Below are 57,671 nucleotides of genomic sequence, written 5' to 3'. Positions count from 1 at the left end.
AGCATCTAAATACTCTGTACCATCTTCGGTATATAGATATGCCCCTCGGCCTCGTACAAAACTGATCGCTTGGCGACCATAAGTAGCCATTAAATGTGATGGTTGATCAGGTTGTATTGGAGCTAGGGTAATATCATTCATAACGAACTCTGTCTGTATGAGGTTTTAAGAAGGGTTTATATAAGCAAAAACTGGCTCTGATGAAAAGTCTCATCACTCATTTATCTAAAATTTCGTCCGCTTTTTGTTATCGCTTCGGTTTATACAATAAAATATTGAATATTCAATGCAACTTTAAGTAATCAGGTGGTTTGCAAAGCGATGTAAACACCCCCTATAATGCTGCTAGATTAGTTGAGGATCTCTTTATGACTGAACAAGCACGTGATACTGAAGCGTTAATCCGCGATCAAATTGCGAAGCATCCCGTTTTACTTTACATGAAAGGCACTCCACAGTTTCCACAATGTGGTTTCTCTGCACGTGCTGTAGAGGCGCTCAGTCAAATTGGTCGTCCATTTGCATATGTAAATATTTTGGAAAACCCTGATATTCGTGCAACATTACCAAAAATTGCGAACTGGCCAACATTCCCGCAACTTTGGGTAAATGGCGAACTTATTGGCGGTAGCGATATCATGCTTGAAATGTTCCAAAATGGTGAATTAAAACCATTAGTTGAACAATACAGTGCAGCGCCAGAAGCGTAAATAATAAAAAAGCCAATCAATAGATTGGCTTTTTTTATACTCTCAATTTTAACGATCACTTACCCCGACATAGCGAAATAAATTTTCCACACCTAAATCAGATTTTAAAATAATTAGATTTTCATAAGTTGTTGTCGTGAGAGCTTCAAAAATATTCATATTCGGATCTTCGTGCAACTCATCCACATTTTGATCCATACACTCTTCAAATCGATCAGCAATAAATTCAAACCCCAAATCCATAGCAATAAATAAAGTATGTTCACATGGCTGAATATATTGTTCTTGCGCCCAGTCAATTATTGCTTGTTTGCAAAATGGACATTCAATATTCGCAGAAGCATCGTTAAGTTCAATTAATTGATAGTGCATTAGATTTGAAAAGAATAGAAAATTGTAGTGTAAAAGAAATTAATTGAAAGTTCTAGAAAAGGCTAGAACCACTCATCAAAAAAACACATAATAAAATTACATTGTAATGACAATATAATTTCAAATTCTCAGTTAAAGGAAATATCTTAGTATATGTTTTAATTACAAAAAATTTAGTTTAAGAATTATCGTTGCAAAAATAATAATGTAAAATCATGGTTGTTGCAGAAATAGGATATTTTAATGCTCACTGATCTTGATGATTTTTATTGTTTTGCTCTCGTCGTTGAGCATGGTGGTTTTAGTGCCGCTGAGCGTGTAACGGATATACCAAAATCAAAACTAAGTCGTCGCGTATATAGCCTAGAAGAAAACTTAGGCGTTCGCCTGATTCAACGCAGCTCTCGTCATTTTGCTGTTACAGATATTGGGATGGATATTTATAGACATGCTCAAGTCATGATGAATGCTGCACAGGCCGCTCATGATTTGGTTGATCATTTAAGTATTCAACCTAGAGGTGTTGTAAAGGTTAGTGTTCCTGTTGATATTGCTCAAAATCAACTGCCTAAAATTTTGCCTGCTTTCTTAAAAAAATATCCAGAAATTCGTTTGCAACTTATGGTCAGCAATCGTCGAGTAGATGTCATTAATGAAGGAATTGATATTGCTTTACGTGTTCGCTCAAAACTAGATGATGATCCAAGTTTAGTTCTTAGACAGTTTGCACTTATTGAACAGAGTCTATTTGCAAGTCAAGCATATCTAAATGAATTTGGAGATATAAAAAATCCAGAACAACTTAGTGAGCATCGCATTTTAAGTTTGTCAGAAGAGCATCTTGATCAACAATTCCTTTTGCATGGTCCAGACAATCAGCAAAAGAAAATCAAAGTTAGCCCAATCGTAATGGGTACAAATATCCATATGTTGGCGCAATTAGCAAGTCAAAACTGTGGGATCGCTTTACTACCTGAGAGCGCAGCAGAAGATTTTCTAAAATCTGGACAACTTGTACAAATTTTACCAGATTGGAAAGCTCCTCACGGTATATTACATGCCGTATATCCATCACGCCGAGGGTTACTACCTGCTGTACGAGTATTTATTGATTATTTGGTAGAACATCTTTCTGAGCATTAAAATGAATTAAAATAAAAAAGTTCGATAATTATCGAACTTTTTATTTTTTTAAATTGCAGGATAATTTCCTACACCTTCAGGCCAAGGTGTTAAGAGTTCAAAGCCAGTGTCAGTTACAGCAACCATATGTTCCCATTGCGCAGATAACGAAAGATCTTGAGTAATAACTGTCCATCCGTCATTTAACTCTTTAACCTGTGGTCTACCTGCATTAATCATCGGTTCAATCGTAAAAACCATACCTTTTTTTAATACTAAGCCTTGTCCACGCTGTCCATAATGTAGAACATTGGGTTGTTCATGATAAACCTTACCAATCCCATGACCACAATACTCTCGAACAATACTATACCCTTCTCGATGAGCAACTGACTGAATAGCATAACCAATATCGCCTAGTGTAGCTCCTGGCTTAACAGCATGAATCCCAGCAACCATCGCTTCATAAGTTGTATCAACAAGTTTTTTTGCTTGCAGGTTTACATCACCTACAAAATACATGCGGCTCGTATCACCAAAATAGCCATCTTTAATAATTGCGACATCAATATTAATAATATCGCCATCTTTTAAAATCTTATTCGGTGACGGAATTCCATGGCAAACTACTTCATTTACTGATGTACATATTGTTTTAGTAAAACCATGATATCCCACATTCGCAGGAATAACTTTTAGAGTATTTACAATATAGTCATTACACAGGTTATCTAAATATTCAGTAGATACACCCGGTTTAATATATGCCCCTATCATTTCTAAAACTTGTGCAGCCAAGCGTCCAGAAATTCTTAACTTTTCCAGATCTTGTTCAGTTTTTATTGTAACAGTAGAAGCTCTCATTCAGTTTTATCCTCGTAGACACTGCTTTTTACCACGCCTACAAAAATGTAAGTTAATTTAGAATATTCTAGAACGGATATAGGATAGGCTGGAAGCATTAAATGCCCAAATATTCAACATTCATAATAGAAATTCTTACTTTTATTTTTGCATAATTTCTTTAAAAAGTCAGAGACAAAAAATGATTTCCTAATTTCTTTCAATGGTTTTTCAAATACATACCTTAACCAGTTGATATTTTTAATATCTATTAAAGGTTTTTATGCTTTGAAAAAAATCTTTTTCACATAAAATACCGCTTGATCATGCTCTCGTTTGCTCTAAAATTCCTTCTTTTTTATTAATTTTAATTTATGCAACATCTTCGTACTGGAGATATTATTGCCCTAGGTTTTATGACCTTTGCTCTTTTTATTGGGGCTGGTAATATTATCTTTCCTCCCATTGTCGCTCAACAAGCCGGTGATCATGTATGGCTAGCCGCTATAGGCTTTTTGATTACTGCAGTTGGTCTACCTGTAATTACCATCATGGCACTCTCTCGTATGCAGGGTTCCATTGAAATTATTAGCTCTCCTCTTGGTCGAGTAGCAAGTCTGATTTTAACCGTTGTTTGTTATTTATCAGTAGGCCCTTTATTTGCTACCCCACGTACAGCTACTGTTTCTTATGAAATTGGTTTTTCATCTTATTTTGGAACATCAAGTAGTAGCCTTTTAATTTACAGCGCAATTTATTTTTCATTTGTAACTGTAGTTTCACTTTATCCAAACAAGTTATTGGATACTGTTGGTCATGTGCTTGCTCCGCTAAAAATTATTGCTTTAGCAATTTTAGGTATTGCAGCAGTTATGATCCCAGCGGGTTACGTCCCTGCTCCAATCAACCATTACGTTGAATCTCCAGTTTCGGAAGGTTTCGTAAATGGTTATCTCACTATGGATACTTTAGGCGCACTAGTATTCGGTATCGTAATTATTCAAGCGATTTATTCGCGTGGTGTTACCGATAAAAAATTAGTCACTAAGTATGCGATTATTGCCAGTCTTATTTCTGGTGCAGGTCTTACTTTAGTCTATTTAAGCTTATTCAAATTAGGTGTAGGTAGTCATGAAGTAGCACCAAATGCAGCAAATGGTGCAGTAATTTTACATGCGTATGTTCAACATGCTTTTGGCAATATGGGTTCATTATTCTTAACTGGACTAATTTTTCTAGCATGTATGGTGACAGCGATTGGCTTAACTTGTGCTTGCGGTGAGTATTTTGCTCAGTTAACTAAGTTGCCTTACAAACTTTTAGTATTCATTTTAGTTGGTTTCTCTTTCATTATTTCTAATCTTGGATTAACCAAACTTATTGCTGTATCAGTACCTGTTTTAAGTGCAATTTATCCACCAGCAATTGTTGTGATTATGCTGAGCTTCTTTTGGAAATTTTGGCACAAACCCTCTTTTATTGTCGGTTCAGTAACAAGTATTGCTTTAATTTTCGGTATTATTGACGGTATTAAAGTTGCTGGTTTTGGTGATTATTTACCTAATTTTCTTCAACATTTACCTTTAAATGAACAAAACTTAGCTTGGTTGATCCCATCTTTAGTTGTTCTCGCAATTACCGTAATTATCGACAAAGTTAAATTTAAAAACATTTAATCTAGTGTCTATTTTGAAATCGAGTTTTACCCAAACATGATTTTATATATTGAATAAAATGCTGAGTTTACCCAACCGGCATTTTATTTCCACACTACTTTCAATGACAAATCAACTATAGATATAATCAGTTTTTACTGTAAAATTACACTAAAATAATTTTTAGCTTACTAGGAAAGAAGAGCAACAATGAAAAGTAAATATTACCTAACACAAGCAGATGCAGAGTTTTTAATGGAAGAAGCTCAAAAATATGCAATTGAACACAACTTTAAAGTCAGTATCGCTATTGTTGATGAAACAAGTTCTCTACTGTTGATGAAACGTTTAGATGGTGCTTCACCTTTATCCTCACATTTATGCTTAGAAAAAGCAAAATGCTCTTCAATATCAGGTAGACCTTCAAAATTTTATGAAGAACTTCTGCAAAGTGGACGCTTAGGTTTTTTAAGTATGCCTAGTGCTCAAGGAATGTTAGAAGGTGGAAAACCCATTATTTATGACGGGCAAATTTTAGGGGCGATTGGCGTTTCTGGTGTCCAATCTTTTGAAGATGCAGAAATTGCTCAACATGCGATTGATACATTTTTAAAAAAACAAAACAGCTAAACTGAAATGATAGAAAAGAGAAATTATTATACTTTTCATTAAAATATTTTCTCTTTTCTAAAATATTAAGTATTTTATACAAAAATATTTAATATTTACTTTTTTAATACCTTAACCATTTATAAACATAGAGTTTTTTATAAAACTGTTCAAAAAATTTTCTATTCACTATTGAATTGAATTAAAAATAGAAGTACAACATTAAACTTATTCTTGACTAAAACATTCGGTTTTAGCGTAACCACAAGGAGGGATGGAGATGTTATCATTACATTTCAACAAACAAGTCTTCATTAACACTCTGAACAGCAAAGATTCAGTTGTTTATGGAGTAACACCGCTTGCTCTTATGCTGACTTTACTGTTTCAAGGTATGATTAAAGGAAATCTGAAACCCGAATACTTTATGTATGCGATGGTTGTTTCTTTCATATTTTGTGTGTGGGCCTTTGTCGACCATAAGATGCGAAAACTAGCTAAAAGACGTCTTAGTCAACAAAACTTTAATACTTAAAAAATGGATGAGCAATCATCCATTTTTATACATCCAAAAATAAAAAAATTGTTCCGATAACTAAAATAGCTGTAGCTAATAATTCAGTCAAAATTAATCCCACCATCATTAAAGTCATCATCCATGAAGGTAAGCTTAAACGACCTAGCTTGTGAGGACGTTTGAATTGATTTGTTGTGTCCTGTAAATAGCCATGTATGATATAAACCAGAATTGAAAAACTAAAAAATAGAATATTTGCGAACACACACCATAAAGTAATATTTTCATTTAAAACAGTAAAATAGCTTAATACAGCTAAAATTAGGCTAGCAGCTGCATATAACAAACTACTTCGATGAGCGATATCCACATAATAATGAGCACGACTTAATTCTGAACGGCGTATTTGCCAATATTTCCATACCCCAGTTAACATCCCTATCCATAAAAATACGCCACTAAACACAATTGCAAGCTGTACAGCTTTCGATAAATCCATCTTTTTTCCAATTATTCGTTTTATTGAAAATTTAATGAGCTATATAACATAAATATTGACTTTGCAGTCACATTTTAATCAAGTTTCATTTTGGAACTCATGTAAATTTAAAGTCATCAATAAACCAATCTTTACTTAATATTATGGATAACACTTTTGAATCATTTTGGATGACCTGCAAAGACGGTTATCAACTTGCAGCACATTTTTATCCAGCTCAATCAAAAAAAATAGCAAATCCCGTGTTGATCTGTCCGGCAACAGGTATTACCAAAAACTTTTATCATTCTTTTGCTAACTGGTTAAGTCATCAAGGCTATGATGTATTAAGCTTTGATTTCCGTGGAATTGGAGATTCATTGCATGGGCCGTTAAAGCAAAGTACTGCAAGTATTAATGATTGGGGAACTCTTGATATCCCTTGTGCAATTGATACTTTACTGGGGAAAACCGAAGCACAGCAAGTTACTCTTCTTGGCCATAGTGCTGGAGGACAGTTATTAGGAATTGTGCCTAATTTTCATAAAGTAGCAAAAGTTATCGCGGTCGCGGGTTCCACTGGCCATGTAAAAGGTCTTAAAGGTAAAACCAAGTTTTTAGCACCAGTAATGTTCAATGTCATCTTTCCAATTTCTAGTGCTATTAAAGGTTATGGTGCTACTCAATTTATTGGAATGGGAGAAAACTTACCTAAAAAAGTCGCCCAACAATGGCGAGAATTTTGCAGCTATCCTGGCTATGTGAAAAATGCTATTGGTAAAACAATCCACCATGATTTTCATACTGAAATTATCTGCCCTATTACTTCCATTTGGGCAAGTGACGATGAAATTGCAACCAAGCGTAACGTTGAAGATTTATTAAAACTCTATCCTAATGCACCCACAAAAATGCTAGAGCTGAATCCCATGAAACTTGGGCATAAATCAATTGGGCACATGCTAATGTTTAAAAAATCACATCAAAATTTATGGTCACTTTTAGAAAAAGAAATCCAACACTAATCTATGGATCTTTTACTTTTGCCTCTATACCCGTAATCCGGTATAGAGGTTTTTTTTTAATATTAATACCCAATTTTTTTTATAAAGTTACCTTATTAACCTAATAATTATCATAGAAAATTAAAATATATTAATCACCTATTCCTTTGTATTAAAAACAAGCATTTTTTACGTAAATACGTCGATATAGCTTTAAAGTTCTGCTATCGTTATTTATACGAAGCTGTTGTTTAAAAACGGTTAAACTAACCTATTTTAATACAAACAGCTTCTTTTTTTCTGTTTAGCTAAACCAAAGAAATTGTTCAAGGATAAGTATGCTAGCACTAGAGCCTCGACATATTCATATGAATCAACATGCTGTTGATAAAAAGCATGCATTACAGTGTCTAGTAGATATATTGGTAAAAGATGGGTTAGTTACACCTGACTACATTACAGGACTCATCAATCGAGAACAGCAAAGTGCCACCTATTTAGGTCAAGGTATTGCTATTCCCCACGGCACCCCCCAATCTCGCGAATTTATTTTAGAAACAGGTATCCGTTTAGCTCATTTTCCAGAAGGAATTATATGGGATGGTGAAAACAGAATTTATTTAGCTGTCGTGATTGCAGCAAAATCTGATGAACATTTACAAGTTCTACAAATATTAACTAGAGCTTTAATGCATGATGTAAGTGAACAGGTAAAAAATGCTAAACAACCTGAACAAATTATTGAAATCTTACAAGCTCAACCATTATCTCTAACTTTGCATGAAAATTTAATTCAAACTGAAATTGAATCTCAAGATATTGAAGATTTATTTTGGTCTGCATCTCAGATTCTAAAAAAACACAATTTCGTAAAGTGCGGTTTTCTAAGTTCACTTGACCCTGATCAAGTTATTCAACTACAAGATCAAATCTGGTCTATTTCAAGCAGTAAGTTTGTTCAACAACCAGCAATCAGTATTGTAAAGCCCCGCCATGCTTTAGACCTAGGCGGACAAAAATTAAATACGCTAGTTTGTATAGCTGCCAATGAACAATTAGATAGCCAGAGATTTAATCGACTGATTGATATTCTGTTTAATCCAGAGCAAGTTGCACAATTAGACCAAACACAAGCACCAAATGAAATTGCTAAAATCATTGGTGCAGATGTTATTCCCGATTGGCCCCACCGTTCTGTTGTACTCGCTAATGCACATGGATTACATGCTCGACCAGCAACTCATTTAGTAAACTTAACAAAAAGTTTTCAAGGTGATATCCAAGTCGCAGTAGATGAAGGCAATTTTGTTTCAGCTAAAAGTTTGACACGTCTCTTAGCTTTAGGTTGTAAACGCGGCCAAACTTTACGTTTCATTGCTGAACCAGAAACGGATGCAGTTGAAGCTTTAGATAAAGTTATTCTGGCAGTGCAACAAGGCTTAGGTGAAGAAGTTGAACCTATACAATCTTCAGACATCAAAGTAGAGCAATCTAGTGAAATCCCAAGCCATTCAAAACCACTTAGCGCAAATACAGGAATTGCTGCTTCAAGCGGTTTAGCTTTTGGCCCTGTACATGTAATTAAACCTAAGGTTTACCAATATGAACGCATGGGCTTAAGTGTCAAAGCAGAAAAAGAAAAACTTGATATTGCACTTCACGCAGTTAAAAACAATATTCACCAAGTTATTGCAAAATCTGAAGTGGCTGAAATTAAGCAAATCTTCCAAGCACATTTGGAAATGCTTGATGACCCAGATCTTATTAATGGTGTTTATCAAAAGATTAACCTAAATCTTTCTGCTCCTGCTGCTTGGCATGAGCATATTGAAGCAGCAGCCAAAGAGCAAGCAGCTTTACCAGATCGATTACTGGCTGAGCGTGCTACAGACCTACGTGATATTGGTGATCGCGTTTTGGCTCAACTCTGCGGTGAGGTCATCATCGAAGAACCTAAAGAACCTTATATATTGATTATGTATGACGTCGGACCAAGTGATGTAGCCCGCCTTAATAAAGATCGTGTAGCAGGTATTTTGACCGCCGTAGGTGGTGCAAGCGCTCATAGTGCCATTGTTGCTCGTGCTTTAGGTATCCCTGCAATTGTTGGCGCTGGTGATCAAGTACTAGATATTGAGCAAAAAAGTTCTCTTTTAATTAATGGAGATACCGGAGCTTTTATCTTAAATCCTAATGCTCAACAAATCGAACAAGCGAAACAAGAGCGAGAGCTTCAGAAAAAAATTCGTGAAGAAGCTGAACGTCATAGCCAAGAACCTGCAATTACTCTGGATCAACACCAAATCGAAATTGCTGCCAATTTAGGAAAAGTTCAAGCGACCCCTCATGCAGTAGAATGTGGTGCCGAAGCAATTGGCCTACTTAGGACTGAACTTGTTTTTATGGCCCATAGTAGCGCTCCGAGTGAAGCTACCCAAGAAGCAGATTATCGCATCGTTTTAGATGCTCTTGCAGGCCGTCCCCTCGTAGTACGTACGCTAGATGTAGGTGGTGACAAACCACTCCCTTACCTTCCAATTGCTGAAGAAGAAAACCCATTTTTAGGATTGAGAGGTATTCGTTTAACGCTAAGACAGCCAGAGCTGTTGCGTCAACAACTTATTGCTCTGCTTAAAGCTGCAGATGACCGCCCTTTAAGAATTATGTTTCCAATGATTGGACGTGTAGAAGAATGGCGTGCTGCAAAAGCTATTCTTGATGAAGTTAAAGCGACATATCCATGCGCCGACTTACAAGTTGGGATCATGATTGAAGTTCCTTCTGCTGCTTTACTTGCACCTATCCTCGCGCAAGAAGTGGACTTTTTCAGTATCGGAACAAATGACTTAACTCAATATACATTAGCCATTGATCGTGGACACCCTATTCTATCGGCTGAAGCAGATGGGCTACACCCAAGTATTTTGCAATTAATTGATCAAACTGTAAAAGCTGCACATAAGTATGGCAAATGGGTTGGTATATGTGGTGAACTCGCAGCCGATCCAAAAGCTGTACCCATTCTAATGGGCTTAGGGGTGGATGAGCTTAGTATGTCACCGAATAGTATTCCTTTGGTTAAAGCCCAAATTCGTACACTTAACTACAGCCAAGCTCAAGTGCTTGCAAAGCGTGCACTTGAATGTGATAGCGCTACTGCTGTACGTCAGTTATCCGAACAAGAAATGTAAAAATTAGGAATGGTAATGGCTAAAGTTTTAACAATTACTTTAAATCCTGCAATTGATGTGACTATACAACTCAATGAGTTACAGATAGGTGAAGTAAACCGCCAACAATCTGTAGAAATACATGCGGCAGGCAAAGGTTTAAATATTGCACAAGTTTTAAAAGATTTGGGGCATGAGGTTGTTGTTTCTGGTTTTCTAGGAGCAACAAACAGACAGATTTTCGATGACCATTTTAAAGAAGCTCAATTTCAATCTGAATTTATTTATATTGAAGGTGAAACTCGCCAAAATATAAAAATTGCTGAACATTCAGGACGTATGACGGATTTAAATGGAAAAGGTTTTTTCGTATCTGAACTTGATAAGAAGCACCTCTTCCAAAAAATTGAAATGATTTTGCCTCTGGTAGATGTGGTTGCTATTGCTGGAAGCCTTCCGCAGGGATTTAGTGTTGATGAGTTAAAACAACTTATTAAACTCATTCAAGCGCAAGGGAAAAAAGTTGCACTAGATACAAGTGGTAAAGCGTTGGTTGCTGCCATTGAATGTCAGCCATGGATGATTAAACCAAATACAGATGAGTTAGTAGAAAGTTATCAGCTTCCTGCTACAACCTATGCTGAACAAAAAAAGCTTTTTGAAAACCTAGCCAAAATTGAACATGTCGTTATTTCAATGGGTGAAGACGGTGTAAACTGGTTACATGACACTCACCCACTTCATGCCACAGCACCTAAAGTAATAGTTAAAAGTACAGTTGGTGCGGGTGACTCTCTTTTAGCAGGTATGATTCATGGCTTATTGAGTGGCTTCTCTGCTGAAGAAACATTAAAAACTGCTACAGCAATTGCAAGTCACGCTGTAACACAAGTAGGCTTTCGTATTCCTAATGCTGAAAAGCTAAACCAATTAAAAGCCCAAACAACAATCAATTCATTGAGTGAATCTGATGCCAACTGCTAAACGTTTATTATTTGTTATTAATAGTCCGCAACAGCAAGTCAATGCTTTGATTTTAGCTCGTAAGCTTGCACAAGTCGCGTCCCAACAGGGTTATCAAAATAGCATTATTTCACTTGATGAATTCGAAGTGAATGAAAGCTTTGACCAAGTTATCGTTGTTGGACAACGCCCGAAAAATCTTAATATTTTTGGTACGCACCCTTTATCTTTTATTAATATTGAAGAGATCAAAAGTGATGCTCTGTCAGCTCTTCAAACTGCTTTAGATCATTTTAAATCTGCTCAAGACTGGCAAAATGATAATAGCTTATCAGCATCTACAGCTAAAAAATTTGTTGCGATCACTGCATGTCCTACGGGCGTTGCGCATACTTTTATGGCCGCCGAAGCTTTACAGCAAGGTGCAGAAAGACACGGTTATGATATTGAAGTAGAAACTCAAGGTTCCGTTGGCGCAAAAAATATCTTATCACCTCAAGCTATTGCTGATGCAGACATCGTTATTCTTGCGACTGACATTGAAGTTAATACAGACCGTTTTGTAGGTAAACGTGTTTATAGATGTAGTACAGGTTTTGCTCTGAAGCAAACAGATAAAGCGTTTGCTGAAGCAATCAGTAATGCGCAAGTTTTAGAACAAGGTAAGCAACAAACATCTACAGAAAATAAAGATAAAGCCGAAAAAGTTGGCGTATATAAACATCTCTTAACAGGTGTCTCTTATATGTTACCTATGGTGGTGGCAGGAGGTCTTTTAATTGCCCTCTCTTTATGCTTTGGTCTCAATGCAGCTGAGCAAGCAGGCAGCTTACCAGCCATATTAAAACAAATCGGGGCCGCAGCATTTATGCTTATGGTTCCAATGTTATCTGGTTATATTGCCTACTCAATTGCTGACCGCCCTGGTCTCGCACCTGGTTTAATTGGAGGCTTACTCGCTTCTCAGCTACAAGCAGGTTTTCTAGGAGGTATTGTCTCTGGTTTTCTTGCAGGCTATATCGCACTTTTTATTGCAAAAAAACTCAAACTTCCTACAAGTTTAGAAGCACTTAAACCCATTTTAATTATTCCATTATTAGGTACATTATTTGTTGGCCTTATCATGTTTTATGTGGTTGGACAGCCCGTAGCGCATATTTTTGAGCTAATGAAAGATTTCTTAAACAACATGGGTACAACAAATGCCGTGTTAATGGGAATTATATTAGCAAGTATGATGTGTATTGATTTGGGTGGTCCAATCAATAAAGCAGCTTACGCTTTTACTGTTGGATTACTGACAACAAATACTTATATGCCTATGGCAGCCACGATGGCCGGTGGTATGGTCCCTGCTCTTGGTATGGCTATTGCGACTTTCATTGCTAAAAATAAATTTAATACAGGAGAAAAAGATGCAGGTAAAGCAGCTTTTGTATTAGGTTTATGTTTTATTTCTGAAGGTGCTATTCCCTTTGCAGCTAAAGACCCTATGCGTGTTATTCCAACTTGTATTTTAGGTGGAGCTGTAACTGGCGCACTTGTTGCCTTGTTCCATTGTGAGTTAGTTACTCCTCACGGTGGTGTATTTGTTCTTTTAATTCCAAATGCAATTAATCATGCTTGGCTATACCTTGCTGCAATTGCTGCTGGTAGTATTGTTACAGGGATAAGCTATGCGATTGTTAAGAAAAAAATAGAAGAAAAAACTGTGACTGTTTCATAATTAAAAAGGGAGAATATAAATTCTCCCTTTTTTTATAAATTATATGTGCCTGATCTCATAAAAATTTAAACTGAAAGTTTTTAATATTTAATTCCCTTTCTTTGAAACTTAAATCATTTAATCTGAATAGCTCTTGCCATAATCTGTGTAGGCACTTCTTCTGCGAGTATTATGGTTAGAGTTCGCTCTTTTGAGATTTAATGGATAAAATTTATTAAAATTATAATTTATAGACAAAAATACCTCTATTTCAAAAGCTTATTATTTAAAATAATATTTGAAATCTATTAATAAAATCAGTTACTTAATATATAAATCTAATTTTATTTTACTAAATAATAGATGTTTCATGTTAAATGTATGGTAAATTCCCTTCACACTAAAACAATATAAAACCATGATATATATAAATATTTTTTATTTAAATATCTTAATTTTCCATAGTTATGACTTTAGAGACAAAAACTTTCTCGTTCAATGCCACGTTCAAATCATAATTTTTTTTCTACGATGCCCTTGCAAGCAATATCGTTCAATTAACGATCAAGCAAGCTTAGATGCAATCTTACATATCCACTCAAAGAGTTTTAGGTACAGCCCTGTTAAGCAGTTTTTACCTTTAATAATCTTTGATGATAGCTGAAGAGTATTTAAAGTTCGCAAAGTTGTAGAAACGCTTTATAAAGATAAGGACAATTAAACCATGTCATTGTTAAATGAAGCTATATAACTTTTGCTCATCAAGTAAAGTCCTGCTATAACTTGCTTGATGAAACTATATTTTTCAACTATTAAAGATAGTTCACCAGGAATGCGATCCACCAAGGTATGGGGAAAAGTCAATGACAAAGAAGTATGCGCGTTTTTTACCTACAACAGAATCTTTTACTCTTGAAGATTTTCCATATTATTGGATTACTCAAGTACATGCTCAGTATGTACAAAATATTGATAATGCTTTAAAAAAATATGGTTTAGATAACTCACGTCGACGCATTATGTTGGCCTTAAGCAGCAAGCCTCATGCGAGTGTTTCTGAGCTTTCAGATATGATTATTTCAAAAATGTCGACCACCACAAAAATTGTTTATCGTTTGAAAGATGAAGGATTGGTTGAGACCTACTCTTGCCAGACTGATGGTCGTATTACTCGTGTAGTACTTACAGAAAAAGGCACTGAAATGATCAACAAGATCAATGACCTAACCAGTGTAGTACTTGAACAGTCTTTTGAAGGCATTACTCCTTTGCAGTTAGAAAAAATGATGGAAAGTTTAAAATTACTTTTAAAGAACCTTTCTCGCTAAGACGAAATAAGAATCTATTTATAAGCAATAGTTAAGCTCTCATTACGAGAGCTTAACTATATTAATGTCTCTACTTTGATATTGAGAGAAATAGCATCCCACATAAAATAATCAATTAACCTTCTATCTGTTGACTTGAGCTCTTAACTCCAGTAGAAATTCTCTTTCAATAACTGAATAGCAAATTTCGGAAAATGGCTAAAAGAAAATACAAAAGTGACAAATTTCAGGTACGTCGTATTAACCGTAGCTGGTGGGTACTTGAAAAAGATCTTGAATCAAACTGCTATTTAAAACATGAGCAAGTGGCAACAAAAACCTTAGCAAACAACTATGCTGATGATTATATCGAACAGTACTATATGAATCTGTACATACAACAACAGTTGAAAAAACCAGAAACTGTATAAAAAGCCATTTTGGCTTTTTTTATTTTTATAATTAAAATCTATAAAAATTATGCATAAAAAAAACCTACATCTTGGGGAAAATGTAGGCTATAAAATGCACAAAAAGGAAATATATATCCTTTTTGACAAAAAGAATTTTACGATAATACAAGCTATTATTTTATATTACTTTTGTAAACTTAATAGCGATTATTGTATTTAATTAACCTCTTTTGAGAGCTTCTTTGTTTATATTATGAATAAAATTTGATTTATCAAATTCTTTATTTTTTATCTTTACTCCTTCTACTTTCTTAGTTTTATTTTTAATATGACAAATATATATGGATAATTATAAGCTGCTGTTTTAATAAATTTTTTACAAAAATAAGCATAAATATTTTTTTAAAGAAAGATAAATAAAAATTAATAAATAACAAAAACATAAATTAAATCTTTAGTATATATTAGTTTTAATAACTCAATTTTAGTTCAAAAAAAATACACATAAAATTTATTATTTGCTGTTTTGCTTACTACAGAAAGATTACAATAATGGCTAATAAATAGATTAATCAACACAATCTTTCTAGGCATGTTATGACTTCAATGTCGAACAACACCCAAAAGCATTTTATTGTTGAGCAAATTCCACTCCCGACTTGGGTGAGTGATGAAAATGGCTTGATATTATATTGCAATATAGAGTGTACAGAATATTGGTTGGATACTTTTTCTCCATTGCCAGCGCAATGGCTAGATTTTATTTATCCTACCGATTTAGATGAAGTCAAAAACAGATGGCTCGAAGCAATTCGCCTACAAAAAAGAATCGAATTAAAATGTCGACTTTTACGAGCTGGAAATCAATATAGATGGTGCAAACTATCGATTCAAGCATCTAAGTATCGCAGCTCCTCACAAACTAGCGAATGGTATGTTAGCTTTTTAGATATAGATCACGATATTCAAGAACAACAAAACTTGCAAAAGAACATTGAAATACAAAATCAGATGTTAGATATCAGTGTAGATTGCATTAAAGTTTTAAATGTAGACGGCACACTTTCTCACATGAACAAATCAGGGTGCCTCGCTTTAGGTGTACCTGTTGATGAAACAGAATTTGGAATGAAATGGCTCGAACTATTACCACCGCACATTCGTAAACGCGGTCGAGTCGCTTTGAAAAAAGCTCTTCAAGGTAAAGTTGCTAGATTTGCAGGAATGAGCTGTTTGCCAGATCAGGATCCTGAGTATTGGGATAATATGCTTACCCCGATTCATCGGGAAAATGGTGAAATTGGACAAATCCTTTGTGTCTCACGTAATGTTACTCAACAACATTTGGCAGAAAACCAGCTTAGGAATATGAGTGAGAGAGATGAACTGACCGGATTATATAATCGGCGTTCATTTAAATTTCAACTTAAGCGTACTCTCTCATATTCAAAAGACACTCAAACAAGTGTAGGGTTACTTTTAATTGACCTCGACCACTTTAAACATATTAACGATACTTTAGGGCATAGCGCAGGCGATCATCTATTAAAAGTTCTCTCCAAACGCTTTAGTCATTGTGTAGATGATGAAAAGTGCGTTGTCGCGCGACTAGGCGGAGACGAATTTGCGGTTATTATTAATAACCTTAATTCTGAAAATGATGTCCGAGAGTTAGCAGCCATTTTACTTCAACAGTTAAATCAGCCGATTACCTATTTAGGTAATGTCTTAAATGGTGGGATGAGCATTGGCTGCGCAATTTACCCGCAAGATGCCGTAGACCAGTCAGGTTTGCTCAGTTGTGCCGATATGGCATTGCATGATTTAAAAGCGCGTGGTCGTGGTGGTATTCGCATGTATGATCCATGCATGATGCAAATGACTGAAACTGTCGCTTCTCAGCTTAATTTAGCTCGTCAGCTGATTCGCCATCATACCATCCAACCCTATTATCAACCTAAAGTAGACCTAAATACCCATCGTGTAGTGGGATTTGAAGCTTTATTAAGATGGCATACAACCTCAGCTCAAAGAGGCTACCCAGCACAAATTGCGGAAGCTTTTAAAGATTATAATTTAGCGAGTAAGATCGGTGAAACGATGCAACACCAAGTTTTACGTGATATCGCTAAATGGATAAATCTTGGTATTACCCCACTCCCTGTTTCACTAAATGCTGCACCAGTTGAGTTCTTAAGAGATAATTATGCTGAGAGACTTTTGAAAAAGGTTAATCAATTTCAAATACCGACGCATTATATTGAAGTGGAAGTCACTGAGCACATGCTAGGCGACCGAGGCTCGGAATATGTGATCCGTGCACTTAATAAATTAAAACAGCATGGGGTACGTATTGCACTTGACGACTTTGGGACTGGTTTTTCATCGCTAACCCATATTCGCGATTACCCGATTGACAGTTTAAAAGTAGATTGTAGCTTTATCCAAAAGATGCAACATGACCCATCAATTTATGCGATTGTCCAAGCAATTGGTTTACTCGCTCCAAATTTATCACTCGGGCTTATCGCTGAAGGAATTGAAACTCCAGAACAAGAAGAACTACTTCGACAATTTGGTTATAGCATAGGTCAAGGATTCTTGTTTGAATCTGCTATAGATGCTACTCAGGTTATTTCCATACTTAAACAAAATCAGCCTTACTTAGAAAGTCATTACAATCTTTGAAAATAAGAGGTTTAATGAACCTTTTAGTTTTTATTCATACTAAAAATAAACAATAATTTTTTAAAAACTGTTCATAATATAAGCATAAAGATAATAATTTCGGTGTTTCCGCACCATACATTGTCACAAGACAATAAGGAGCAATATATGAGTTATCACCATATCTTGGTTCCAGTCGATGGTTCTCCTACTTCACTTATTGCCGTTAATCATGCAACAGCAATTGCTAAGGCCTTTGGCAGTAAAGTGACTCTAGTATATGCACTTACCATAGATCCTTTCATTTCTGTAGAGTTCATCGATAGTACAGAATTAGCACAGGATTATTTTAATAAAGCTAGAGCATCGATTCAGAGCATTTTAGACCAAGCTAAAGAACAATTTAGCCAACATGGAATTTCTGTTGAAACAAAAATTGTTGAGGGTCAAACAATCCACACAGAAATTATTAAAGCAGCTAATGAGCTAAAAGCAGATTTATTAGTGATTGGCTCACATGGGCGAAAAGGGTTTAAAAAGTTCTTCTTAGGAAGTGTGACTCAAGCCCTTTTAGGAGAAATTCATTTACCGGTATTAGTCGTAACTGAATAGTTTTCTAAAACTAAAAAAACCGATCTTTATAGATCGGTTTTTTAATGCACTGTATTACTTAGCCTTATAGGTGAACTTAATGAGAGATCCTGGGTTTTCTAATGTATTTGTTACTGAGCCATCATCTTTTTGGACATTTCCGGCAGTATCAGTTAATACATATAAGACATTCCCATCTGGACTTGCAATCACATCACGATAACGGTTGTTGCTCTTAAACATCGGTACAGCGTCATCATAAGTAGTGCTATAAGTTGGATCTAACTTAATACGGAAAATGACACCACGTTTTAAAGATGGAACCAATAATGTATTTTCCCAACCAGTAATTGCTTTTTTACCGCCCTTATAGACATAGGCAGATGACGGTGCAACTGTTGGCCAGCAAATGTAGGTCATCTCTCCACAAGTTGGATCGTTATAGTTGTAGGTATCTTGAACGGTATATAAAGTTTTTAATGGTGGGACAAAGTTTTTACCAGTCCATTCAGATTCTTTCGTCACAGGGACCCCTGCGGCTACTTTTACTCCATTTTGAGCTAAATCCTTAATTGACTTATTGGCTGCTGCTGAATAATTTGCATAAGCATAGCCACTATCATCTTTATAACCTGCTACATTCGGCCAACCATAATTGCCACCTTTGACAATGAGGTTAATTTCATCGTCAGAGTTTGGGCCTTGTTCAGACTGCAATAATTTACCATTTGGAGTGAATGCTAAGCCCTGCGGATTACGATGTCCAAGTGTATAAATATGGCTAACCACCCCGTTAAAACTTGGATTATCCTTTGGAATACTTCCATCAAGATTTAAGCGTAGTACTTTACCCATATAGGTGTGATAGTCTTTACCATTCAGTTCTTGTTGAGTTGGCGTATGTTGTGCTTGATTTGGCAAGAACAAATAAGCAAGCTGGTTACGCCCTTGGTCACCAATCGTATAATAAATCTTTTGATCTGGCCCAATGACAAGACGACCTGACTGATGGTCTTTTGATGAAGGTAATCCTGCTAATAAATCGACTGGCTTCTCGAGCGTATCTGTGGATTTATTATAGGTATAACGACGAATAATCGTTTGGTTCGGTAATTCTTTATCTGTAGATTTCGGATTTTTAAATGTACCTGAAATATAGATATAAGGATTATTTTTAAAATCAGGATGGAAGGCAAAACCTAATAAACCATTCTGCCCATCAGCATCATTGACAATCTCTGGTACCTGAAAAACTGTTTTTACACTACCCGACTCTGGATTAACTCTTAGAATCTTACCTGTTGCTCGCTCAGTTAACCAAATTTGATTATCTGGTCCCCATAACAAAGCATGCGGCTTATTTAGATTAGATAGAATAACTTTCTTGTCAAAGTTCTCTGATTTCGCTTTAGCAAATTGAGATGGAGTTAGAGGAACATCAGCAAATGCTGAGAGTGTAACTAGCTGAACAGCGCTTAATAAAGCAATTTTAGCCAATAAATGTTTATTCATGTGTCCACCTTATAAATTGTCAAAATTTTCCGAGAATTTTTAAACCTTTAGCAACTGGTTTGTACGAGTTCTCTATATGATTTGTATTATGATGAATAACGAATCTATTAAAATCTAAATTTCTGAAAGGCTCTGTTGCATAAAAGTAGCTATTAAAACTGAATAAACTCTCTTTAAGATGAGCAACTTAACTATACGATTTATCTATTCTATTAATTTTATATCTGAAACTTTTTTGAAATGGCCATGAGTTAAATAAATATTTATTAACGAAGTAATTGATAGTTAAAAATTAATACTCAAAGAGACAATTCTAATTATAAAAATATACATCACTAAAGACTAAAAGTTAGAAGCTGTAATTGAGAGCTATTTTTACAACGAAGGTGTCTTATGTGTGCAAACTTTAAACCTATTAAGAAAATACATGCCAATCAATTAGAGTTATTTGAACCCACTTTTGAATATAAGATGGATATTTTCCCAAGTGATGATTGCCCACTTATTTTATCGAATGAAAATGAGCTTGAGTGGAGAAAAGCTAAATTTGGAATGCTTCCCCCTTATGCCAAAGAAATTGCATTCAAATATGCAACGTATAATGCCAGAACAGAAACAGTACAACAAAAGCGCTCTTTTAAACATGCTTGGTTAAATGATCAATTTGCGCTTATTCCTGTTGAAGCCATTTATGAACCTAAATATGTCAATGGAAAAGCACATTGGTATGGTATTTTCCGGCAAGATGGGCAACCTTTTACACTGGCTGCGATCTTTGAGGAAACACTTATTGATGGACAGAAAATTAGGTCAATGTCGCTATTAACAATTAATGCTGATCATCACCCTTTCATGAAACAATTTCACAAACCTGATGATGAAAAACGTTCGGTTATTGTGATACCTGATAATCTTAGAAATGATTGGCTCAACTGTACTCATTCTGAAGCCAAAGATTTTTTCTTAGATATGCCTGCGAATGAATTTGCCTCAATGCCAAAAGCTGAAATGAAAAATTATAATTAAATCGGTTTAGTCGACTTAGGTTAGTCAGCCTTAAAAACTTATGCTATTCTTCGGGCACTTTTAAATGTCTCAAACTCTCTATACCTATGATACTTACGCCACCTTAAGTTTATTTACCCCTATCCCTTGTAAATAACTCATCACTGTTTAGTGATGTGGTGTAGTCGTTTGTGTTGGTATATCACATCACTAGCCTTTCAAAATTTAGAACTTAGGCTATTTCTCATGTTATCGAATGTCCGAGAACAATGGTTCTCTAATGTCCGCGCAGATATTCTTTCCGGTCTTGTTGTGGGTCTTGCTTTAATTCCAGAAGCAATTGCATTTTCAATTATTGCGGGTGTAGATCCCAAAGTCGGTTTATATGCATCCTTTTGTATTGCCGTTATTATTTCTTTCGTAGGCGGTCGTCCAGCTATGATTTCGGCAGCTACGGGTGCCATGGCTTTGGTTATGACAACGCTCGTAAAGGAACACGGGCTTCAATACTTATTCGCTGCGACAGTATTAACTGGCGTCATACAGATTTTGGCCGGATATTTTAAACTTGCCAAACTCATGCGTTTTGTTTCTAAATCGGTGGTTATTGGATTCGTTAATGCCCTTGCCATACTCATCTTTATGGCTCAATTACCAGAATTGGTAAATGTGACGTGGCATGTCTACTTACTAGTAGCAATTGGTTTAGGAATTATTTACCTTTTCCCCTATATTCCAAAAATTGGAAAGTTCTTTCCCTCGCCCCTTATTTGTATTGTAGTAGTAACATTACTCGCTATTTTTTTAGGGTTTGATGTTCGAACTGTTGGTGATATGGGTTCATTACCAGATACGTTACCTATATTTCTAATTCCGAATATTCCTTTAAATTTAGAAACCCTCCTTATTATTCTTCCATATTCTTTAACCCTTGCCGCGGTTGGCTTACTTGAATCAATGATGACTGCAACAATCGTTGATGAAATGACAGATACATCTAGTGATAAATTTCAAGAATGTAAAGGTCAAGGCATTGCAAATATCGCTTCAGGTTTTATGGGAGGTATGGCGGGGTGTGCCCTGATTGGTCAATCAATGATTAATGTAAAATCGGGTGGTCGCACACGCTTATCCACTTTTTGCGCAGGTATATTCTTACTTATTCTCGTTGTATTTTTAAGTGACTGGTTAAAGGTTATTCCCATGGCCGCTCTGGTTGCCGTCATGATTATGGTATCAATTAGTACTTTTGAGTGGAGTTCACTGACTCAATTTAAAAATAATCCTAAAAGTAGTAATGTCGTTATGATCGCAACCGTTATTGTAGTAGTTGCTACCCATAACTTAGCGTTAGGTGTATTAACTGGAGTATTACTTTCAGCACTTTTCTTAGCAAATAAACTTGAAAATGATATTCGTATTGAAACTTCATTCGAGGGTCAAGCTCGTCTATATGAATTAAGAGGTCAAATATTTTTCAGTTCATCTGAAAAATTTATGCAAGGTTTTAACTTTAAAGAAGAAATTAAAGAAGTCATTATTGATCTTACCCACTCTCATATTTGGGATGTGACTTCAGTTGCCATGCTAGATTCAGTAGTAAATAAATTTCAAAAGAACGGTATTCAGGTAACGGTTCGCGGTTTAAATGAAGCCAGTTCAATCATGATTGATAAATATGGTACTCATGCAAAAATCTAAAAAAGGTCCTTCGGGACCTTTTCCAATTTCAAGACATACTTCTTATTAAGGTGATTTATATAACAATCGATTTGGGCTACCAGAAGGATTTTTTACCACATTACTACTTGCTTGATTTAACAGATTAGTTGAGATTGTCTGAGGTGTTACTGTAGGTGTACTTTGCAACATTTCAGCTACGACTCCAACAACATGTGGAGTAGCCATTGAAGTTCCATTTAAAACTTTAGTTGCTGTATTGCTCCCAATCCATGAAGAATTGATCTGGTTTCCTGGCGCAAAAATATCAACGCAGCTTCCATAATTAGAATAACTCGCTCGTGTATCAGTATTATCTGTAGCAGCGACAGTAATTGCCTTACCTACTCTGGCAGGAGAAGAACTACATGCATCTGTATTCGAGTTTCCTGCAGCCACAACCATTACATAGCCATTATTAAATAAGTTTTCTACTGCACTATCTAAAGATGCGTTTGCTTCACCACCTAAAGACATATTCACTACAGCTGGCTTTTTACCATTTTTTAATATCCAATCTAGCCCCGCAATCACATTACTCGAAGCACCAGAACCATCACATCCTAAAATCCGAATAGGCACTAAGCTTACATTCTTGGCAACCCCATAGGTACTACCACCCACTGTTCCTGCCACATGTGTACCATGACCATGACAGTCGTTTGTGCCATTTCCATCAGATATCGCGGTATAGCCACTTAATACCCGTCCAGAGAACTGTTGATGTGTAGACAATATTCCTGTATCAACAATATAAGCGGTTGTGCCTGAACCTGTTTGTAAGTACGAATATGCTGAATCTAGAGGTAAGTTTTTTTGGTCAATACGATCTAGTCCCCAATCTGGGTTGCTTTGGGTAGTCGCATCAACTTTCATGATTGTGTCATTTTCTACTGAAACGACTTTTGGATTTTTTTTCATGGCTTCAACAAAAGTAGTACCGGCAACATCGGGTAAATAAATTGCAAATCCCTTAAGTACAGCATCATAGGTCTGTAATACCTTCCCACCATGTTGTTTAGCAATACCTTGTGCAAACTCGTTAGAAGAACCCACATCCTTATTAAGAATAACAATATATTGATTTTTAATAATTCCTTTTGCTTCAGATGAGCCTAATACAGAATTTGTTGTAGCAGGTGCAGCATATGTTAAATGACTCAGCGCTATTGCTAAAAGAAAAGTCGAAACTTGGCAAAACTTCATAGAAAATCTCCATATTTTTTACTTTAGACATCATTGTTATGATCAGTACAGTCTTTATATTTAGGGATTAACATCTTTAGAAAGGAATTTTTATTATATTCTCCATATATTATAACCACGTCATGTTTTCATAAAACTTGGACCTATACAATGCTATTATCTTTTTTCAATTAAAATTGAGAACCAATTCAAATAAACCAATAAATCAAACATTTTAGAATAAATAATTACCTTACTTTATTTATAATTTAGTTTAGGTGGGATGTATAATGTAAAAATATATAATCATTAAAAATAATATAAATGTAGAAATAATGAGATATGTTCCAGTTGTATTAAAGCTTTTTAAAAATTTCCAGATATCCATAAATAAAAATATAAAACAGTAAGTTATGAAAATTCTTGCAAATTATAATATAGCCTTCAACTAAAAGAGATTTACAATTTTTTAAACTATATGTGTTCAGTATCAAATATGTAAAGATATATTGCAAAAATATGTGATAATTAAGGAAACGTGCAGTCCTTTAAATGGCCATAATTAATAAATACTAAAATCAATTATATTCTATAGTTTTTTAATTTTAGTTCTGGCAGCTCAACCTTACAACCAGCTAAATGATGCCTACAATTAACGCTATATTCGATAAAGCCATCTTTAATAAAGTAATTACAATATTCATTTATACTTATGATGGGATCAAATGTCGGTTTTTCCAAGTTACCATTAAAAAACCATTGGTTGCCGTTAGAGAAAGGATAATGTACAGGAATATAATGAAGATATCCGCAAGCAGGACACATATGTTTATACATACCTCCTTCGAAATACTGTACTTTCATTAACACTCCTTTAAAAATAAAAAAGCCAACTCATAAGAGCCGACTAAACCAATTATTTAAAGATTCTATATATTATTAAATTATGTACTATAGCCTTCTCTCTTTTATTTTTCTGTTTTTAATTTATCTAACCTATATGACAAATTCATGAACTTCCGAGTGTAATCTCACCCTTTGTTAGTTTGGTAAAATATATTTTATATAATCTATTAATTAAATGATAATTCCAGTTAAATAATGAAAAGCAAATACTAGTTTGTTTCTTATTTGGCAGAGGGCTATGTGATTAACTCATATTAATCATTAAATAGATATTAATGCCATATCCAAAAACAAAATTCGATTTATCTTATTGTTTTTAAAAATCAAATAAAAAAGTCCGCATCTTGGGAAGCTACGGACTTGAAACTCAACTAAACAACAGCTAAACATTTTGCCGCTTAGTGAGAAAGCACTATCTTTTTAATCTAATTAAGTTCTATAGTCAGGTCAATAAGGATACTTAATTTTTATAAAAATTAGGTTGAGTTGTGATTTATCTCACATTTTATCTTCTAATAAGTTTAATCTGTTTTTCTTTACTCAATTACATTCCATTTCAAACACTTAAATTAAAATATTATTAAAGTAATGATTTAAAATAGAATAATGGTTAATTTTAGGAATAAGCTTGAAAGAAACAAAATCCTGATCTTGCCTTTTCTTCATTTCAAAATAATTTTGGCTTTGCCATTTCAACTCATCAAGTTCGAGTTCACCACAGAAAATTGAACATGGAGTAGTAATTCGTTTTGACTGATGAACAGGACTGTATTTTAAGATATCTTCGCTTGAAAGATTGAGAGCATGATTTAAATGTGTATTTTGTATAGGCTCAAGATCATAAATTCCACTTAACAAAACCATCTCAGATATGAGTGGATGGCCTAATGACAAAGCAGCCAGATGCGCCCCTGCCGAATGCCCAACCAAAACTACCTCATTAGTTTTCCAGTCTTGCTCTCGAATAAAATCGAGAGCTTGATTAACTTGAGAAGCAATATCTGAAATTTTGCTTTGTGGGGCCAGATCATATTCTAAAAGAATACACTGTGCACCCTTGGCTAGAACATACGGTACGATGAATGCAAAATCTGATTTATCACACCATTGCCAATATCCACCATGAATAAAAATAACAGTCTTTTTGGCTTGTTCTAATGGGAAAAAATCTAAAGTTGACCGTGAGTGCGTACCATATTGGATATCTGCAATATGGGTAAATTTTTGATAGCTCAACAAGCTTGTTCTTTTAAATTCTGCCAATATTTCATGTTCATTCGCTACGGTTCTAGAATTATCATATGGTCGCATAAGTCTCTCACTTCAACGATTCTTCATGAGCATTTAAAGCAAGCTTGGCTGATGAACGTTTTAAATAATAGAAAAATGTAAGAACAACAACTAATGGGACTCCAAACTGTAAAGTTGACTTGAATTCATTGGTAAACCACGTTGTGATCGTAATACTTAAAATTGCGATTAATCCTAAAAGGGAGATTAACTGACTCGCTGGAACCTTAAATTTTAACTGTTCTCCTTTTCGTGCCATATTCCTTCTAAAAAACATATGGGTAACAAAAATACTGCCCCAAGTGAACAACGCACCAAACATAGATAAAGCAATCATGATCGGGAAAGCAGAGCTCGGATTAATGGTATAAACAATACTCGCAATACCAATACCAACAGCTGACAATAACAACGCATTAATTGGTACGCCATTATGACTAATACGACCAAATAGTTTTGGTGCATCACCTGCTCGTGACAAGCTAAATAGCATACGTGTTGAGATATACAACATACTATTCATAGCTGATAAGGCCGCGACAATTACAATAAAATTTAAAATACTGTCCGCATATGGAATGCCTACAATTTTCATTACCATCACAAATGGGCTGGTCGCATCGGCTCCAATTAAAGTTGTCCATGGAACAAGTGCCACAATAAGAAATAAAGACAGTAAATAAAATAGGATTAAGCGAATTGCCGTACTTTTAAAAGCTTTCTTAACAGCTCTTTCTGGATCTTTAGCCTCACCTGCTGCAACAGCGATCATTTCAATACTTAAATAACTAAATATTGAAATGATTACTCCAATCCAGACTCCACTAAAACCATGAGGAAAAAAGCCCCCATGATCAGTTAGATTAGAGACAACCTGAGCTGTTCCTCCATGACTTTGAGTCAGAATGCCAATTGCTAAAAGAATAAATACAATAATTGCAAAGACTTTTATTGTCGAAAACCAATATTCAACCAACCCAAATGCTTTAACACTATATGCATTAACCACAAGCAAAGTCAGCGAGAAAAACGCAATCCAGACCCAAGAACCTACATGTGGAAACCATAATTTCATATAGTCAGCAACTGCTGTAATTTCTGTACCGACCGCTAATACAATACACGCCCAATAACAATAACGGACTAAAAACCCAGCAAGCGGACTTACATAATGCTCAGCATATGCCCCAAATGAGCCTGACGTAGGGTGCTGGACTGTCATCTCAGCCAAACAAGCCATAATAGCAAATGCGATTAAGCCTCCAATGGCATAACTCACAATGACGGCTGGGCCAGCAAAGCTAATTGCGAACTTGCTTCCCATGAACAGCCCTGTACCAATCGCTCCACCAATTGCAATCATTCCCATCTGTTTTGCGGATAATTTTTTATGTAAACCCGCTTCTCGATTTTGTATTTCATCAAAACTGCTCATAGGCCCTCCTAGCCATTCTTCTGCTATTAACCCTTAATGATCAGGTCACTTCACTGCGCACCAGATAACGCTCATTTTTCCATTCACTATTCAGCATAATTTGCTTAAGTTGTTGTACGGCATTCCAAATATCTTCAAATCCTAGATATAAAGGTGTAATTCCAAAACGTAATACTTCCGGCTCTCGATAATCCCCAATTACCCCACGCGCAATAAGCGCCTGAATAATTTCATAGCCAAACTCATGTCTGTAACTGACATGACTGCCACGATATTTATGGTTTAAAGGGGTAATGAGTTCAAAGCCAAACTGAGCACATTCTTGTTGAACAAGTTGAATAAACAAATCAGTTAATTTGAGTGATTTCTCGCGTATTTGTTGCATATCAGCTTGTAAGAAAATATCGATACCACATTCAATTAGGCTCATAGAAATGATGGGTTGAGTTCCGCACAAGTAACGGCGAATACTGTTAGCTGGTTCATAGTGCTGAGCCATATCAAAAGGTTTCTTGTGGCTCCACCAGCCTGAGAGAGGTTGCCAGAACTGATCACGATGCTTTCGATTTACCCATAACAACGCTGGAGAACCTGGGCCACCATTTAAATATTTATAAGTACAACCAATCGCAAAATCACTATTGCTCTGATTAAGATCCATAGGTACCGCACCAACCGAGTGACATAAATCCCAAATAATCAAAGCATCTTTAGCGTGAATTTGTTGATTAATAGATTCCATATCATAGAAATATCCAGTCCGATAATTCACATGAGAAAGAACAACAACCGCCACATCTTTTGCTAAAACACGAGATAAATCATCGGTGCCATCAATCAATTCAACTTGATAACCCTGATGAATCAAATCGATAAAGCCTTCAATAATATAAATATCGGTTGGAAAGGCATCTTTTTCTGCAACAATAATTTTACGTTCCGGAAATTTTTCAGCTTGAATTTTTACCGCTGCTGATAAAACTTTGAATAAATTTAGGGTCGTTGAGTCTGAAATAACGACTTCACCTTTTTCAGCACCGATAAGCTGCGCGACTTTATCTCCGAGTCTAGTCGGTAGTCCCCACCAATCGGCTTTATTCCAACTATTAATAAGGTCCTCACCCCACTCTTTTGCAATAATATGCTGAGCAACCTCTAATGATTTTTTTGGTCTTGCGCCTAAAGAATTCCCGTCTAAATAAATGATATTTTCTGGCAGTGCAAATTCATCTTTAAACTTTTTGAGTTCATCTTCCTGATCCCAATAGCAGCATTGTTCGTGAGTAATCATTTGTTATTTCACCTATTTTCAACATTTCCTTTGTATTTGAATTTTATCACGCCAATTCTTTTGATTTATTCGATAATATTTGATTAAAATTTGCTATTTTCGTATAAAATTCGAATTAAAATTAAAAAACATGGATGAAATTCGAAAATGAATGTAGATGCAATTGATCTTAAAATTTTAAAATATTTACAAGATAATGCTCGGTTAAGTAACCAAGAACTGGCGGATTTCGTTAACCTTTCGGCTTCAGCTTGTCATCGGCGAGTTAAAATTTTAGAAAGCAATGGTGTAATTGAAAAATATCAAGCGAAAGTTAATTATGAAAAACTAGGTATAAAAATTGAGGCAATTGTCGAAATAAAGCTTGCCCAACTCACAGAAAATGATCACAACTTCTTTTTAAGTCAGATCAAAAATTTTGATGAAGTCATTAATGCATATATTATTACTGGCGAATCTAATTATGTTTTACACGTTGCGACCAAAGATTTGAGTTCTTTTTCTCATTTCGTCATTAATACCTTAAATAAAATAAAAGGTGTAGTGAGCATCAATTCCAAGATCATTTTACAAAAGATTGTGCAAAAGCCACTTTAATCCCTTATTTTTATTAAAGAGACATCTCATGATCGAAACAAAACGTTTAATTTTAAGACAATGGAAAGAAAGTGATGTTGAGCCTTTCATAACAATGGGCTTGGATCAAGATGTTATGCAATTTTTCCCAACTCTATTAACACCCCAAGAAAGCCTTAATTTAATCCAAAAAATTTCATCTCTCATTAATGAAAATGGTTGGGGCTTCTGGGCAGTAGAATTAAAAGAAACCCATCAATTTATCGGGTTTATTGGTTTACATAGCCAACCTGAACAATTTGACTTTTCTCCTTGTGTGGAAATCGGGTGGCGACTTGCAAAAGAATTCTGGAAACAAGGTTATGCAACTGAAGGAGCAAAAGCGGCTTTAGACTATGGTTTTAATGTACTGAATTTAGATAAGATCGTTTCATTTACCGCTAACATAAATACACCCTCTCAAGCCGTCATGGAAAGACTTGGAATGCACAAAGTTAAAAACTTTGATCATCCCAAGGTTCCTCTCCATCACCAACTAAAAGCACATGTGTTATATGAAATTACAAGCTCTTCATTTATTTTTTGATTAAAGTCAAAATTTTAAATTATTAATAAAAATTTTCTTAATCATCGAAATCATAGCCAACAGATGTAGAGGACTCCCAATACTCATGGATTTTACTTGCGATATCATCTTTTCCCATTGTAGTGAGTACATAAAAGAGTTTAGCCTCTTTATTTTTTCTTAGTATTAATAGGTTGTAGTAATCATACTCAGGCCCATTAAGACCTAATGTTGGCTGTGATTCACAGTGCTTTTCTGCTTTGTAATGCCATTCAAGCTTATAAGTATCAAGGCCATCAGCAGCATTGATTACAATACCGTCATTGGCTCCGCCAATAAATCCAATTTTCATTGCTTTCTCTATATTCTTATTAGGGTTAATTTTAAATATATCTTTAAACAAGTATCCTTCAATTTATAAAATGTATGTCAATACGTATCCTATGTAAGCAAAATTAACCATAAATATAGATAGCCTTTTAAGATTTCTTAATTATAAACTTTGCCTGTCTATTTTTACTTCAAACACAGTAAAAGTTATCCACTAAAAAGCACTTATTATTGTTTCCTGTTTTGCAAAATTACACGCTATAATTTTCAAATCATTTATCCTCCCTACCCATCACATTAATCAAAACACCTTTTGAAAGAATTAATGGGTGGAGTTTTAAATTAATTTTATATCTCGAAGTTTCTTTAATTAATGATTTTAAAAAGGATATATGGTAGATGTGTCTTAAAAAATTTGCTTTAAATGATTTTGGAGATATTTAGATATGTCTAAAATCGTAATGTTTGATAAGAATGGTACTTTTGTCAAATAATTGATTTATATGAGCTTTTAAACAGAAATTCAAGCTATAATAAAAATATGTACACAAGTATGTACACAAATAATAAGTTACAAAAATGATATTCAATTGACGAATACTTTACTGATTTCTTAGCTTAAGAAAAGAATTGTGATCTTGGGGATTGTTAGCCTTGTATTTAAAAATTGATAGGGTGACAAATAAGTTACCCTATCAATTTATTCAACCACACAATCAAATACTACAACCATCAATACCACAGCTTTGGCCTTCTGTGAACTTTAGTTCATTCTGCTTTTCTTCCCATACCTGCACTAATACATTTAAAAAAGTTTCTACAGACTGAGCACCACTAATTGAATATTTACCATTTACAATAAAAAGTGGCACTCCACTAGCGCCCATGGCATGTGCGCTGGCTTCATCTTTTAAAACTTCTTGTTTAAACGAAATATTACTAAAAGCACTATTAGCTTCTTCACTAGGAACTCCAACTTCATTAGCAAGCTCAACCAACACCTTATGATCAAAAATAGACTTACCTTCAGTTATGCTTGCCTTAAAAAACTTTTCTGTTAATACTTCACCAACACCCTTCTGTTGCGCCAACTTTACAATGGCATGGGCATCTAAAGTATCGCCAAAAAGCATACTATTAAAGTTATAGATCAGACCTTCTAGCTCACCTGCACTTTTTACATGGCTCATCATCGCATCAGCTCCACTTTTCCCACCAAATTTTTTATACAATGCATCTTTAAAAGGCTGTGGTGTAAGGCCACTTGCTAGACGGTAACTGTGATATTGGATAGTTACCTGATTTTTATGTTCAAAGGCATCTAAACCTTTCTCAAATCTTTTTTTAGCAATCCAGCACCAAGGGCAAACAAAATCTGACCATATATCTACGGTAATTTGTGAAGGTAAAGTTTTCATAAATATCTCAGTAAATTCATTAGATGTTTAAAACACGAAGTTTTAATGCCTAGCATCAAAAAATCCACTAGGCACTCCACTGTTTATTGGCCGTTATAATGCGGATAATCTGTATAGCCTTTTGCCGGAGATCCACTTACGCCATAGTAAGTTGTGCGATCACTTTCTGCCAAAGGCCAGTTATTTTGCATCCGCTCGACTAAATCGGGATTAGCAATATAAGGGACACCAAAAGCAATTAAATCGACCTCACCTTTTTCTAATGCCGCCTCAGCACTTTGTTGATTAAAGCCACCAGCTGCGATAATAGTTCCAGAAAAAGTTTCTCTGAATAAAGTTTTAAAATTTTGGGCTTCTAAAGGTGCTGTTTCATAGGTAGGTTGATAGTACAAATGGACATAGGCCAATTTACGTTTACCAAGAGCTGACGCAATATTTGCCCAAGTATCAACCTCGCCTTCATAAGGTGCCAAGTCATAAATACGACCAAAAGGAGAAAGTCGGACAGCCACTTTGTCATGGCCAATTTCTTGGGAAATAGCATCAATAGTTTCTAGAAGAAAACGTTGGCGATTCTCAACAGTTCCGCCATATTGATCTGTTCGGTTATTTAACTCAGTACTGAGAAACTGGTCAAAGATGAATCCATTTGCAGCCATAATTTCAATGCCATCAAACCCTGCTTCAATTGCTAATTGTGCAGATTTAACAAAATCATGAGTAACACGTTTGATTTCTTCAGTTTCTAAAGCTCTAGGTTTACTTGGCGCAACCGGACCGGGTTCACCCGAATCAGTATATGCAAATACTGTAGTATTGGTTGCTGGAATAACTCCAGAAGATACAGGTACTTGATTATCAGGTAAAACTGAAACATGCGACATTCTTCCCACATGCCAGAGCTGAGCAAAAATACGACCACCTTTTGCATGCACTGCTGCAGTAACTTTTTTCCATCCTTGCATTTGTTCATTATTATATAAACCAGGCGTATATAAATAACCACGCCCTTCTTCAGAAACAGGCAAGCCTTCAGTAATGATTAGACCTGCGGAAGCTCGCTGGGAGTAATAAAGCGCAGTAAGTTCATCTGCAACACCATTCAATGTTCGCGTACGAGTCATAGGCGCCATTACTACTCGGTTTTTTAATTGAATATCCACCAAATTATGGGGAGTGAATAATTTATTCATCACAGACCTCTAGAGAGATTTACAGATAATTAAGAAATTTCTTTAACGACACTCATCAATCAATGAATGACTCAGGCAATGACCTGTTTGTGAAGTACAAGATTTGCACTCCCTCATTCCTATTGCACAAATGACAAGTTGATGCCACTATATCAACCAACTAGTAGGTAGGCAAGAGTATTTTTAATTTAACCTGAATTTAATTTCGGTTAACAATTGATTAAATACTATCCTTTAACTGGATTGTGAATCTGTAAATACAGAAAAGAGGAAGTTTTATAATGCGTAAATTACACACTTTAAATGAAGATACCTTTCATGAAATTGAATGGAAAGAAGGTTTAGCAGTAGTCCGTTTTTATGCTCCTTGGTGTCCACCGTGCCACAATAGCGAAAGATTATTTAATACTTTTGTGGAAAGTATTGAAGATAATGTAATTGTTGGCACAGTTAATGTTGATCAGGCACCTGTTTTAACAACTCGTTATAATATATGGGGTTTGCCATCTGTTTTAATGTTCAAGGATGGGCAATTAATCCATCGTATTGTTGGAGTAAAACCTATATCCGATTATCAAAAAGCTTTAGATGAACTCATAAAATCTGAATCAAACAATGATGAGAAAAACGAAGCAAAGAGTTCCATTGGTACTCTGTGTTTAACGAAATCTGAGATTAAAGCTGAATAATTTTCTAAACTATTTTCTGTTAGTACTTGACATTTAAAATTAGCCCATATAATCTACAAACCAACTAGTAGGTAGGCTACTTTTAATCAATATTAATGATTAGGTGATCTTATGAGTGAGCAACAATTTAAAGGCCAGAAACTTCTCGTCATTGGTGGTACTAGTGGCATTGGTTTAGAAACAGCAAAGAAAGTCGCTGAACAAGGAGGGACGGTAGTAATTGTTGGCAATCGCGCAGATAAAGCCGAGACAGCCCGTAAACAATTAGTTGCTATGACAAGTGAAGAACAAGTTTTTGCACTGACTGCTGATTTAACAAATTTTGATAGTGTTCAAAAGTTAATTAGCAAATTGGATAGTGAACATAAAGACATTAACTTATTAGTTAATTCAGCAGGAATTTTTTATCCTAAAAGCTTCCTAGAGCATTCGCTAAGTGACTATAACAATTTCCTAGACCTAAACCGCGCATTTTTCTTTATTACCCAACAAGTTGCTTCATCAATGGTTGCGCAAAATAAAGAAGGATCAATTGTAAATGTTTCTGCCGTTGCAGCTCGCCAAGCTATCGAAACTGTCACAGCATCTGCCTATTCAATGGCAAAAATGGGTTTAGAAGCTATGACTCGTCATGTGGCTGCAGAGCTAGCAGAACATGGAATTCGAGTAAATGCTGTTAGCCCTGGAATGGTGGAAACCCGTATTTTCGAAAGATTTATTCCTTCAGATCAATTAGATAATGCACTTCAAGATTTCAATAGTTTTCATCCCTTAGGAAGAAATGGTACCCCAAATGATGTAGCAGAAACTATCGTATTCCTTCTTTCCGAAAAAACATCTTGGGTAACTGGTGCTATTTGGGATGTTGATGGTGGTGTCATGGCATCAAGAAAACTAGGCAAATAATATTTAATAAATGATGAGGTTTCAAAAATGAACGGTGAATGGACTAACAGATTATCTGCATTAGTTAAAAATATTGGTAATTTTGCAAAAGCAAATAAACCCGTTGCCACTGCTTTTCACAACTTAGAAGTTGCGACGCGTGAAAATAAAGTACTCGACGCAAAAACTCACGAGTTAATTGCGTTGGCAGTAGCAGTTACTACGCGTTGTGATGGTTGTATATCAGCTCATGCGGGCGCAGCTAAAAAAGCAGGCGCTACAAAAGAAGAAGTTGCGGCAGCTTTAGGAACTGCTATCGCTTTAAATGCTGGTGCAGCCTATGTTTACTCAGCACGAACTTTAGATGCTTATGACGAAATGTAACTTCACTAGAGGTTACATAAACAAGCTTAGTAATGGGGAAATTATTCTCCATTCACCAAAATTTATATCTTAATTGGAGTTCTATAATGAACAATGTAGTGAATGAAATTGATCTAAATGCTTTTCAACAATTTGCAGATAAAGTAAGCCAGAATCCTACCACTTCAAAAGCTCGTTTTAACGTACAAACAAGATGGGCGGGTCAAACACGTTCTGTTTCCACTGTGAAATCTTATGAACTTTTTGGTAAGACTTATGAACGTAACTTCCATATAGCTGCTGATGAACCTCATGAAATTTTAGGAACAGATAGTGCACCTAACCCACAAGAATTATTGATGGCGGCACTTAATGCATGTCTTACAGTTGCTTATGTAGCTATTGCTGCTACTAAAGGTGTCAAGATTAATTCATTAGAAATTGATACTTCTGGAGAGCTGGATCTCAGAGGTTTCTTAGGCTTAGATGAAAAAATTAATCCTGGATATGATGAAGTCCAATACACTGTAGTTATTGATACAGATGGGACACAAGAACAATTGGATGAAATACATAGTGCTGTTCTTAAAACTTCACCAAATTTCGCCAATTTTTCACGATCAATTCAAATGAAACCGCAATTAGTGATTGCAAACAAATAATATGTGATGGGTGGCATACTCGTTAATCTGATGATTCATCTTTAACAACAATGCTATAGTATGCCGCCAAATCTCTCTAATCTGGGAACTACGAATATGACCATTGATACTCGCCAAAGTTTAATTAACTCAGCAGAGCTTATGTTGAGATCAAGAGGTTATGCTGCTTTTAGTTATGCTGATTTAGAGAAGATTGTTGGAATTAAAAAAGCCAGTATTCATCATTATTTTCCCAAAAAAGAAGATTTAGGAATTTTAATAGTCGAAACATATATTGAACAGACTATTCAAGATTTTGAAAAAATCGAACGTGATTTTCCTAATGCATTCGGACGCCTTTGTGCCTTTGCTTCCTTATTTAGAAGCTCAATGTCTGAAGGAATGTTACCGTTATGTGGAGCTCTTGCTGCTGAAATGGCTGTTTTACCAGAGAGCATGCAGGAGTTAACTCGAAAGTATTTTGAAATCCAATTAACTTGGATAGAAAAAATCATCCATTTAGGTGTAGAAAATGGAGAACTTGCCGAAGGTGATGCAAATCAGCAAGCCTTTCAATTATTGAGTTTAATGGAAGGAAGTAGTTTTGTAAGATGGGCAATGAATAAAGGGACAGAGCTTGATCCTAAGGTAATAGGAAAAATTGTTGGCGTGCTTTCTTAAGATTAGCTCAGATATTTAAATCTTTTTAATTCAAATATCTAATCTATTTCTAATAAAAGTAAATAAATATAGGAATGCTTTAAATAAAGCATTCCCTTTATATTCGTCCATATATAGCACCCGCTATGACCATCCCAACAAAATTAGTTTAATTTTTATGTCAGATGAAATATCCATCGGACAATCTCTAATTTTATGGTAGTACTTTAAATATTAGTCTACCTAAATGGGAGTGCCCCTATATGGTAGGTTACAACATTCAGAATAATAAAAAAAATTATGGCTTACATGCCACTACTATTATTAGTTTGGCTCAATTATTGGCCACATCATTGTGGTTTAGTGCAAATAGTGCAGCAATAGATTTAATGCAACAATGGCAAATAAAAGTTGCAGATATTGGTTGGATTACCAACGCTGTTCAAGCAGGATTTATCATTGGAACTTTTGTATTTGCTTATACAGAAATAGCAGACCGCTTTAAAGCCAGACATATTTTTGTTTGTTCAGCACTATTAGGCGCCTTTTTTAATTTCTGCTTTGCATGGTTCGCTCATGGATTTATGGATGCCCTTATATATCGTTTTCTCGTGGGATTATGTCTTGCAGGGATCTATCCAATCGGAATGAAACTTATCGTTCTATGGGCACCTCATCAGGCTGGGCGAGCACTAGCAAAATTAGTTGCTATGCTGACATTAGGCACAGCTCTTCCCTATTTTATTAATAGTTTCCCCACTCATTTTGCATGGCAAACAGTCATGATCTGTTCTTCAAGTCTTGCATTGATCGCAGCCTTGTTAATTTACCAGCTAGGAGACCCAACAGTCTCTCCAAAATCACAAAATATAGTGTCATCAGGTGGTACTTTTCAGGTTTTCAAAATTCGAAAATTTCGTGCAGCTGCTATAGGCTATTTTGGTCATATGTGGGAATTATATGCCTTTTGGACGATTATTCCTTTATTTATTGCTAAATCAGGTATTCCAGAAAAATTGGGATACAACAACATTTCGCTCCTTACTTTTTTTGTAATGGCATGTGGAGCAATTGGTTGCTTGGTGGGCGGATATCTTTCTAAATATATAGGTAATAGATATGTTGCTATAGGATCTTTATCTATCTCAGGTTTTAGTTGCTTGGTATTTGCTCTAGGCTGGCGTTTTTTACCTGCGTGGTTCTTATTGGTTTTATTTGCGATCTGGGGAGCATCTGTTATTGCAGACTCACCGCAATTCTCTGCGCTTTCCGCCCAATCTTGTCCATCCGAAAAAGTTGGTGCGGCATTAGCTATTCAAAATTCAATTGGTTTTACACTGACTATCATATCTATTGCATTGACAACCTATGCCTTTGAAATAATTGGCTTGGATTCAGCATGGATATTATTGATTGGCCCCATTCTAGGTGTTGCTGGATTCTACTATTCAGCAAATAAAGGAGTTATCCATGTCTAAACATTACGATTATATTGCAATTGGTGGAGGTAGTGGCGGTATAGCCTCTGTAAATCGAGCAGCCATGTATGGAAAAAAATGTGCATTAATTGAAGCGGGAGATATTGGTGGCACATGCGTTAATGTTGGCTGTGTCCCTAAAAAAGTGATGTGGTACGCTGCTCATATTAGTGATGCAATTCGTCAATATGCGCCATCATATGGTTTTACTACGGAAGTAAAATCATTTGATTGGCAGAAACTCATTAGAAATAGACAGGCATATATCGAAAGAATTCATACCTCTTATAACAATGTCCTCAGTAAAAATAATGTTGATGTCATACATGGGTTTGCAAAATTTATTGATAAAAACACAATTGAAGTAAACGGAGATTTATTAACAGCTGATCACATTCTCATAGCTACTGGTACAGAAGCGAGTTGGCCTGCAATTGAAGGGGCTGAACATGGTATCGATTCAAATGGCTTTTTTGATTTAGAAGTACTACCAAAACGTACCGCTATTGTGGGTTCAGGATATATTGCAGTAGAAATAGCTGGTGTCCTTAAATCATTAGGTTCAGATGTCCAGCTTTTTATTCGACGCGAAAAACTCCTACGTAATCTAGATCAGTTCTTAGGAGAAGCATTATTAGAAATTATGCAGAGTGAGAATATTAAAATTCATAAAAATGCTGAAATCAGTAAAGTAACAAAATTAGAAGACGGTTCTATCATGTTGCATTTAAAAGATGGAACTCAACAAGTTGTAGATTGTCTTATTTGGGCTGTTGGAAGGAAACCCAATACCAAAGCTCTCCAACTTGAATTAACAAATGTAAAATTGGATGAACAAGGGTTTATCAAAGTTGATAAGTTCCAAAATACAACACGCGCTGGTATTTATGCAGTTGGAGATATTACTGGAAAGGTTGAATTAACACCTGTTGCAGTTGCTGCCGGACGTAGGCTCGCAGAACGGTTATTTAATAACAAGCCTAATGAATGCTTAGATTACAACAATATCCCCACTGTAGTATTTAGTCACCCGCCTATTGGAACAGTTGGATTAACCGAAGAACAGGCGATTGAAGAATTTGGCAAAGATATGGTTAAAGTATACAAATCTTCATTTACAGCAATGTATGACGCCGTGGCACAACATAAACAACTCACTAAAATGAAACTTATATGTGTAGGTGTAGAGGAAAAAATTGTTGGTATCCATGGAATTGGTTTGAATATGGATGAAATTCTACAAGGCTTTGCAGTGGCTCTAAAGATGGGTGCAACTAAAAAGGACTTTGATAATACCGTTGCTATTCATCCTACATCATCTGAAGAATTCGTGACGATGCGTTGATTATTGTAATGCCAGAGATAATCATTGAAGTAGAGCATTTATTAAAAGAAGACTGATTTTTAATTCAATAAAAAGCCCTATTTATAGGGCTTTTTTTAAATCGCTTTTACGCAAATAGAGACATTTACATTGCTATTAATTGTATGTGCAGTACAACCACATAGAAGAAAGCTAAGTAATAGTAACTTCATTATGCTTCAGTAACTCTAATTGCTGTCACTCCGCTTAATAGCGGTAAGGTGTAACGCTTACTTGCTGGTTGAGGAGTATGTCCATACCAACGGAACTCTTGGAAATCTGAATCATTATATAGCGCGTAACACACTTTATTTGATTGGTTACCACCAAGACAAACAAGTTTCCCAGTGGTCTTATCACGTCCTACGACAAAACAAACATGGCCTCCACCTTTACGGGTTTTAATAGCAACACAACCATAAGCAGGTTTTGTTAGTTTTGCACCGTAATTCACGTAATCCAATGCACGGTACCAATGCTTAGGATAAGCAATACCAGCTGATTTCAAGCAATGAGCAACGAAAGTACCGCACCACGCTGTTTCATCATCCGCCCACCAAGCTTTAAGCTCTTTTAACCATTTCAGAATAGTTGGATTGTGCTGTTTACCTGGTATTTCTTGAAGACCAATATGTTTTTTTGCTTCAGCTATCCAAGCTAATTCATCAAGCTTTGTCGGTGTAGGAATATTCATTAAAGTGTTGATTCCTACTAACTGGCCCGATAATTGAGGCCCGTTAATACGCGGCTGAGAAATTTTCTTTCCGATCCATGACAGGCCCAGCATTAAAGTACCAGTCACAAACGCATGATATTTTTCAGGGATAACTTGATAATCTACCCCCCATTGTAATGCTGGTAGCAGAATAAGCATGATGAATGCACCTACTGCGGGCAACTTGACTGAAAGGTACTTCCAAGCACTATTTTCAATGAACTTCATTCATCTTTCCTCTTTTGTTGATTCATTTGCTCATTTAAAAGAGCCTTGATACGCAGTTCGCTTTCTTGTTCACGTAATTTGCTCACTTTTTCACGAAGTGCACTTTCCTTACGTTCCCGACGATCACGTCTCCACTGAAAAACAAAGCTGATGAATAGGCCTGCAATAGCAACAATTGCACCTGTATAGCTCAACCAATTGAAAGATGCTAAAGAACCAATTGCACTAGCAATGCCACTCAAAAAAGTTGTTTTATTGGCAAAGCTAGTGAGTGTGATTTCAAGTGTCTGATGCTCAGACATGGCCTATTCCCCAGATTTCATTTGTAGCTATTTTTGCAAGTGTTATTGTTCAAAATGGAGTATGGTTCCAAATACAAAGCACAAAAAAAGCCTGAATAATTCAGGCTTTTTAATTATTAATTTTTTATCGACTTCTACTAGCTAAAGCATTAAGACCTTTAATGACTTCCTGACCCAACTTTATAAAAGCGTTGTGACGTTCGATGTCATTTTCTAGATTCTTCTTACGGGTTTCCCATGCTGATGAATTGAAATAAGTACTTTCAAAACTCAAAGGCATTTTCAACGCATCTGATAAAGGCATTGGGCAGTTTTCAGAAATACTACTTGCTGTCTCAAGCAAAAGATCGGTCCAACTCTTTGATGATTCCTGTAAAAACGGAAGCGATGCGAAATCGTGCAGGCGCGTCATCTGCACCTCTTTCTACTAATATCCCGTGGTTATCAACACTTAACCTTAAATGAGTAAACAACTCATTGTTTAAATTATTAAAATCCTGATAACACAAATCAAAATCACTAGCTGGCATTTTCTTAATAAAATCTAGCCGCTGCTTAAATTGTTCTTCAAATAATTGAGGTTTTGTTCTATCGGGTAATAAAGCTAAGTGCTCATGATTAGAATAACTCAACTGAAATGACATCATGCAGGCAATCCATTCAGCGACATTCTTGCAATTTGCCTCTAAGAACTCCGCTTCCATTCCAATGAGCTGTCTAACCGTAACTCCATTTTGAGTAATTTCAGTTTTCCAATTATTTTCTGATTGAAGGAAAACTTTAGACCAGTCTGTATTCACTTCCAACATGGTATTACTTTGTTTTTCAAGATACTTAAGCAGAAGCAGATAACGTTCCTGAATTGTTAAAAGTAAAGGGTCCCCACTGTCTAAAGCTGACTTAAGAAAAGCTGTAAGTCTTTTTTCATTAAAATTTGGTGCAATGATTGAAATTTTAAGACACTGTTCAAAACTCAGCTCTTGCATTAGAAAGGTATTTTCACCAACTGGCACAGGATCAAATGTAATCATTAGTTGCCTCCATATAATGAGTAAATGTCTTTTGAGTCCCATGCAGTTCGACTCATTAAACTAATATTGACGGCTAAACTTAACCGGTTACCTTTTTCATCAATTGGTGCAACTATTGGTGCTGAAACACTTTCAATAATAAAAGGTTTATAAGTTTTGCCATGTGTAGTAAGAGATACAAAAGGTGGGATAACCCCTGAAAACAAACCTTCTAAGGTTGTATTTGAATCATTAACGACATTTTGCAGCGTAGAATCAGAGGATAATGATACTGGCAGGCTCCATGCCTCCAATTGCATAATTCTGTCTTCAACTTCTGATTTCGCATCACTAAAAGCCAAGAAAAAGATTGATAAATTGAGACGTACTGAAGAGGTAGATAGGAATACTTGAGTTGTATTCACTTTGGTTAAATTTGTGCGTCCCTCAACGCTTTTAAGTGCGCTTTCAGCAGTTGCTAAAGGACCAGAAGCCATATCACTTAATGCTGAAATGAATGGTGAGTTCTCTCCTAGCGTTGCAGCAGCTTGTAGCATTTGTCCAGTTTGAAGATTAGCCATGAGCATAGGCATTTTTAATTCTGGATTACTGTTTTCAAAAGGTGTTTGCCATTGGCTCTCAATACTTTTGTCGCCTTCAGTAAGCAATGCTCTAATTACTGGTGATGCAATTGCGTTTCCATCTTTATCACATAGAGAAAACTCAGCGTATTTGTGCTTTGAAATAGAACCGTAGAAAGGATCTGACTCAGTACTTGGCAACTTAGTTTTTGCTGTATTCACAGCTGGTGCATAAGCTAAAGCTTTGGACATATTTAAGTACTAACTCATAAAAATAAAGTTATTATCAATTAAAAAATAAGACCGTTTATTAGCTTTGTTCCAACATTACATCGACTAAAAATATTAAAAAAATAATTAGTTATTTTTGTATCAAGTTGATTGTGAGCAATTTTTTAGTATGATGGAATTGAAATTATTTATTTAAGCTTTTATTTGAGAATTTAAAAATGTTAGATTTATTCACACCAATTGTTGAAACTGAAAAACAGCATTATATTTTTAAATTTTTATCAAATGAAGCAATGTATGCTGAAAGGAATGTAATTTTAGATTGGGCAGATGGTTTTGTTGATAGAGATAATAAATTTGTAAAAGAATTCCAAACTACTTTTGAATCTTCTTTGATGGAATTATATCTAAATAAAATCCTTAAATCAGAAAATATTGATATAGACTATAAACATAATGCGCCAGACTTTGTGTGCAACAAAAATAATTCATCTTTTTGTATTGAAGCGACTATTGCAAATCCTGAACAAGATGGGTCACCAGCATATGGTTTTTCAGAAGACTATTTAAATTTCAATATAGACTTTAAAGAGTTCAATAGGAAATCAATTATTAGAATTGCCAATTCTATTGTCACTAAATCTCAAAAATATACAAAATCTTATTGCAAATATCCACATGTAGTTGGTAAACCTTTTATTATAGGTCTTAATTCTTTTGATCGTCCTCATTCCCACTTTATAGGTCATCGCGGTTTAATTGCAGTCCTATATGGAATTTATCTTAATGAAGAAAGGGCGATTTCGGATGAACTCAACTACATTCCAAGAGAAAGAATGGATTTTATTGAGAAAGATAATGGAGCAGAAATTCCCCTCGGTTTTTTTACAACTTCAGAGTATGAACATATTAGTGGTGTATTTTATAACCCGTATGCTAATTGGGGGAAAGTGCAAGCATTAGCTGAAGTAACTGAAGCAAATAAATATACCTATTTTAATGCGCTTTACACTAGGGATGAAGTAAATGAGGACACGTTAATCCCAGATATTCATAATGGCATTCCTAAATCAGAGTATTCAGAATCGGTCTTTGATGGTTTGTATATTTTTCATAATCCTCGTGCTAAATATCCAATTCCTGATTTTTTATTTAACCATCCCAAAATTGCTCATTTCAGTTTGGATAAAGACGGGAATATTATTGAAATAATAAAAGGTAAATTTTTACTTTCACGAAGTATAGTAGGTGCACGTGTAAGTTCCTTATTTCCTAAATTATGAATTCGTCAAAGTTATAATATTTATAAATTTTATATTTTCGAATCAATAAGCTCATAAAAATACGCTCATCAAGAGCGTATTTTTCAATCTAAACTTATGCAGCTAGCTTAATATTGTTTTCTTGCTCAAATTCATCAATCTTCTTAATGATTTCAGCAGACTTGTTATATGGCATAACAATTTCATCAAACTCATTAACTTCTGAGCCCCAGAATTTCAACATGATATTCTTAATCTGAGGTTTATCAACGCCGTCACCATTGAAAACATACTTACTACGTTCAGTTCTGACATAAAGTTCATACTTAGCAAGCTGCTCATCAATGCGTAGTTTTCTAGGAGGCATTGCGATGTCACGGATTTCTGAAAAGAGGTCTTCAACACTTGTAAGGTGCGTAAAGTCTAATTCTCGTGTTATTGGAACATCATTAGCGCCTGCATGTTTTTCAATAATGATGATGCGAGTTGAAACGGCGGTACCAGCATTTTTAAAGGTTGATTGAGGCAACCAAATTTCAGCTGTCATAATTGCACCAGGTGTGCTTTCAATAAATTCGTCAACTTTTGAATCCATCGAACCACGTGGTACCAATGCAACAATACGCCCACCATCATAAAGATGACCAAAAGCTTTCTTGATATGTTGAATTGCCAAGGAACCAGCATGACCAAATGGCGGATTCATCACAATCGCATGGTACTTATTTAAAGTTTCTAAAGACTCGAATGTATCAACAATTACTTTTGCACCAGTGTTAGCCATTTGAGCACGACTAGCTAAAGATTCAGTCGGTTCAATCATTGTCAGTTCTACATCCTGCGGAACAAATCGACCAATAGCGCCATCACCAGCGCTTGGCTCAAGCACGGAATCACCTGTGTGCACCCCTGCCCATTCAATCATTTTGAATCCAAGTGGTTCAGGCGTTGCATACCATTCCTTACCTTCACGGTTATCACGACTTTCAGAACGTTTGCCTTTTGCATAGTAGAACGTTAGTGCTTGATCAAATGGCGTTAGCTTAGCAATACGGGCATTTTCTTCATCATATGCTTTACCACCAATACCATCATTATGACTAGGCTCTTCATATTTTGCATCTTCATAAGCCTGAATTAGCGCTTCTTTGATACTTACTACAGCGTCAGCACCTTTTGCAAAGTTATCTACCGTTTCTGCACGTCCAGCAATCGTGTCTGCAAATGCTGCACGTTCCCATGCAGTACCAGTGGTTAAGTATCTCTGAATAGCATTCGATTCCTGTCCTGTTCGATAGATACGCCCTTCTGTCTGTCTTAACTTGGCAGGCTTTGTTGGCTGCCCAATATTAATTAGAACTCGCTGATGTTTACCAGTCGTATCATGCAAGCTAATTCCAGTTGAACCAGCATCTGACTGCAGAATAAGAATATCGTGCCCGCTACCATCTGTATTAAATAACCCTACATTAGATTCACGTTGTTGCTTTGAAATGCGGCCATTAAATAATAGAGCATTTGGAAATGCTTTCTTTAAAGTCTCAACTGGTGAATCGTAGTCAAGATTGAGATTCACTAGATCTGGGCGATTTTCCTTGAATGAATTATATTCAAGCTCAATATCATCTCTTAAATGGCTCTCATATTTTTCGATATCAAACTGACTAATTAAGAAAGGTGCAAAACCACCACCTTCATTATAATCATGGAAAATAACTACTTTACGGCCTAATGCTAAGTGCTTTTTCACCATATCAACACAAGCTTCAGCTTTAATAGCTTCTAACAAACGGCGTCTTGCTAAATAATCAAATCGCTTTGCAATAATTTCGTATATGTTTTTAAAACGATTTCCAGTGAATAAACGATCATATTCTTGCATCGATGCATGACGTCCCCAGCCTGTTGTTGGTTTTCCGGTCTGAGCAGCCCATTCTTCAAAAGTTCGTGTTTTATGTCCTTCGATTTCTTTATAACCATTGCGAAGATAAGTTAAACCTTCATCAATAAGTTCACCAACACGAGAGCCTATTAGAATAAATTTACGATCATAGTCAAAATTAACTTCTAAATCGCGTCCAGACATGGCACCAGTGTTTTTAAGATTTTCGGCAAACTGTCTTTCAAGTACACCCGTATCCACCTTGGCCTCTGGACGGGTCAACTTTCCATATCGTTTTCGATATCCAAGATTTCCCATATAAAAGTGCTCTCGAGCCTTACCAAAACCTTCTGCTAAATTACCTTGGTCATCAATAGATACAGAAGGTGACATATAATCAAATAAATAGCCCTCCGCCCAATCAAGTGAAAAGTGATAACTAAATGGCGTAGCAGATAAGAAAACAACTTTGCACTTACTTTTCTGGTGTTTCCAGTTCAGATTCCAGATTTTTCTTTGTTCATTTCTAAGGACCTGCATTTTGTTATAAGCAGTTAGGTATTGTTCAGTTTCTTTGCCATTTTCATCGAGTTCTTCAGTAGGCATCTGATCTTCAAATTTATTATCAAACCATTCATTAAAACCTCGCAAATGACCTGTTAATGCTCGTAGCTTGTTTAAGGCTGCAGTTGATTTACCATCAGATGATTGTGAAAGAGTATGGGCTTCATCAATTAAAATAAGATCCCAATGTTTATGAACCAAACTTGTGTTTTGACCAAAATTAGCAAATGTTGTGACCACTACTGAGTGCTCATCACCGCCGTTATCTTTAATGCTTTTTAATTTATAAGCCTTTATATGCAAAGGACTTGAACTTTTTACAAAGTCATTAGCGATTTTATCGTTTAGGGTAACAATCAAAATATTCTTAAGACCAGCATTAATAAAACGCTTTGCAACACCCAGCCCAGTAAAGGTTTTGCCTGTACCTGTGCCATTTGTAAAAAGAATACCCTTCTTATTTTCCTCGATTAAGTGCTTTTCCGTTTTAAAAACATCCCCACGCTGTGCAGGTTGTAGATATGGCAAAGCTTCATCAATATTTGAAGCATCACTCCAAACAGTTTCAACATTATCTGCTTTTAATTGAGCTTCCAGCTTTTCATCTATGGCAGCTCTAACTGATTTAGCAGTTTGTACAATTGATCGATCTCTTGCTCGTTTAAGAGATGATCTCTTACCAGATAGTTCACCGCTTCCGCTGCTGTTAATCCGGTTAGTACTGGTTCTACTATCTCCATCTGAAGATTCATTTCTTGGATTTCGGCCGCCAAGTAAACTTGCATCATCACTTTTTGATAAGCCAGTACTACTGTTTCTGAGATCCCCAGTTTCTCCATCATTTCTGATTGCTTCTGCAGTCTCGAGTTCATTTTTTCCTGATCCATTTGCAGAAACAATTGGTCCTCTGGATCTGAAACGAAATTCGCCAACTGATTCCACATCTGAATTGGTATTTGATACATAGGAGAATAACCCTTTTACTAGTTGCTGATCTTCGGAAAGAAGTGAGTCTGGAATGGCTTTAAGATGTTTTGAACGTACTAAAATTTCACCCTGAGAATAAAAGGCATAAGGGTCATATTCTTTAGCTTTTGTTAATTTGATGCCTTTTAGACCAATAACCTGTAGCGTTTTATTCTTTTTAGTTGTGTATGGCTTCAGCTCTTTTTCACATGCAAAAAGGGAGACAATAATCTCCAACTGCTCAATAACATTTCTCGAACCGTTATTTAGGTGTTCAATAACTGATTCATCAATGTTTTTGATAGCTTCCGCATATAAGACTTCAACTACTTCATCCAATTTTGGAAAGTCACTTTCTTGACGTGCAAAGGATAATGCTTGCTTCGCTACAGACAAGTTAAGTTCTATTTGCTTATGGATGATAAGAAGGAAAAACCGAGCAATATTGCTCTGAAAATGCATGAAATCAATCATGTAATAAATCGCAACCAATACAGTGTCTTTAGTGATTGGTTTGAGCTTTAAGATGGACATATATCCCTCAACATAGGAACTTTATATTCCTATGTTGAATGATCGTAAGTACTTAATTTTGAGTAGGTTCCAGAACTAAATATCTAACCCTTCGAAAAGAATGTCATTAATTTTGTTCACTTCTGTTTTTTCAATGTCATCAACTTGAGTAATTTTAATTTTCAAAGCATTGTGGAAACGTTCGGCCCCTTCTCTGGTTAATCGAATTATTTTAGATCTACATGAGCTACTAGACTCAATCAAAGAATCGTACATTTGCACACTAATGAAATCATCACCAAGCACTTGTTGTGCATATTGGATAGCATCTTTGACACTTACTGGTTCAGGCTCACCAAACAAACCTACATTACTGCTAACTATAGCCTGTTTCTCTGCAAATTCAGCTAAAGCTTTAAATAACATACTCATTTTTTTTGAACTGCGGCTATTCTTGGCGAGAAACACGGCGAGCTCAGCAACACCTTCCCCTAGATCCTCAAAAAGCCCTTGCTGCTTTACAAACTCAACAATATCTTGATCATTTTGCTTTGCAGATAAAATGGTATTTGCTGCATCAATAATTGCATTAGCAACACGTTGATCAATGGCTTGCTCCATACCTTCAACGATTTGATCCGATATATCTTGAACATTTCCACGACTTATAGCTTGTGCTTCAATAAATTTAGGCGCAGCAACACCCAACGCATTAAGCATGTTTTGAAGATCTGGTTTTGTATGATCAGCCATCATTTCTAGCAAACGATCATCATTGTACGCTTTACTAAAAATTGCGGCCTTGATTCTGTTTATCAGTGCTTGTGTTGGTTTTTTATCTTTCGTGGTGTACTGGGCTGCTTCCGTATCACCTAATTTAGTCAAAAAACCTTGAATAAACTTTTGATTACTTACTGCTAATAAATCACCGTCTTCACTCGGGTTAAAAAGAGCCAGTAAATTATCATCTAATCGTTTAGCATCAGCTTTAGCTCGTTCTGTAGCTGTAAATGACAACTTATCATCTTGGTTTGCATCAATAGCAAATTGTGCTCTATCAATCTCAGTGGTACGAATACGTATCAATATTGGTTTAGAAATGGCCTGTACTTGCTCAGAACTAAAACCAAAGTAATCGGCTTCATCAATTAACCATTGTTTATACTCATCTGCGGTGCCCTGCTCATATGCAAGCTTGATTGCCATGGTTCGACCGTTTCCTGACTCCACAACTAAATCGTCTCCAGTTATCGGTGCTCCTGTATCTGCCCGCCCTGAGCGGCCAAGGCTTTCGGGATCTAAATCATTAGCGGTTTTATGTACCCATGCTTGTGATGATTCACGGCTACGATCTCGCGGTTGTAATTCTTGAGGATAGTTTGGGTTTTCTGCACCTGTCGCCGTATGAGACGCAATGACTTGATCAATATCGACTAAGGCGAAGACAGTAGAAATCTTTTCCCCTTTGGCTGTCTTAACATTATTAGTTCTGCCCCGTAAAAGCCCTGTTAAGGACTTCGTTGGTTTAAAGAAACTAATCATTTGATCAATTACAATCAAAGGGTCCGTAGCTATTACAGAAGGCGTAATAAATTTAAGTAACATTAAACGCTCTCCTTAACTTTAATTTGGTTAAGCAACTCAGTTACAGCTGGAATTAATAAAGGGTCTTCTAAATTCTTCTCAGCCTCATCTCGAACTTGTTCTAGTACTTCCAAACTTACGCCTACTTGTCCTTCAATGATTGACTTATACAAAGGATTTGAAGTATCCGAAGCTGATAGATTTTGTAGTTCTTCAGGTGTCACCTCTGGTGCTGGTTCAGGCGTCACCTCTGGTGCTGGTTCAGGTGTCACCTCTGGTGCCGGTTCAGGTGTCACTTCTGGTGTTGGCTCAGGTGTCACTTCTGGTGTCGGCTCTGGTGCCGGTTCAGGCGTCACCTCTGGTGCTGGTTCAGGTGTCACCTCCGGTGCCGGTTCAGGTGTCACTTCTGGTGTCGGTTTACTTTTGGAAATAGCTAAATTATCTAATTCAGATTGCAAACTTTCTATTTCTTGCTTTAAAGATGCCAATAAACTCTGCTTTTCCAAAACCCGATTTTCCGCTTCAGCCAAAGCTTTAGCTTTTTCGGCTTTTTTAGCTTGTAAGCGTTTAAAACGATTACTATTTTGGTTAATTAACTTCATGATTCGACCAGCGAGAACAGGAATTGAAATTCCTTCTCCCTGATTAGGCTGAATTGCAGCTGTAATATCGCGATTGTTCATTAAGATCTTCCATGAAATTAATGAATCTGCAGAACTAATTTTCTTTGAAAATCGATCTGGCTTATGAAAAAGGATTGTGAAGTTTTGACCGTCATCAAAATCATAAGTAAGCGCAATTTGAAGTACTTTTTTATGCTTGAAGGGCTTACTTTCAGTAACGTTAATGACTTTAACACCAGTTTTAGAAAACTGATCCATAGCGTGATGCAAAATAGCAGACAGCTGCTCTAAATGCTGGTAATCGACAATAATAGAATCATAATGAGCTTCTTCTACTTCCAGACTAGATAATAGCGTAGGCAACCCATCAAATTTACTTAGCAGCTGACTATGGTCATCATTTCGCTGCATATCTAAAAGAAGTTTTGCTGTATCACCATCATGAGAAACTAAACTGATACCATCCCATTGAGGTGTTTCTGCAGCAATCACGTTCTGTAATTTCTCTAATTGCCATCTTTGAATTGGTTTAGACCCAGACAAATTAAATTGTTTGGAAGATAGGTGGCGTTTAAGACCAAATTGATTTGTTTCAATTACATCTGTAACACAAGCGTCAAACATGCGTCCAAACTGTAAGATTGCTAGTTCACCAGCATGCTGATCATCAATTGCACCAAGTATGGCAACTGAATCATAAGCTTCGATTCCGCTCTTCTGCCCTTTTAAGTTAATCACTCGCCAGAGGTCATTTTCCGTGTAGTCTTCAGTGACTAAGGCATTAATTTGACGGTAATCACCTTTAATAAATCCAATTGAACAAGCGCCACTATTCACCATTGAATCAAAACCAGGTACTAATCGGCTTTGATGTGGTGCATGTGTTTGAGTAAAAATTGATTTAACACTCACGGAGTTATCCTCATTTTAATTTGAGGATATTTTCTCAATCTATTGAATGTAAAAAGCCAATGAGTTCCATAGCTTATTTTAAGTTCGGGAACATTTTAGTGAAATTTAAAGTGACTATTGAATGGGCTTTATTTGCGGCATCTAGAGGCAAATTACCAGCTTGTAGAGATACTAAATGCTCAATTTCAAAATGATGTTGAGATCTTACAGCTTTATCAAAAGCATATATTTTCAAACGCATTAAATATTCTATAGGTGGCGGTTGTGTACCATCTTTATTAAACATTATCTGCTTTATGGCTATTGCACTATTTGCAATAGCTGCAGCTTTAGTCTCAATAAATGAGATACTTAATTCATTCGAGGCATTACCGGTTATATAGTTGAGTTGATGGTGTCCAACATGTACTGAATCTGTTTGTGCATCCAGAAGAGATACATCAACATTATTGGCTAACCATGCGATTTTATTGGAAGGATCAAAAATTGGAATATTCGCTTGGGCAATCTTACTATTTGCCCGATAAGGTCTAATTTCTATTCCAAAATGGGCGGCCGAGAGAGTTCCTAATGCATAGAGCTCTTGATAATGAGAAACAGCTTTATCAACTGTCAATCCAGACCATAAGACAGGATTTCTTGCGAAACGTTCCTTGAATGGACTTATAACATTACCAAAACTGTTATTAGACGTTTTATTCTGTGTTTCATATTCAAAAAAAGCCATTATTCTTCATCCTCAGAAAATTTACGGCTCTTAAAAATACTTTCAGCTAATAATTGAGCTTCATCATATTTCATACCTGCATCGCGCTCTAGAATATAGGCCATAGTTTCTACATCTAAGTTTGTCTCCTTTAAAGCGGCAATCACTTGGGTTTTAAGTAGTGTTGTATTCATTCTAGATTGGGCATTACTGATTTCTTCAGTAGCTGCTGCAGTTTGGTTTGTATAATATTCAACTTGCCAAGGATAATCTTTAGGCTCAAATTGTTCATTAAATGCAAATCCCCAATCCAAATGAAGAATCTGATTAATCCCTTCAGTTACTGCTGTACGAATGTCTTGTGACCTACGCATTATTTGCGCTGAAGTATGGAACGCTCCGCCTTCACCAATACCACCAGTTAACATGTCAGCCCACCCTACCATACTTGGGTCTAGACCTATCCCGCCCATTAACAAACGGACATTAATCATGAATTGTTCAATATTAATAGGTGAGCTTCTTTGAAGTTTGATATCACCAACAGGATTTAGAACTTGCTTCTCATCAAATACTGGCAGCATGTGAAAAGCAGTATTCCAAACGGCTTCGCCATCTGATAAAGCATCACGAACATATGTCTCATGATTTTTAAGTAAACCTTCTAAACCCCGAACATAGGCTTGGCGTTGTGCTGGCGGCATTCCAGACATATTTACCGTCAAGAACATCTGATTTACTGTATCTGCAATCTGCTGGCTGTTCATAGATGCCAATGCAAGAATCACATCATCATAAACTTCTTCAATTTCGTATAGAAATGAACCACCTAAATGCGCTGGTAAAATCGGTAATTCATCTGGGTCATCTCCTTCTAACATTTTAGTTACAAGGCCAGTTTCAACAAGTTCATATTGAGCAATATTGCTCATACGGGGCATTTTGAAACGTACCATTTGAATAGTATTTAGTTTGGTAATAGTTTTCTGCCAATTTCGGGGATCTAAGCAAAAAAATGCGACAGTTTTACTGCCCTGTTCGAATGGCTGTATTAATGGCGGATAAGTATACTCATTACAAAGGAGGTCAATTACTCCACTCTCTTTTTTCCCATAAATTCGGGCATAAGAATCGCCAAATGAAATCGCATCTCGGGCAAGCTTACTTAAATACTTATTGATCAGCTTTTCCATGACATCACGGCGTTCATCTAGCTGTTTTTTTATTTTTTCAGCTGCTGGGCCATTTGCCTTTTTCAAACGTTGTGCTGGTGTAATAAACACTTGTTGGCCGCTATAAGAATCTCCGCCTAAAGCTGCAGAAACATGAATCCCCATACCCTCAGCGATTGGGGCAAAGCGTAACATTCTCTCCCATTTGGTGAAAATTTCCTTTCGAGTACGCTTCTTATTGGCTTTAGTTTGATTGGTCCCAAGTGAAAACGGTGCCATGGATTCATAAAGCTGCGCCGTAGCATCCTGATTAGAGGTATCAAATTGCTGATCATATGAATTAACATTTTCACCGAGTAACAACGATAAGAACCGAGAAGACATAACTAAGCCAAAATACTTAAATAATTAAGTATTTTGATGGCTACCATTTTTTAACTATTAGATTGGTTCCAAAGTTAATTGGAACCGTACAGATTCAATAAATCCACAGCATGCAATTCTATCTGCACATATTTTTTAATCTGTTTTAGAGGAAAAGCTCATGGCTGAAGTAAAAGTATTTACCGATTTAGATATCGAACTTGCTCAAAAAACTAAGGATATTGTTAATAATCAGAAATATAACAATCGCCCTGCTTTCAAAACTTTGAATTTAGGTTGGGATCTTGATACTGGTGCTGTAGCTGTTAATTATACGCTGGTAGAAGAACCACAAAGTCCTGATCAAACTGTATAAAATGCAATTAAATGAAGAAAGCCCCAATTAAGGGGCTTTCTTTTTATCTAGTAACCTTATGATGCAAAAGAGGTAATATGAACAGGAAGAGTGCCATTTGGCCCTAAATTTTCAATAATCCTTGGGGAGATATCATTTAATTTAGCAGCAGCAGCAAACTGTAATTGTAACTGACCATTAGAGTACCTACCAAACACGCCCCCTCTATTTAAGTTATTCATAGGTCCCGGTCTAAACCATGAAGGTATAGTATTTAGTAATATACCTACATTAGAACCAATGCTCAGCGTAATACCGTTTAATAAGTTATCTGCTGTTAATTGATATGTTTGCACAATCCTTGGAACATTTTTAGCAGATATAGCAGACCAGATTAAATTACCTTGCTCATCATATACATCTAAATAACCAGAGATTTTTGTGTAGTCATAACTTAAAAATGAAATATTATTGTTATGCACACTATGCCAATATTTCCCACAAAACTCCGTACCTTCTGATAGGTTTAAAATATAAAGAGTCTCTTTTGGTAAATCATTACGAAAAGAAGGATATACCAAACTAGGGGTTTGAATAAAACTAGGTGCCCAACCAGAAGATGCACCTATTGAACTAGGTGTACCACCATCTAACACTTGTACAGAATTTACACCTAAATGTCTGTAAGTGTCGCTAACAATAATTTCACCTTTATCATTACTTACTTCAAAGCCAGACATTATCCATACCTATAAATATCAACAGTAAGAAGGGCTAAACCAGTCAATGCACTCACTCTTACTACATTAGGTGTATAAATAGACGCAAAAGGCCCACCATGGTAAGCAAGTGTAGGGTATTGCTGAGTCATATTACCTAAGCAGTCTTCTCTAACAATTGCTATATGAGTTTCAGATGTAATACCGTCATAAACATAATCCTTATAATACTCATTAGAACCTATAGAGACTTCAAAAGTATGTATTAAGTGCATTTGACGATCTGTAATATCAACAACAATCTTCCCAGTTTCATCAAAACATTGTAAGCCTTGTGGCATATTGTCCTCCAAAAATAAAGGGCTAGATAACTAGCCCATCTTCACTACCACAGCCCTAATTTAACCCTGACAACATTATTATCATCGTAAACCGTAATTAAACTTCCGCTCAAGACCATTCTCGCGCCATTAGGCTTAGTAGGATCCTTATAGGTAGTTAAAGTTCCCAACTCACCAGCAATCGCGCTTAATTTGTCAACGTTAAACAGATCGGCTGTTAAAGATTTCACTTTGAAGTTAGAAGCAGTCAAATTCTTAATAAATACATCACTATTCATAATGACTTGATTGTCTTGGATTATGAACGGCATGTACTTAGTAGAAGATGTACCAGTTGTGAAGAAAATTTTATCCGCTTGAAAACCTATTGAACTGATAACGGTTCCATTCGTTTGCTCACTGACCATAGACATGCCAGAAAACACACCGTTATTATCCATACCCATTACGTATTTACCCTTCACACCATCAATCAAGTCAGCTTGAGATTTAAGTTTGATAGCGTTTTGGCCGTATACAGAAACTAAGGTTTGTAATGCACCAGCATATGCACCAACATCAGTTGTGTAGGTAGTTTTGAAGTTTTCAAAATCTGCAATATTGTCTGCATCTTCAATATCAATAAAGTCTAGATCCACCTCACCAGCTTTTCCTGAATAGTTACCGATGATCATTGGAGTAAAGAAAGCAGCTTTATTCGCAAATGTTTTTGGACTTAGTAGAGTGCCGGCACCTGCACTTGCACCAGCAGATCTACCCTTGAAATATGCAGTTCCAGTTATCCAAGTTCCCAGCGCTGGTGCGGTACCAGCAACAAGATAATGACTAGCTCCAATATCATTGATTTCGGTGTTATCTTGGGCCACATACTTAGTTTTAGTGGCGTTCTGACAAGTTGCACCTAGGTATACAACACCCGTACCACTAACACGGCGGAATCGATACTTCACTCGGTAGTATTTGTTGTCATCGATTGGCAAAGAAGCAAACCAATTTAACCAAGCTTCATCATTTCCAACGTTATTACCTATTCTTAGTGCATATCCCCCACGGCAAGTTGCATCGGCCACTAAATTAAGCTCAGGTTTATTTCCACTTGGAGTTTTTACTAACCAATCTTTTTGCCAGGTATCTAGTACTGAAGCCATAATCTTTTGACCATTAGCAGAATACAGTGCAGACATTCTTTCAGTTGAAGATGCAATTGCTTCATTCGTCTTGGTAGACGTCATGTAATCACGCTCTAATGTTGCTTTTGTAGTTGATGCTAAGTCTTTTGCAGAATCGGCTATCTCTTTTGCCTTTTCAGATATTGCTCTTACCAATGCTTGACGTGCATTGTGAACATTCGCAAAGTTAGTAATAAACTGATTTCGATCAATCGTGCTAGTTGTATTCATATTGGCAAACAAAGAAGCCAAATATGTATTTAAAGTACTAAAAGCCGTTGCATAAGCAGCTGAAGATATACCATAAGTGACAGCCTCAGCTCGTAAGCTAGTATCAGTTTGATAAAGAGTATCCCACACCAACTTCGCCTGTTTTTTCTCAACGGGTGTAAGTTTATTATCAGCTGCAATATCACTTAACTGAGCCATTGGAATATCAACTTTGGCTTGAGAACCTGCAGTCGTTTCCATCATTGAAGTGACAGTAAACGGCGTTACTGATTTATAAACCGATAAATCCGTTTCAATAGCCGCTGACCAACCTTCTTTAAAGTTATCAGGCGGGTTTGTATGAGTAATTGTTGCTGACTCAACCGTAATAGCTGGGTAAGACCAAGCATCTTTTTTGGTAATTAAAATGCACACCTTATTATTGCTATCTAAAGCTAAAGCCAAACCTTTAGTCGTAGTATTGCTTTCATCTAAGGTGATACCAAAAGAACGCGAAGTCATATTTGGATAAAATGGCACTGTTGACGTATATGCATAGAACGCCAAGTCCAAATCAAAAATATTGTCTTCTTTGTTGTTGTAGTTATAACCTGAGATTTTAACCTTAGTCATGAAGGCACCAATTGTAATTGGTGTCTTAATTACAAGCGTACCCGAGGTCGTGATTGGTTGACGCCAAGTTAAGGGCTTCACGAAAATTTTGCCTCCACCTGAACCCAATGGCTGAACGCTCATAGCATTAGTATATTCTGAGGTAATTTTCTGTGATGATGCAGCAATAGCTCGCTCAACATTAGTATTTGTCATATCCGCATTCAAAATATAAGCGCCGTTTTTACTGTCTAACTTTGAAGACATCTCCGAAAGTTTGGCGGCCCATGTTTCTTTGAAATTGGTTAATGTTGAAATAGAGTCTGTAGCTGTAGAAACAAAATCTTGTAATGTCGGGTCAGCTGAAGCGTAATCAGTAACGTCATATTGCTCAATTTGAGCTAAGGACCAAACTAAAGGTGCAGTTGCAGTTGGTGTAGATCCGCCAGCTACATAAACATGTCCTGAGTAAGTAATTGAACCTGTGGCACCGCATTTAATCATCCGAATATAAGTTTCGAATTTTCCTGTACCCTCAGTACTTCCAATAAATCTATCAATGGCACCAGTACCCATAGCGTTACCAGCATTCACTAGCTTATATCCAATGGGCAATTTAATGAGGTATTTAATAACGAAGACCGCATTTGCTCGGCCATTCACGGCCTGATAAAAACCACCCCATGTAGGATTGGCAGTTCCAATGGTTTTGATTTCCAGCTCATGTGTTGATGTAGTCGGGTTATCCGCACTTTTTGCAACACGTGTAACAGCAACATTCCCATTGCCAGCATTGTTATATACACCTACTGCATTATTACCCTTCTTAAAGTTCACATCTCCTTGCACCAACTTGCCGTTAGTAATCATCATCGCCAGCATTGTTGTGTTTTCTAATGCCGAGCCAAGATTGTTAGTACTTGTTTGTAACTGCGAAATTTCAGTATTTTTAAGAGTTGCAAGATCTTGTGAGGTTTGATCAGCTGTAGCTTTTGTTGTTTTCACTACTGTAGATAAGCCACCAGGTACACCAGCATCATATTGTTGAATTTGCTGGGCAATAACACCTTTGTTTGCATCTGCTTTGATAAAGGTATCTTCTACAAACTGTGCATTTTGCTTAAGAGAGGATCTAAAACCGCCTTTAAAATTCGGTGCAGAATTACCACGGCTGATAAACATATTAGTTATCGTAAAAGTTCCACCTGACGGTGCATTATCAAAGCGCAGCCCTAATGGAATTGCTTCAAATGCAGTTGCTTTTACATCAGATGGGAAAATACCAGTCAATTCAATTTCACCACTAGCAGCAACTATAAATGAAGGCAATCCAATGCTATAAGTTGCTCCATGGAATTGAATGCTACAAGTTGCTCCAACCAAACCAGCTGCAGCGGTATATTTGATTCTTGCAACAACTGGGTCACCTTTATCTATGGGAATTTCTTTATGTTTGTATTGAAGTTCCCAAACAGCAACTGTTCTATTGGTGCCAGTGGTGATACTTAAATTTTTAGTATCATCACCGAGTAAAATCCAGTTTTCTTCTGAATAACGTAAGGTATCTAATTGTGCTTTGAAGACTTTAATTTCTTCAGCAAAGACTTCTTTAGCATCAGATCGAGTAATTTTTTCTTGAAGTATTTGAGCGTGGTTTTCTAACACCTTTTGTAGGTTACCACTGTTATTTGCCAAACCAATCGGAATACCACTTACGACCTGAACGGCAAGCATGATTTGTTTGGCTCCATTTGGGCCCGTATCTGGTGTTGAATGTAATTCGATCCCTCTCCCCGAGCCAATTCCTTTTTGACCTACTAATATGTATGCATCACGGCCAGTAATTTGATCAATTGTAAATGGATTTGCCCCAAGAGAGATTAAGGCATTTTTAACAGTAGCAATATTTACTCCGATACTGTCGTAGTTGGTCACAATAACAAATGTGTCATTCGGAATCGCGGCGATAGCATTGCTCATCGCCGTTGCATTCGCGATAGCAGCATATGTATCGTATCGAG

52 protein-coding genes (2 of these 52 cut by a window edge) are annotated in these 57,671 nt (G+C 36.1%); 26 read left to right on the top strand and 26 right to left on the bottom strand.

Going from position 1 to position 57,671, the window contains the following annotated elements; translation table 11 throughout:
* Positions 1-141, bottom strand: partial view of an aspartate aminotransferase family protein gene (locus tag J655_RS14745; RefSeq protein WP_017480981.1) — the 5' end (the start) only. 1,068 nt of this gene lie to the left of the window's left edge; only the first 141 of its 1,209 coding nucleotides appear in the window; the start codon lies at positions 139-141; its stop codon lies beyond the left edge, outside the window.
* Positions 142-368: 227 nt separating this feature from the next.
* Between J655_RS14745 and grxD the strand changes: the two genes are divergently transcribed.
* Positions 369-710, top strand: coding sequence for a Grx4 family monothiol glutaredoxin (gene grxD, locus J655_RS14740; protein WP_002120913.1), 342 nt, complete (start codon positions 369-371; stop codon positions 708-710).
* A 48-nt stretch (positions 711-758) separates the two neighbouring features.
* On the opposite strand, the gene J655_RS14735 is transcribed toward grxD, so the two are convergent.
* Positions 759-1,082, bottom strand: coding sequence for a hypothetical protein (locus J655_RS14735; protein ID WP_002121003.1), 324 nt, complete (start codon positions 1,080-1,082; stop codon positions 759-761).
* A gap of 243 nt (positions 1,083-1,325) precedes the next feature.
* Here J655_RS14735 and J655_RS14730 point away from each other — a divergent pair, with 243 nt between their 5' ends.
* On the top strand, positions 1,326-2,225 hold the full coding sequence (locus J655_RS14730) for a LysR family transcriptional regulator (RefSeq protein WP_032052612.1): 900 nt from the start codon (positions 1,326-1,328) through the stop codon (positions 2,223-2,225).
* Between the two features lie 48 nt (positions 2,226-2,273).
* Here J655_RS14730 and map read toward each other — a convergent pair whose 3' ends face one another.
* The gene (gene map, locus J655_RS14725) at positions 2,274-3,068 is read right to left on the bottom strand and encodes a type I methionyl aminopeptidase (RefSeq protein ID WP_032052611.1); all 795 of its coding nucleotides are present in this window, start codon (positions 3,066-3,068) and stop codon (positions 2,274-2,276) included.
* 353 nt (positions 3,069-3,421) lie between these two features.
* Between map and brnQ the strand changes: the two genes are divergently transcribed.
* From brnQ to J655_RS0104545, 3 genes are all read left to right on the top strand, one after another.
* Positions 3,422-4,723, top strand: coding sequence for a branched-chain amino acid transport system II carrier protein (brnQ, locus tag J655_RS14720; protein WP_002120935.1), 1,302 nt, complete (start codon positions 3,422-3,424; stop codon positions 4,721-4,723).
* A 189-nt stretch (positions 4,724-4,912) separates the two neighbouring features.
* Positions 4,913-5,332: a GlcG/HbpS family heme-binding protein gene (locus J655_RS14715; protein ID WP_014206963.1), complete on the top strand. Its 420-nt coding sequence runs from the start codon at positions 4,913-4,915 to the stop codon at positions 5,330-5,332.
* A gap of 259 nt (positions 5,333-5,591) precedes the next feature.
* The gene (locus J655_RS0104545; RefSeq protein WP_032052610.1) at positions 5,592-5,846 is read left to right on the top strand and encodes a hypothetical protein; all 255 of its coding nucleotides are present in this window, start codon (positions 5,592-5,594) and stop codon (positions 5,844-5,846) included.
* Between the two features lie 25 nt (positions 5,847-5,871).
* Here J655_RS0104545 and J655_RS14710 read toward each other — a convergent pair whose 3' ends face one another.
* Positions 5,872-6,327, bottom strand: a complete 456-nt coding sequence (locus J655_RS14710; protein ID WP_032052609.1) for a hypothetical protein — start codon at positions 6,325-6,327, stop codon at positions 5,872-5,874.
* A gap of 143 nt (positions 6,328-6,470) precedes the next feature.
* On the opposite strand from J655_RS14710, the gene J655_RS14705 reads away from it, so the two are divergent.
* The 8 genes from J655_RS14705 to J655_RS14670 all read left to right on the top strand — a co-directional run bounded on the left by J655_RS14705 (position 6,471) and on the right by J655_RS14670 (position 18,147).
* Entirely contained in the window at positions 6,471-7,331 is an 861-nt protein-coding gene (locus tag J655_RS14705; RefSeq protein WP_032052608.1) for an alpha/beta fold hydrolase, read from the top strand.
* 317 nt (positions 7,332-7,648) lie between these two features.
* Positions 7,649-10,501, top strand: a complete 2,853-nt coding sequence (ptsP, locus tag J655_RS14700) for a phosphoenolpyruvate--protein phosphotransferase (RefSeq protein WP_032042414.1) — start codon at positions 7,649-7,651, stop codon at positions 10,499-10,501.
* 15 nt (positions 10,502-10,516) lie between these two features.
* Positions 10,517-11,464 carry a 1-phosphofructokinase gene (gene pfkB / locus J655_RS14695; RefSeq protein WP_032006459.1) on the top strand — a complete coding sequence of 316 codons (948 nt, stop codon included), beginning with the start codon at positions 10,517-10,519 and terminating at the stop codon, positions 11,462-11,464.
* Complete coding sequence (locus J655_RS14690; RefSeq protein ID WP_032042415.1) at positions 11,451-13,169, top strand: fructose-specific PTS transporter subunit EIIC; 1,719 nt, start codon at positions 11,451-11,453, stop codon at positions 13,167-13,169. Before pfkB ends, J655_RS14690 begins: the two co-directional genes overlap by 14 nt.
* 842 nt (positions 13,170-14,011) lie before the next feature.
* A complete protein-coding gene (locus tag J655_RS14685) occupies positions 14,012-14,476 on the top strand; it encodes a MarR family winged helix-turn-helix transcriptional regulator (protein ID WP_002121027.1) in 465 nt (154 codons plus the stop codon).
* A gap of 194 nt (positions 14,477-14,670) precedes the next feature.
* Positions 14,671-14,886, top strand: coding sequence for a hypothetical protein (locus J655_RS14680; protein WP_017480975.1), 216 nt, complete (start codon positions 14,671-14,673; stop codon positions 14,884-14,886).
* Between the two features lie 579 nt (positions 14,887-15,465).
* Positions 15,466-17,556: a putative bifunctional diguanylate cyclase/phosphodiesterase gene (locus J655_RS14675; protein WP_002120960.1), complete on the top strand. Its 2,091-nt coding sequence runs from the start codon at positions 15,466-15,468 to the stop codon at positions 17,554-17,556.
* Between the two features lie 147 nt (positions 17,557-17,703).
* Positions 17,704-18,147, top strand: coding sequence for a universal stress protein (locus J655_RS14670; protein ID WP_002120966.1), 444 nt, complete (start codon positions 17,704-17,706; stop codon positions 18,145-18,147).
* A gap of 54 nt (positions 18,148-18,201) precedes the next feature.
* Here the strand turns inward: J655_RS14670 and J655_RS14665 are convergent, their stop codons facing one another.
* A complete protein-coding gene (locus tag J655_RS14665) occupies positions 18,202-19,638 on the bottom strand; it encodes a glucose/sorbosone family PQQ-dependent dehydrogenase (protein WP_002121021.1) in 1,437 nt (478 codons plus the stop codon).
* 393 nt (positions 19,639-20,031) lie between these two features.
* On the opposite strand from J655_RS14665, the gene J655_RS14660 reads away from it, so the two are divergent.
* The gene (locus tag J655_RS14660; protein WP_005068940.1) at positions 20,032-20,664 is read left to right on the top strand and encodes an SOS response-associated peptidase family protein; all 633 of its coding nucleotides are present in this window, start codon (positions 20,032-20,034) and stop codon (positions 20,662-20,664) included.
* A 225-nt stretch (positions 20,665-20,889) separates the two neighbouring features.
* On the top strand, positions 20,890-22,344 hold the full coding sequence (locus tag J655_RS14655) for a SulP family inorganic anion transporter (RefSeq protein ID WP_032052607.1): 1,455 nt from the start codon (positions 20,890-20,892) through the stop codon (positions 22,342-22,344).
* 45 nt (positions 22,345-22,389) lie between these two features.
* Here J655_RS14655 and J655_RS14650 read toward each other — a convergent pair whose 3' ends face one another.
* The 5 genes from J655_RS14650 to kynU all read right to left on the bottom strand — a co-directional run bounded on the left by J655_RS14650 (position 22,390) and on the right by kynU (position 28,469).
* Positions 22,390-23,568 carry a S8 family peptidase gene (locus J655_RS14650; protein WP_032052606.1) on the bottom strand — a complete coding sequence of 393 codons (1,179 nt, stop codon included), beginning with the start codon at positions 23,566-23,568 and terminating at the stop codon, positions 22,390-22,392.
* 561 nt (positions 23,569-24,129) lie between these two features.
* Positions 24,130-24,411 (bottom strand): DUF6527 family protein, encoded by a 282-nt coding sequence (locus J655_RS0104540; protein WP_005073920.1) that lies wholly within the window; start codon positions 24,409-24,411, stop codon positions 24,130-24,132.
* Positions 24,412-25,017: 606 nt separating this feature from the next.
* Positions 25,018-25,764 (bottom strand): alpha/beta hydrolase, encoded by a 747-nt coding sequence (locus J655_RS14645; protein ID WP_032006909.1) that lies wholly within the window; start codon positions 25,762-25,764, stop codon positions 25,018-25,020.
* Between the two features lie 7 nt (positions 25,765-25,771).
* On the bottom strand, positions 25,772-27,178 hold the full coding sequence (locus tag J655_RS14640) for an amino acid permease (protein WP_032052605.1): 1,407 nt from the start codon (positions 27,176-27,178) through the stop codon (positions 25,772-25,774).
* Positions 27,179-27,218: 40 nt separating this feature from the next.
* On the bottom strand, positions 27,219-28,469 hold the full coding sequence (gene kynU / locus J655_RS14635; protein WP_032006907.1) for a kynureninase: 1,251 nt from the start codon (positions 28,467-28,469) through the stop codon (positions 27,219-27,221).
* A 147-nt stretch (positions 28,470-28,616) separates the two neighbouring features.
* Between kynU and gigD the strand changes: the two genes are divergently transcribed.
* Together gigD and J655_RS14625 are read left to right on the top strand one after the other, a co-directional pair.
* On the top strand, positions 28,617-29,066 hold the full coding sequence (gene gigD, locus J655_RS14630) for an Lrp/AsnC family transcriptional regulator GigD (RefSeq protein WP_032052604.1): 450 nt from the start codon (positions 28,617-28,619) through the stop codon (positions 29,064-29,066).
* Positions 29,067-29,094: 28 nt separating this feature from the next.
* Entirely contained in the window at positions 29,095-29,631 is a 537-nt protein-coding gene (locus J655_RS14625) for a GNAT family N-acetyltransferase (protein ID WP_032006906.1), read from the top strand.
* Between the two features lie 37 nt (positions 29,632-29,668).
* Here J655_RS14625 and J655_RS14620 read toward each other — a convergent pair whose 3' ends face one another.
* The 3 genes from J655_RS14620 to J655_RS14610 all read right to left on the bottom strand — a co-directional run bounded on the left by J655_RS14620 (position 29,669) and on the right by J655_RS14610 (position 32,551).
* Positions 29,669-29,962 (bottom strand): hypothetical protein, encoded by a 294-nt coding sequence (locus J655_RS14620; protein WP_005073911.1) that lies wholly within the window; start codon positions 29,960-29,962, stop codon positions 29,669-29,671.
* 694 nt (positions 29,963-30,656) lie between these two features.
* Positions 30,657-31,358 (bottom strand): DsbA family oxidoreductase, encoded by a 702-nt coding sequence (locus J655_RS14615; RefSeq protein ID WP_031980788.1) that lies wholly within the window; start codon positions 31,356-31,358, stop codon positions 30,657-30,659.
* A gap of 83 nt (positions 31,359-31,441) precedes the next feature.
* The gene (locus J655_RS14610; RefSeq protein ID WP_031980787.1) at positions 31,442-32,551 is read right to left on the bottom strand and encodes an alkene reductase; all 1,110 of its coding nucleotides are present in this window, start codon (positions 32,549-32,551) and stop codon (positions 31,442-31,444) included.
* Between the two features lie 281 nt (positions 32,552-32,832).
* Here J655_RS14610 and J655_RS14605 point away from each other — a divergent pair, with 281 nt between their 5' ends.
* The 7 genes from J655_RS14605 (at position 32,833) to gorA (ending at position 38,612) form a co-directional block, all read left to right on the top strand.
* Entirely contained in the window at positions 32,833-33,240 is a 408-nt protein-coding gene (locus tag J655_RS14605; protein ID WP_032052603.1) for a thioredoxin family protein, read from the top strand.
* Between the two features lie 111 nt (positions 33,241-33,351).
* Complete coding sequence (locus tag J655_RS14600) at positions 33,352-34,146, top strand: SDR family NAD(P)-dependent oxidoreductase (RefSeq protein WP_031980784.1); 795 nt, start codon at positions 33,352-33,354, stop codon at positions 34,144-34,146.
* Between the two features lie 27 nt (positions 34,147-34,173).
* Entirely contained in the window at positions 34,174-34,509 is a 336-nt protein-coding gene (locus J655_RS14595; RefSeq protein WP_013197542.1) for a carboxymuconolactone decarboxylase family protein, read from the top strand.
* Between the two features lie 86 nt (positions 34,510-34,595).
* A complete protein-coding gene (locus J655_RS14590; RefSeq protein ID WP_032052602.1) occupies positions 34,596-35,150 on the top strand; it encodes an OsmC family protein in 555 nt (184 codons plus the stop codon).
* 96 nt (positions 35,151-35,246) lie between these two features.
* Positions 35,247-35,810: a TetR/AcrR family transcriptional regulator gene (locus J655_RS14585; protein ID WP_031980783.1), complete on the top strand. Its 564-nt coding sequence runs from the start codon at positions 35,247-35,249 to the stop codon at positions 35,808-35,810.
* 242 nt (positions 35,811-36,052) lie between these two features.
* Positions 36,053-37,267 (top strand): MFS transporter, encoded by a 1,215-nt coding sequence (locus J655_RS14580; protein ID WP_032052601.1) that lies wholly within the window; start codon positions 36,053-36,055, stop codon positions 37,265-37,267.
* Positions 37,260-38,612, top strand: coding sequence for a glutathione-disulfide reductase (gorA, locus tag J655_RS14575; RefSeq protein ID WP_032052600.1), 1,353 nt, complete (start codon positions 37,260-37,262; stop codon positions 38,610-38,612). Before J655_RS14580 ends, gorA begins: the two co-directional genes overlap by 8 nt.
* A gap of 190 nt (positions 38,613-38,802) precedes the next feature.
* Here gorA and J655_RS14570 read toward each other — a convergent pair whose 3' ends face one another.
* From J655_RS14570 to J655_RS14550, 5 genes are all read right to left on the bottom strand, one after another.
* A complete protein-coding gene (locus J655_RS14570; protein ID WP_032052599.1) occupies positions 38,803-39,573 on the bottom strand; it encodes a TIGR02594 family protein in 771 nt (256 codons plus the stop codon).
* Positions 39,570-39,875: a holin gene (locus J655_RS14565; protein WP_032052598.1), complete on the bottom strand. Its 306-nt coding sequence runs from the start codon at positions 39,873-39,875 to the stop codon at positions 39,570-39,572. The genes J655_RS14570 and J655_RS14565 overlap by 4 nt, the downstream gene beginning before the upstream one ends.
* A gap of 124 nt (positions 39,876-39,999) precedes the next feature.
* Positions 40,000-40,218 carry a hypothetical protein gene (locus J655_RS14560; protein ID WP_032052597.1) on the bottom strand — a complete coding sequence of 73 codons (219 nt, stop codon included), beginning with the start codon at positions 40,216-40,218 and terminating at the stop codon, positions 40,000-40,002.
* Entirely contained in the window at positions 40,211-40,906 is a 696-nt protein-coding gene (locus J655_RS14555) for a hypothetical protein (RefSeq protein ID WP_032052596.1), read from the bottom strand. The genes J655_RS14560 and J655_RS14555 overlap by 8 nt, the downstream gene beginning before the upstream one ends.
* Positions 40,906-41,718 (bottom strand): hypothetical protein, encoded by an 813-nt coding sequence (locus J655_RS14550; protein WP_032052595.1) that lies wholly within the window; start codon positions 41,716-41,718, stop codon positions 40,906-40,908. Before J655_RS14550 ends, J655_RS14555 begins: the two co-directional genes overlap by 1 nt.
* A 197-nt stretch (positions 41,719-41,915) precedes the next feature.
* Here J655_RS14550 and J655_RS14545 point away from each other — a divergent pair, with 197 nt between their 5' ends.
* Positions 41,916-42,980 (top strand): hypothetical protein, encoded by a 1,065-nt coding sequence (locus J655_RS14545; RefSeq protein ID WP_032052594.1) that lies wholly within the window; start codon positions 41,916-41,918, stop codon positions 42,978-42,980.
* Between the two features lie 94 nt (positions 42,981-43,074).
* Here J655_RS14545 and J655_RS14540 read toward each other — a convergent pair whose 3' ends face one another.
* From J655_RS14540 to J655_RS14525, 5 genes are all read right to left on the bottom strand, one after another.
* The gene (locus tag J655_RS14540; RefSeq protein ID WP_032052592.1) at positions 43,075-46,905 is read right to left on the bottom strand and encodes a DEAD/DEAH box helicase family protein; all 3,831 of its coding nucleotides are present in this window, start codon (positions 46,903-46,905) and stop codon (positions 43,075-43,077) included.
* A gap of 75 nt (positions 46,906-46,980) precedes the next feature.
* A complete protein-coding gene (locus J655_RS14535) occupies positions 46,981-48,489 on the bottom strand; it encodes a hypothetical protein (RefSeq protein WP_032052591.1) in 1,509 nt (502 codons plus the stop codon).
* Positions 48,489-50,003: a hypothetical protein gene (locus J655_RS0104530; RefSeq protein ID WP_228132272.1), complete on the bottom strand. Its 1,515-nt coding sequence runs from the start codon at positions 50,001-50,003 to the stop codon at positions 48,489-48,491. Before J655_RS0104530 ends, J655_RS14535 begins: the two co-directional genes overlap by 1 nt.
* 73 nt (positions 50,004-50,076) lie before the next feature.
* Positions 50,077-50,730: a hypothetical protein gene (locus J655_RS14530; RefSeq protein ID WP_032052590.1), complete on the bottom strand. Its 654-nt coding sequence runs from the start codon at positions 50,728-50,730 to the stop codon at positions 50,077-50,079.
* A complete protein-coding gene (locus J655_RS14525; protein WP_032052589.1) occupies positions 50,730-52,265 on the bottom strand; it encodes a hypothetical protein in 1,536 nt (511 codons plus the stop codon). The genes J655_RS14530 and J655_RS14525 overlap by 1 nt, the downstream gene beginning before the upstream one ends.
* Positions 52,266-52,425: 160 nt before the next feature.
* Between J655_RS14525 and J655_RS14520 the strand changes: the two genes are divergently transcribed.
* A complete protein-coding gene (locus J655_RS14520; protein WP_032052588.1) occupies positions 52,426-52,620 on the top strand; it encodes a hypothetical protein in 195 nt (64 codons plus the stop codon).
* Positions 52,621-52,676: 56 nt separating this feature from the next.
* On the opposite strand, the gene J655_RS14515 is transcribed toward J655_RS14520, so the two are convergent.
* The 3 genes in view from J655_RS14515 to J655_RS14505 are tightly spaced (at most 44 nt apart) and all read right to left on the bottom strand, a layout consistent with a single transcriptional unit that may run on beyond the window.
* Complete coding sequence (locus tag J655_RS14515) at positions 52,677-53,339, bottom strand: hypothetical protein (protein WP_032052587.1); 663 nt, start codon at positions 53,337-53,339, stop codon at positions 52,677-52,679.
* Positions 53,339-53,659: a hypothetical protein gene (locus tag J655_RS14510; RefSeq protein ID WP_032052585.1), complete on the bottom strand. Its 321-nt coding sequence runs from the start codon at positions 53,657-53,659 to the stop codon at positions 53,339-53,341. Before J655_RS14510 ends, J655_RS14515 begins: the two co-directional genes overlap by 1 nt.
* 44 nt (positions 53,660-53,703) lie before the next feature.
* A protein-coding gene (locus tag J655_RS14505; RefSeq protein WP_032052584.1) for an interleukin-like EMT inducer domain-containing protein crosses the window boundary here: on the bottom strand, positions 53,704-57,671 show its 3' portion. 6,538 nt of this gene lie beyond the right edge of the window; 3,968 of the gene's 10,506 nt are visible here — the last part of the coding sequence; the start codon falls outside the window, past its right edge; the stop codon is at positions 53,704-53,706.

Source organism: Acinetobacter sp. 1294243 (assembly GCF_000588015.1).
In the GTDB taxonomy this organism is placed as follows: Bacteria; Pseudomonadota; Gammaproteobacteria; order Pseudomonadales; family Moraxellaceae; genus Acinetobacter; species Acinetobacter pittii.
The sequence above is the reverse complement of the archived record's forward strand: the minus strand, read 5'-3'. Positions and strand labels throughout refer to the sequence as shown.

Coding starts and splice junctions, on each gene's coding strand:
- J655_RS0104545 (WP_032052610.1), top strand. CDS start 5,592: ATGTTATCATTACATTTCAACAAACAAGTCTTCATTAACACTCTGAAC.
- J655_RS14665 (WP_002121021.1), bottom strand. CDS start 19,638: ATGAATAAACATTTATTGGCTAAAATTGCTTTATTAAGCGCTGTTCAG.
- J655_RS14510 (WP_032052585.1), bottom strand. CDS start 53,659: ATGCCACAAGGCTTACAATGTTTTGATGAAACTGGGAAGATTGTTGTT.
- J655_RS14655 (WP_032052607.1), top strand. CDS start 20,890: ATGTTATCGAATGTCCGAGAACAATGGTTCTCTAATGTCCGCGCAGAT.
- J655_RS14660 (WP_005068940.1), top strand. CDS start 20,032: ATGTGTGCAAACTTTAAACCTATTAAGAAAATACATGCCAATCAATTA.
- brnQ (WP_002120935.1), top strand. CDS start 3,422: ATGCAACATCTTCGTACTGGAGATATTATTGCCCTAGGTTTTATGACC.
- J655_RS0104540 (WP_005073920.1), bottom strand. CDS start 24,411: ATGAAAGTACAGTATTTCGAAGGAGGTATGTATAAACATATGTGTCCT.
- J655_RS14595 (WP_013197542.1), top strand. CDS start 34,174: ATGAACGGTGAATGGACTAACAGATTATCTGCATTAGTTAAAAATATT.
- J655_RS14715 (WP_014206963.1), top strand. CDS start 4,913: ATGAAAAGTAAATATTACCTAACACAAGCAGATGCAGAGTTTTTAATG.
- J655_RS14670 (WP_002120966.1), top strand. CDS start 17,704: ATGAGTTATCACCATATCTTGGTTCCAGTCGATGGTTCTCCTACTTCA.
- grxD (WP_002120913.1), top strand. CDS start 369: ATGACTGAACAAGCACGTGATACTGAAGCGTTAATCCGCGATCAAATT.
- J655_RS14625 (WP_032006906.1), top strand. CDS start 29,095: ATGATCGAAACAAAACGTTTAATTTTAAGACAATGGAAAGAAAGTGAT.
- J655_RS14735 (WP_002121003.1), bottom strand. CDS start 1,082: ATGCACTATCAATTAATTGAACTTAACGATGCTTCTGCGAATATTGAA.
- J655_RS14520 (WP_032052588.1), top strand. CDS start 52,426: ATGGCTGAAGTAAAAGTATTTACCGATTTAGATATCGAACTTGCTCAA.
- J655_RS14615 (WP_031980788.1), bottom strand. CDS start 31,358: ATGAAAACTTTACCTTCACAAATTACCGTAGATATATGGTCAGATTTT.
- J655_RS14525 (WP_032052589.1), bottom strand. CDS start 52,265: ATGTCTTCTCGGTTCTTATCGTTGTTACTCGGTGAAAATGTTAATTCA.
- J655_RS14550 (WP_032052595.1), bottom strand. CDS start 41,718: ATGTCCAAAGCTTTAGCTTATGCACCAGCTGTGAATACAGCAAAAACT.
- map (WP_032052611.1), bottom strand. CDS start 3,068: ATGAGAGCTTCTACTGTTACAATAAAAACTGAACAAGATCTGGAAAAG.
- J655_RS14570 (WP_032052599.1), bottom strand. CDS start 39,573: ATGAAGTTCATTGAAAATAGTGCTTGGAAGTACCTTTCAGTCAAGTTG.
- J655_RS14530 (WP_032052590.1), bottom strand. CDS start 50,730: ATGGCTTTTTTTGAATATGAAACACAGAATAAAACGTCTAATAACAGT.
- gigD (WP_032052604.1), top strand. CDS start 28,617: ATGAATGTAGATGCAATTGATCTTAAAATTTTAAAATATTTACAAGAT.
- J655_RS14535 (WP_032052591.1), bottom strand. CDS start 48,489: ATGTTACTTAAATTTATTACGCCTTCTGTAATAGCTACGGACCCTTTG.
- J655_RS14690 (WP_032042415.1), top strand. CDS start 11,451: ATGCCAACTGCTAAACGTTTATTATTTGTTATTAATAGTCCGCAACAG.
- J655_RS14580 (WP_032052601.1), top strand. CDS start 36,053: ATGGTAGGTTACAACATTCAGAATAATAAAAAAAATTATGGCTTACAT.
- J655_RS14650 (WP_032052606.1), bottom strand. CDS start 23,568: ATGAAGTTTTGCCAAGTTTCGACTTTTCTTTTAGCAATAGCGCTGAGT.
- kynU (WP_032006907.1), bottom strand. CDS start 28,469: ATGATTACTCACGAACAATGCTGCTATTGGGATCAGGAAGATGAACTC.
- J655_RS14600 (WP_031980784.1), top strand. CDS start 33,352: ATGAGTGAGCAACAATTTAAAGGCCAGAAACTTCTCGTCATTGGTGGT.
- J655_RS14705 (WP_032052608.1), top strand. CDS start 6,471: ATGGATAACACTTTTGAATCATTTTGGATGACCTGCAAAGACGGTTAT.
- J655_RS14730 (WP_032052612.1), top strand. CDS start 1,326: ATGCTCACTGATCTTGATGATTTTTATTGTTTTGCTCTCGTCGTTGAG.
- J655_RS14590 (WP_032052602.1), top strand. CDS start 34,596: ATGAACAATGTAGTGAATGAAATTGATCTAAATGCTTTTCAACAATTT.
- J655_RS14675 (WP_002120960.1), top strand. CDS start 15,466: ATGACTTCAATGTCGAACAACACCCAAAAGCATTTTATTGTTGAGCAA.
- J655_RS14710 (WP_032052609.1), bottom strand. CDS start 6,327: ATGGATTTATCGAAAGCTGTACAGCTTGCAATTGTGTTTAGTGGCGTA.
- J655_RS14610 (WP_031980787.1), bottom strand. CDS start 32,551: ATGAATAAATTATTCACTCCCCATAATTTGGTGGATATTCAATTAAAA.
- J655_RS14515 (WP_032052587.1), bottom strand. CDS start 53,339: ATGTCTGGCTTTGAAGTAAGTAATGATAAAGGTGAAATTATTGTTAGC.
- J655_RS14585 (WP_031980783.1), top strand. CDS start 35,247: ATGACCATTGATACTCGCCAAAGTTTAATTAACTCAGCAGAGCTTATG.
- J655_RS14555 (WP_032052596.1), bottom strand. CDS start 40,906: ATGATTACATTTGATCCTGTGCCAGTTGGTGAAAATACCTTTCTAATG.
- ptsP (WP_032042414.1), top strand. CDS start 7,649: ATGCTAGCACTAGAGCCTCGACATATTCATATGAATCAACATGCTGTT.
- J655_RS14620 (WP_005073911.1), bottom strand. CDS start 29,962: ATGAAAATTGGATTTATTGGCGGAGCCAATGACGGTATTGTAATCAAT.
- J655_RS14545 (WP_032052594.1), top strand. CDS start 41,916: ATGTTAGATTTATTCACACCAATTGTTGAAACTGAAAAACAGCATTAT.
- J655_RS14540 (WP_032052592.1), bottom strand. CDS start 46,905: ATGTCCATCTTAAAGCTCAAACCAATCACTAAAGACACTGTATTGGTT.
- pfkB (WP_032006459.1), top strand. CDS start 10,517: ATGGCTAAAGTTTTAACAATTACTTTAAATCCTGCAATTGATGTGACT.
- J655_RS14605 (WP_032052603.1), top strand. CDS start 32,833: ATGCGTAAATTACACACTTTAAATGAAGATACCTTTCATGAAATTGAA.
- J655_RS14685 (WP_002121027.1), top strand. CDS start 14,012: ATGACAAAGAAGTATGCGCGTTTTTTACCTACAACAGAATCTTTTACT.
- gorA (WP_032052600.1), top strand. CDS start 37,260: ATGTCTAAACATTACGATTATATTGCAATTGGTGGAGGTAGTGGCGGT.
- J655_RS14680 (WP_017480975.1), top strand. CDS start 14,671: ATGGCTAAAAGAAAATACAAAAGTGACAAATTTCAGGTACGTCGTATT.
- J655_RS14645 (WP_032006909.1), bottom strand. CDS start 25,764: ATGCGACCATATGATAATTCTAGAACCGTAGCGAATGAACATGAAATA.
- J655_RS14565 (WP_032052598.1), bottom strand. CDS start 39,875: ATGTCTGAGCATCAGACACTTGAAATCACACTCACTAGCTTTGCCAAT.
- J655_RS14640 (WP_032052605.1), bottom strand. CDS start 27,178: ATGAGCAGTTTTGATGAAATACAAAATCGAGAAGCGGGTTTACATAAA.